Raw genomic sequence first — 57,671 nt, forward strand, 5'->3', positions numbered from 1 at the left:
TCGAAATGACGACTCTGCATCAAGATTCTGTAACTTCTAATACACTGTCACTACTGAATCTTATTCACCACTAGATCATCAAAATAAATGTAGCTCGTTTGGCTCGAGCCCCATACTGCAACATCTTTTCCACCCCTAAAATTATGGAAAGATAATCTGTTGATCAAACGCTGTGCATCATTGGTCGTCCAACGGATCGCTTGATCTAACACAGTTGTTCCATTGATAATAACCTGTACCTGCCCATTTTTATTTGATCCGGTATTACTTTTTACATACAAGTGAACGGTGTAGGTATTTCCTTTAACCAGACTACCAGAAGAAGGATAAGATTTACCAAAGGTATCACCGCAAGGGCCAGCCATATCCCTATGGTAAACATAAGGTTGAAAAAATACGCGGCTACCGGTATTGTACCACATTAACCGCAAGCTACCCCCATTACCATCGCTGGCAATATCACATCCTGTATTTCCTTCTCCGATCAGGAAACCAAAACCAACTTTTCCGCCCCTGCTCCAATCGAACTGACTGTGGAAACGTACTTTGAAGGTGGCCTCATAGGCCGAACCGTCTGATATATCTGCCCCTGCAATTAAACCATTAGAAACAGAATTGGGTGCAAGGGTAGCCCTGGCCCAATTGCCAGAAATGTAGGCCCGGCTTTCGTTCCACCCGGTTAGGTTTGCACCACCAAAATCGGCACTGGCTTCGCCATAGCTATAAGCACCATCGGCATGGGTAAAACCAGTATTGATATTACTTGGAATGGCCTCTGTAGTCGCATTGTTCTTCGATTGCTCTACAACATCAATGTTTTCGGGGACTGGCACTACTGTTTTGTCTTTCTGGCAACCATAAAAGCTTAGGGAAAGTACAAGCACTACAGACGCAATAAAATGCGTTGAATTCATTTTTTGACTCATGTTAATTTTAGTTTAGATTTAAATTTGGTTAGATTTTAATGAGTAAAGCCCTATCCTTGATAGTTCATTACAGGTTTTGGTTAGCCGTTTTTTAATCTCTTTTGTTAAGGATGATCTGATATGCTAACCTACATAAAAATGTAAATTAAAACTTACATCATCCGTCTTAAAGAAAGAAAAACAAGGTTCTTTGGTTGTTACAACGATTGAAATAATGATGACTTGACCAACTAAAAACATAGTGTATAACACTATATAACAGTGCCTTATAAAGGCTCATGAATTTTTAGGTTACAATTCACAATCACCTTTTTATAATCTCTTGCATCAATATCACCATTGATGAGTTTAACCAATAAAGTAACTGCCTGCTCACCCAGCGATTCGGGGTTTTCTTCGATTGATGCCACAGGAGGTGAACTGAGATAACTAATAATCGGATCGTTACCAAAACCGATACATTCGAGTTTTTTATAGTCAGGATGTTGGATCGACCTTAAGAATCTGATCGTGTCGAAAAGTAATTTTTCTTTAAAGGCCACTAGCGCGGTTGGGCCATTTTCAGGGTCGCTAAAGAGATTTTTAATTGCAAAAAGGGTGTTTTCATCATCAAAATCAGTATAAGCTACATGTTCGGCGTTAAAAGGGATGTTGTTATCCTTCAGCGCATTAATGTATCCCGAAAAGCGGTCGTGACTAAAATTCACCATTTTTGGCCCACCAAGATAGGCCACTCTTTTATGCCCTCTATTAATGAGGTATTCAGTTGCCATATAACATCCTTGATGGGTATTTCCTAAAACCTTATGGCAGTTGAGGTTAAAGCTTGGGTTACGGGTATAATAAACCACTGGGATCCCGATTTTCTCGAACTGATCGAGGTGCGAAAAATCAGATGTGTGTTTCGAAATGGCCACAATTAATCCGTCTACCCTCGAGCCCAAAAGCGTTGCGGCAGCGCTTACTTCCATTGCAAAATTATCATGAGATTGGCTGATGATAATGTTGTAACCGTTAGCCGTAGCCAACTGTTCCATCCCATAAATGCTTCGGGTAAAAAAATGATCGGATAGATTGGGAAGGATGATGCCAATGATACGGGATTTTCGGTCTCTAAGCCGCAATGCAGAAATATCAGGTGTAAAATTTAACCTTGCGGCCAGTTCTTTTACCCGAAGTTTCGTACTCTCTTTAATCCGAGGGTAATCTTTCAGCGACTTGGAAACAGTAGATATAGATAGTTTAAGTTCTCTGGCGATCAATTTTAATGTAACAGGTTTATTTTCCATAGGTGAAGGATGTTAAGCGTTACAATGGTGAGCGGCTGGCGTTTAATATCACATAAGCTTTTTAAAGGTTAGAGGTTTAGGGGTTAGCGTTTAGTATCTCGCAACCTTTTAAAGGCTAAGGGATTAGCGTTTAGCAAATAAGCTAACCACTGATTCTTTAAAAAATTTAGAGGGTTAGTATTAAGTATAACTAAGCCCTAACCCTCTAAACAAAAAATAAACTATGGTATCTTATCCAATGCCGGAACATTGGTTTCGTATCCTGTATAACCTTTATTCTGGTTAATATGTCCTCCGGTATTGAACCGCTGTGCAGCAGCAGGCACTGGCCAAAGCACATGATATGGTGAAATTTTAAAATTCACCCCCGAAATTGTGGGCACTTTATTTCTGTAGAAATCATTTTTTTCAATAATCCGGTCGTAGAAGAAATTATTATCTGAAAAAGCTGCAACTGTATATGTTTTACCGTTGTAGGCCGTTTTTCCCGTTTGTGCGAAAATATAGGCAATACGGGTCAATTCTGTTTTACGTGGCTCCTCATAATAAAGTTCTCTTGCCCGTTCATCCAATATTGTTCCGATGGTAATTGCGGAGGCGTCAGTTAACAAAGCTGCATTGGCCCTCGAACGTACCTGATTTAAATCGGCCATAGCCAAAGCCAAATTACCTTTCCAATAATAGGCTTCAGCCCTCAACAAATAGGTTTCGGCCAAACGGAAGATATACCAATCGGTATTGGTTCCTCTTGGTGGTGTCCAATATTTATCAACGGCAAATGCATTGGTAGAATTGATAAATGTTTTATAATGCGGCCAACCAAAGAAATGGCGGATGGTATCTAAACCTTTATTTAAAAACATGTTATTTACATTGTCAGGTGTCATATCAACCAGTGGTTTACCATATAATGCTTTCTCGGTTGGATTGGTCGACGTTTTAAGTGCCGGGTTGTTGTATACCAGGTCGGTCATGTTCATCCACATGCCCGGTGCATGGCGGTAATCGGTATTATCTGTCCAGATATTTTTGGTACTATAGGCTGTACCACGGTAACGGCCAATTCCCCTACCGTACATTAAAGTTAAAGGTATTTCCACATTTACCCCGTCAACGATCGCCTGCGTGGTACCGGATGGTGTTTTTAAATTGGCAAAATGCCAGGCTGGCACGCAGTTACGCATTACCTGCGATCCCAGATCGGTAGCGCCTTGCAAAGTTTCTCTATCGATGGTTAAAAACAGTGCCTCACGGTTAGCTGCAATTGCTTTATTGTCCATTCGGTGAAGATCCCAAACCACGTTTTTGGTGGCGTCGCCGGCAGTGCTGCCAAAACGGTTGCGCATCAAGCTATAGGTACCACTGTTAATTACATTATTGGCAGAGGTAATGGCTGCATCAAAATCGCCGAGTGCAAGGTTAACCTTGGTCAATAAATGGCTGCAGGCGCCTTTGGTCACATCTCCACGGTCTACATTATCCTTTAACCATTTTTCGGCAAACAAAAGATCTTCCTGCATTTTTTTCAAGATCACTTCTCGTTTAGTCGAATAATAATCCAGTTTTGGTGCGGTAATATCCTTTAAATTTAAAGGTACATCGCCAAACTGATGTACCAAACGATAATAATAATAGGCGCGGTAAAAATAGGCAGCACTAAGAATGGCATTTCTTTCGGCTTCATCTTTAAAGGTTACATTATCGATATAGGTAATCACCGTATTTGCCATACGCACACCTCTAAAACCTTCGGTCCAATAAAATCCGATCCTGTTAAAATCGGGATTATCGAGGTTGGCATCTGGTGTTACCCGCGTATCCATATCCTGTGCCTGGGTGCTTTTATCGGTTGTTCCATCAACAGCCACTTCCGAAAATATAGATTCGGTAACAATGGGTGCCATATCGCCGGTAAATTCTTTTCTTACATTGGCGCCAATGCCGGCAATGGCAGCTTTCATAGCCGCTACACTTGTTAAAGCGGTTTGAGGTTCCAACTTCGATAATAAATCTGAATCGAGGTCTGATTTCTTACATCCATTTGCCGATAACAGAATGGCCAAAGCCACAAATGGAATTATTTTTTTATATGTGATATTCATTTTCGTCATTTTTTAAAGGGTAACATTCAGTCCGAAAGTGTAAACTCTTGGTGTGGGTACAGGATTTCCATTACTGTCTGCAGTTTGTGGATCCCATTGGTTCCAGTTTGGTGCATACACTCCGAAATTGCTCACATTGGCATATATTTTTGCACTCTGTATCCTCAATTTGCCCAGAAAATCTTTTGGCAGGCTATACGCAAGGGCAACGGTATTTAACCTAATGAACGAACTTTTACGGTAAGCATTAAAGCTTACGCCACTTAAGCCAGAGTTTAAGCGCGCATAATCATTAATCGGATTATCTGGTGTCCAATAGGGTACTACATAAGAGCTCGAACGGCCAAAACCCACGCTTCCAGGCTGGTTTTTAGTCTGGTTATCCGTTCTGAGCTGGCCCCAGCTAGAGATCAGCTGAAAAGAGAAATCGAAGTTTTTGTAAATATTAAAATCGTTGCGTAACGACCAATTGAACCGTGGACTTCTGTAGCCAATAAACTGTTTATCCGAATCATTATACACATAATTGCCATCTACATCCAATAATTTGAAATCGCCAGGTTTAATTCCGGCCTTTCCATATTTTTTCGCTTCTGTCATTTCGTTTTCCTGCCATACCCCTAAAATTTTATACTCCCAGATCACGTCGATGTCTTTACCGATAAACCATCCATTTCCAGGATCATCATTCGGTGTTGCCAGGGCTATAATTTTATTCCGGTTAAGCGAAAAGTTTGCTGTAGTACTCCAGGTGATGTTTCCACCGGTAAAATTTTTGCTGTTGATACTAAACTCAAAACCCTTATTATTTACACGGCCCAAATTGGCAATTACATTTACATATCCCGAAACGTTGGGTAAGGTTTGGCCAATCAATAGATCTGATGTTTTCTTATCATAAAGTTCAAACGATCCACTGATGCGGTTGTTCAAAAACCCAAAGTCTAAACCAAGGTTTAAAGATTTGGTCTTTTCCCATTCGAGGTTCGGGTTCCCCAACCGTGAGTTATTTACCACAGTATTTACTTCACCAGGGGTTCCACTACCATTAACCGACTGGTATTTACCGCCGTCTAAAGTTTGTATGGATACATAAGGATCGATGACGTTGTTATTATCACGTATCTCCCTGTTTCCGTTGATACCGTATGACAAACGCAGCTTTAAAAAGTCGATCCATTTAGCAGATTTCAAAAAGCTTTCTTCACTTACTGTCCAGGCTACTGCCGCTGCCGGGAAATTAGCGCGTTTTTTGGCCGCTCCAAAGGCAGAGTATCCATCTCTACGGATTGAACCCGTTACCGCATACCGGCCTTTATACGAATAATTTACCCTCGCCAATAACGCGTCACCAGTGTACACTTTATCATCGCTGCTTACGGTTGGTTTATTACCACTTTGTATGTTGTGGTAACCCAATATATCTGTTGGTGCAAAACCTTCATTACCGGCAAGCGTGTACCAGGTAGAATATTTTTCGCCGTTTACCAATAAGGTTACATCTACATTATGATCAGTAGCAAAGGTTTTGTTCCATTTCAAAAGGTTGTCCAGCTGCCAGTTATACCTGGTTTCCTGGGCTCTTGTTGCTGAACCACCCGGAGTGGTCACATTTGGATTTTTTGAAGACAGGTGGTTAAAAGTGCGGTACTGATCTAAACCCGGACTAAAATTGGCCTGATAGGTAATACCGAACGGCAATTGTACTTTGGCGTAAATGCTGCCGAATAGGGTACTTTGTTTTTGTAACCTAGAATTATAAGTTTGATCGAGGAAGGGGTTACGGGCATTAAGCCCATTATCATCTGTCGGGATTCTCCGTAAAGAACCATCTGCATTGTAAAAATCGCCATAAGGAGATAAATCTGGCAATTGTGAAAACTGCGCTTCAATTGCACCTTCATCACGGTCGGCAAACTGAAGGTTCATGCCCAAGGTTAAAAACTTAGCGGCTTTACCTTCGAGGTTCAAGCGGGTACGGAAAGTACTGAAACCGCCACCTGCAATAATACTTTCGTTTTTAAGATAGCCTAACGACATGTAATAAGAAACCTCTTCTTTTTTTCCGCTAAGGCTTAAGGTATGGTCCTGACGCTGTCCGGTAACAAAAAGTTTATCGTACCAGTCTGTTGTTTTTCCATTGAGGTAATTGGCTTTCTCGTTGGCCAATAAACCTAAACGACTCAACCAAAGATCGGTAGGGTTGGCGGTGGTTTGCCCGTTTAACCATTGGGTAAGGGTTACGCCCTCGGGCAAATTGTTCGGATCGTTATAAATATATGGCGGATTAACACCTCCGCTACGTTGCACATCGGCACGCCAGTTTAAAAACCCCGGACCATCGTATACAGGCTGATCCTGTGCCAATGTAGCCATCCCGAAGTTGGTATTTACGGTAATGGTTGGTGCACCACTTTTTCCCTTTTTCGTGGTAATGGCTACTACGCCTGTTGCAGCTTTTGCCCCATAAACGGCAAGCGAGCTGGCATCTTTTAATACATCTACCGATTCGATATCGTTTGGATTAATATCAGACAATTGGCCAATAAAAATAACTCCATCCAATACAATTAGCGGTGTGGTAGTACCGGTAAGTGTTGTTTTACCCCGTACCAGAAGATCTCCACCACCTTTGGCACTGTTGTTAAAACCCACGGTTAAACCAGGGATATTACCACGGAGGATATCGGTAACACTATTTGGATTTTCGTTTTCCAGCTGGGTAGCCTTTATGCTGGAAACAGCTCCTGTTACGTCCTTTTTCTGCGCAGTACCATAACCAATTACCACCACATCGTTAAGCCCTTGCGAGCCATCTTCCATGGCAATATTGATGGTTGTACGGCCGTTTAACGCAACTTCTTGAGTGGTAAAACCGATAAAGGTGAATACCAAAACCTGATTGACTTCTGTTGTTTTGATGCTGTATTTACCAGCTGCATCTGTTAAGGTTCCTATCTGCGTGTTTTTTACTCTTACGCTTACTCCAGGAAGGGTTATACCTTTATTGTCTTTAATGGTGCCCACAATGGTAGTTTGGGCAAAAGCGTTAAAACTCCCCAAAAAGGCCAGGAGCGAAACCGCTATAATCTTTGCTTTCCTCTCACAGATGTGCTTGAGGCATAACAATACTCCTCGTTTGTTGTAAATTCTACTCATAAATTATAGTTTAGTTAATGATTACTGTTTAAATGTGCCTTATCAGTTAAAGATCAACCGAATGCTCTCCTGCAATACAACATCACACCTTAATAAGGTGCTATGGCAGAAAGAATAAGGATAAAAGGGGAACGGAGCAAATGGAGGTATCAGCCAGAAAAAAAATGAATAATACCAGTGCAGGGATACTTGGGTTTAGATTCGAACATGGGATGCTTTGGTTAGACTTATTTTATCTAATATAAAAACCATCGGTCCGAGATGTAAAAAATTATAATCGGAATAAGCCAAAAATGTGCTTTGGAGTGGATTTACAACGATGTAATTAATTTCAGGATTTAGGTGTTTTAACATGAATACCCCTCTGGTTAATGTTATCCTGAAGGATAACCTATTGTATAAACGTCCATATGAATGAAAGGAGAGAATGGTGGTAAATCGCCTCAAAGTATCGTCATCCGATAGCACAGCGAAAAATCTTTCCCTTCCATGAACAGCTCATCATACTATCATTTTCCTGATACAAATACCCAATTTAACTTATTTTGATAATAGCAGCTATTTGTGAAATTTTGCCTCACGAAAAACAATACGATATCATGGATTATAGAAAATTAGGAAATACAGACCTCAGATTATCAGCAATTTCATATGGAGCCTTTGCCATAGGTGGTAACATGTGGGGTGGAAATGAAAAAAAGGATTCGGTCGAAGCAGTTAAAGCGTCAATAGAAAAAGGAATAACAACGATCGATACCGCACCATTTTACGGTTTTGGTTTAAGCGAAGAAATTATTGGCGAGGCCATTAAAGGATACGACAGGACCAAAATACAGTTGCTCACCAAATTTGGTCTGGTTTGGGATGGCAGCAATAAGGGCGCAGGGGAACATTTCTTTGATGCAGCACTTGATGGAAAAAATGTTCCCATTTACCGTTATTCTACCAAAGCATCAATTATTAAAGAAGTGGAAGAAAGCCTTAAACGACTTGGAACCGATTACATCGATCTTTTACAGCAGCATTGGCCGGATCCAACAACGGCAATAGATGAGGCCATGGAAGCCGTAACGCAACTGATTAAGGATGGAAAAATCCTGGCTGCCGGACTTTCGAACGCGGATATTCCACTGATGGAGAAAGCTGCTGCAGTATACCAACCGGCATCCAATCAGGTATCTTTCAGCATGCTCAACAGAAGTATAGAAAAAGAGCTTATCCCATATGCGTTGGAAAAAAATATCGGAATTATTGCCTACAGTCCGATGGAAAGAGGACTATTATCGGGTAAGTATTTCAATAATGAAAAATTGAAGACAGATGATCACCGTAACGGATATTTCAGTCAGTTTAATCTTGAAGCCGTGAAAACATTTTTGAAAAATATTACGCCTATAGCGGAAGCCAAAAATGTAAGTGTGGCGCAGCTGGTTTTACGTTGGACAACTTTACAGAAAGGCATCACCGTAGTGCTTGCGGGCGCAAGAAATGCAGAGCAGGCCATCTCAAACGCGGCAGCAATGGATTTAGAGATCAGTAAGGAAGAACTTGCACTTATTAATGGAGAGTTGGGCAAATTGTAGTATTTATTAATGGTCAATGAGGTTTGCGGCTTTTTTATGCTTTGGAAATGATTGGCAGTATTCCATAGGATGCAGCTGTCCCGCTATTCGTTTCAGCCGATGAAGAATCGGCATCCACTGCTATCGGGTTTATAATGATTGTTCGTGCCACGATATACCGCTCACGCCAATCTGAATAGTCTTCGTTTGCAACGGGGATTTAATGAGACATGCATTTGTAATGCACGAATAGGAAAAATTAAGGAGCGATAAAATCGCCTTTTTCTGCCATCATCGTTATTCCAGAGGAATCACTTTCTAACAAGCGAGGACGATTGTGGCACATGAAAAGTTTAAGTTTTGTGCATTGGTTTAAGTAAATAAACCTAAGGGATTGCAACGGATGCCAATTTACTTCAGATTAGCAGGAGGGAAAGCGGGCAGAAAATGCCAAAAATACGGAACCACCCATTTCCCATCAACGCTATACGATAAATAGGTTTAGGAAATGAACGGACAGGTTTCCATTGGTGCGGTACTCCCGCCATACGCTTTATCCCGATTGAAAATAATCGGGGATGCCCGCTGCTGTCGGGTTTATGGACAATTACAGTTCAATAACACCAACCTTAAAAAATGACATTAAAACAAAGCGGGTGCCTGAATAGATCAGACATCCGCTTTTGGATAAAACATCTTTATGATTGGTGAGCCACCAACCATTAACATAATTATTAATAACCCGGATTTGGGGTCAAATTAGGATTGTTCTTGATTTCTGGAGTAGGAATCGGGAACAATAAATGTTTGTTTTGTAAGGGTTGGTTTACGCTTTTATTGATATGGCCAACAAAATTATCAAAACCATTAGTGGTTTCATTGTATACTTTACGCAAACGCACCATATCAAACCAGGTAACGCCCTCGTAACATAGTTCGTGCCAACGCTCTCTCCATACTGCCTCTTCAAACTGTGTTTGGTTCAAGCCCGAAAGATCACCCAATACTGCCCTTTTCCTTACTGCATTTACTGCTGCATAAGCAGCAACATTTGGACTTCCATCTGCCCTGTTCTGTGCTTCAGCATAAATTAATAAAGTTTCGGCATAACGGATCTGTGGAATATTCAGGTCACTTCTACTGGTACCTTCTACCCCCAAAGTTCCATTTGCAATCACATCGAAGTGTTTAAAAATATAAGGTTTACCCCGGTTAATCAAAGGCATTTTAAAACCATCGGTATAATAATCAGTAAAGAAATAACCATCTCTATTTTTAGCTCTCAAATCTCCAGCTTCATATGAAGCATAAAAACTTGCTGTAGGGATAGAAGTTCCAATTCCATCAATTTTAGAAACCAGGGGCTGGTGTAATGGCAGGTAAGAAGATTGTAACGGATTGCCTGCACCTGCAGCATCATTGTATTGGATTCCGAATAAATGCTCCGTTTTATTGTCATTTTTCGCATCATGTATGGCACCATAAGTTGGGAATAAACCAAGTGTTGTTGGATTTCCAGTTGAGTAATCGATTACCTCTTTGGCTTTATCTGCAGCCAATCTGTAATATGCAGCGCCTTTGTTTAAAGGTTGTCCAGCCATGGTTAAATAAACTTTAGCCAGTTCTGATTTAATGGCGGCGGTAGAAACACGTCCACTCGCGTCCATATAAGGCAATCCTGCAGCTTCAGCTAAAACCAGATCATCAACAATCTGTTTATAAACCTGCTCCTGAGGTGTACGCGAAGGTGAAAAATTAGGATCGTTCGGGCTTGTAACCGGCTTGGTGATCAAAGGTACATCACCCCATAAACGCACCAGATAAAAATAGGCCCATGCCCTGATAAAAGAAGCTTCGCCCAAAATTCTCTTTTTCTGTGCGGCATCCATCGGATTAATGCCCGGAACCTTATCCAATACCAGGTTGGTTTGGGCAATTACCTTGTAAAAACCATTCCAGTTTTGGTTGACATGAAGATTTGTTCCATCATAAATAAGTGAATACAAATTGTTTAAATCAGAGTTCTGTGCAGTCTCGGTAGATTGTATTCCGGTTGGCGCATCAAACATCTGAAAGTTGTTTGAAAAAATTCCGGCACCGTTTCCGATAAACCTGATTTCTGAATATACTGCAGCAATACCTGCTTCGGCATGCTCTGGTAAGGTATAAAAGCTGTTGGGCGCAAGATTGGTGGGATCTGTTTCATCCAAAAACTTCTTACATCCCGAATTCCCGATGATAGCACCACCCAGCAATAACAGGGCAGCGATATTTTTTATATTTATTTTCATTTTAATATCCTTTCTTAAGTTAATGTTTACAATCCAATGTTTAAACCAACCATAAAAGTTGTCGACTTTGGATAATCGAAAAATGTTTGGCCCTGTGCAAATGCATTATTATATGTAGTTACCTCCGGATCGTTACCAGTATACTTGGTGGCCAGGAAGAAATTCTGAACAGATGCATAAACACGAAGTTTGTTTAAGCGCAATTTTTCTACAAGTGTTTTATTAAAGGTATAACCCAGCAACAGGTTTTTTCCACGGATAAATGAGCCATCTTCAACCCAATGTGTATCAACGTTGGTTACATATCCGGCAGATTGATCTCTGATTGCCGCTATCGGTGTATCCTGATTTTGAGGCGTCCAGGCGTCTAATACGCTGGCAAAACTGTTGGCCTGTACCTGTCTGTCTTCGCCCGAGTGATGTGTCATATTCAACACATCGTTACCATAAGAATACTGAAGTTCGACAATTAAATCGAGGTTTTTATAGCGGAACGAGTTGGAGAAGGATCCCCAGCCTTTTGGCGTTCCGTTACCAATAATCTGACGGTCGGCATCTGTGATGGCATGATCACCATTTACATCCAGATATTTAATATCGCCCGGAAGCAAAGTTTTACCGCCACGGTAACTTACAAATTTAGCTGCTTCTGCTCGTTCGGCCTCGCTCCAGGTACCTAAACGTACTAATCCCCAGAATGAACCTACTGACTCGCCAACTCTGATAATACCAGTTTGATTAGTGAAATTTGGATTTCCTACACCAAAAATATCATCGGGTGTTGCCAAAGACAGCACTTTGTTTCGGTTAAGAGAGATATTAAAGCTGGTTTTCCAGGTAAAATCGTCCGTTTGAACGTTAACGGTATTAATGCCTAAATCCAAACCTTTGTTCTGCATCGAACCAACGTTTTTCCTGATTACCGAATATCCCGTAGTACGTGGCACAGGGGCATCCAATAACATATCGGTTGTTTTTCTATAATATACATCGGCCTCTAAATTTATGCGGTTGTTAAACAAACCCAATTCCAAACCCGCATCAACCTGTGCTGTTTTTTCCCAAACCAGATCAGGATTGGCCAATCGGCCAATGCCTATACCTGTTACTTTACTATCGTTAATGATGGCAGAATTGTTTACCAATGTAGCTAAAGACTGATAAGCAGGCAGCTCTGAGTTACCGCTTAAACCATAACTGGTTCTTAATTTTAAGTTAGAGATCGTTTTGTTTCCTTTAAGAAAATCTTCATCTGAAGCTTTCCATGCCAAAGCGGCCGAAGGGAAAAATGCAAATTTATGATTATCTCCAAATTTCGACGATCCATCTACCCTACCGGTAACGGTAACCAGGTATTTATCCTGAAAGGCATAATTTAACCTTCCAAAATAAGAATTGAAAGCAGATCTGTTGCGGCTAGAACCTACAGTAATTGATTTACTTCCCGAGCCCATGTTATTGTTGCCATAAAAATCGGTAACGAAATTTTCTGCATGACTGGTATTGCTGAAGAAATTGGTGGCCTGCCACGAAATACCCAATAAAGCATTAATGGCATGCGATTCGGCAAAACGTTTGTTATAGGTTAAATAATTCTCCAACGACCAGAAAGTTTCGCGGTCATTGGTCACATTTGCTGTACCATTTTGTCCGTCTGAAATACCATATAATTGTTTCGCATTGTACTCATTGATGTTACGGCTTACGATATTGGCGCCCAACTGGGTACGGAATTCGAGATCTTTACTGAAACTGATTGTTGAATAGAGACTTCCTAAAGAGGTTTGGGTAACCATACCAAATCTTTGATCAGTTAAGATGTGTACAGGGTTAGAACCTCCTTCTGCCCATGGGATGAGTTTATTGTCGCCCCATTTGCCATCTGCCAATTTAATCGGTAGAAAAGGAAATGCTTCAGTAATCATACGAACAGAGTTTAAACCTCCCGTTCCCTGATCTACAATGTTTTCATCCTGGTTATTGTAGCTCAAATTACCACCAACTTTTAACCAGGGCTTAATTTTACTGTCAAAGTTAAATCTACCCGAATAACGTTTTAAATAAGAGTTTTTTAAAAGCCCCTCATCATCGCGGTAGCCCGCAAAAACACCATAAGTACTGTTTTCATTGCCCCCTGTAAAACCGAGCTGATGGTTTTGCGAAAGTTTGTTCTGCGTAGATTCTTTTAACCAATCGGTATTGTATAAGGGGTTTCCATTGCTGTCGAAAAATTGCGGCAAGGCGATCCTGGCCGCTTTTGGCACCGGCGTAGAAGCATAATTCCCTGCAGCCCAGCCTACCGGATCGTAAACTTTGATATTATCGTAAGCCAGATCCTGAACTTTAACATACTCGAAGGCATCGAGCATTTTCACATGGTGTGCGGCCAATGTATTTACACTAAAATCAGCATCATAAGTAATCCGTTGCGTATTTGCTGTTCCTTTTTTGGTGGTAATCAGGATTACGCCGTTTGCACCCCTTGCTCCATATATCGCTGTTGAGGAGGCATCTTTTAACACTTCAACTGATGCGATATCACTCGGGTTGATGTAATCAATTGCATTACTATTCTGCGTTTGAGAACCTACTGGTAAGGCTACTCCATCAACAACATAAAGTGGATTATTACTGGTATTGATCGAACTAAATCCTCTGATTTTGACGTTTGTTTGTCCACCTGGGCGGCCTGAGTTGGTATTTACCTGTACACCCGAAATACGGCCGGCCAAAGCCTGGTTAAGGGATGCCGCAGGGCGTTCTTGCAGTTCGCTGGCTTTTACCACCCCAACAGAACCTGTTAGATCACTTTTTTTAACACTACCATAACCGATAACCACCACTTCATCGAGTTTATTGGCTTCGGCGGGTGCCATTTTAACATTGATATTTGCTTCACTGCCTACGGTAACATCTTTATTCTGATAACCCACATAAGAGAAACGGATCACCTCGCCAAGGTTGGCATCGATGCTGAACTTACCCGCTTCGTTGGTTACTGCAGTTTTACCCGAAGTAATGTTTTTGATCCCGACTCCTGGAATGGGCATATTCTTTTCATCTGATACGGTTCCGGTAATTACTTTTCGATTTTGAAGGTGCGTTAATGGCACATTCGGTACTGAAAGTCCCCCGGATTTTTCAGCATCTGGATTCATCGAAAAAGCAGGACTATTGAGCAAAAAAAGCACAGAAAGCCCTGAAATCTTGAGTAGATTCATTTTCATTAGTTGTAGTTTAGTTAATGGTTAATTAATTTAATTTATACTTAGCCGCAAGCAGCTAAATCGTTTTATCAATTACTCAAGCGAATAATTGATTGTTAATAATCATGATTAATCAGAAGGCTTTCTACGATAGGCAAAAATGTTAACTGGAATTACATTTCCGGAAAGAATTAAATATACATACAAGTAAATTACACAGCTATATACCGCGTAATAGGGAGTAAATACACCTAGGCTCATCATCATATTTGGTTGTCGATAAAACGATTTATCTATTCAATATTAAATATTTTACTACAAAATCAAGAATATAATTTTGATGCTTAAGGACTACTTAAACGTACAGATCGATTTACAGTATGATTATTTTTACAAATGCTAAAACTTTTGAACAAATCCAAAATCAAAAAATCCAAAAAGATCGTCCGTCACGATTATGTCATGGCTATTTTAAGACCTTTTTTAGTTTTGGTCTAAAAAATTTGATAAATTTTAAAGATGGGTCAAAATTTTAAAGAAAATCTTTCCTAAAGCTATTGCTATTAATCGTGTCGCATTTGTACAATTCCCCTGTTTGTTACTTAGGTAAATTTGCAGGGATTGGATATAAAAGCCTTTTTAAATATAAGAAGACCTGTATCCACTAAAATCAATTCATCATTAAAGAATTATAAATCATGAAAGCTTTAACCTTATCAACTTTTGGCAGTTCAGATGTACTCGAATACCAGGAAATACCCGACCCCATTTTAAAAGAAGGAGAACTTCTGGTAGAGATGAAAGCCATAGGTTTAAATTTTGCCGACTTAATGAGGAGAAACGGAGTTTACCCAATGCGGGGCAATGCTCCCTATATTAATGGATTTGAAGGTGCAGGAATAGTAAAAGACAATAATAATCACCCCAATTTTAAACCTGGCGATCGGATTGCATTTGCAGATGTGCCCTTTGCGAATGCAGAACTGGTTGCCGTTCCTGTAGAAAATGCCATTCCACTGCCTGATGAGATCAGCTTTGAAACCGCCGCATCGATCATGCTACAAGGCCTTACCGCACATTATTTAACAGCCAATAGCCATAAAATAAAAGCAGGCGAAACCGTGCTTATCCATGCTGCAGCTGGTGGTGTTGGGCAATTGCTTATCCAGGTCTGTAAGTTATTGGGCGCAAAAGTAATTGGCTTAACTTCTTCAGCAAAAAAAAAGGAAATAGCGTTTTCATTAGGTGCTGATGAAGTGTTTTTATATGAGCAAGATTGGCAAGCACAGGTTTTAACGGTGTGCCCCGACGGTGTTGATGTCGTTTATGAAAGTATAGGAACCACAATGGAAAGCAGTCTTGCGGTAACCAAAATACGAGGTCAGGTGGTTCTATTTGGTCTTGCCGGAGGCAAATTGGAATTGGGCAACCCTTTATGGATTATCGCCCATTCAAAAACAGTTACCGGCGGCGATTTATGGAACTACCTTACCTCAAGATTAGAGAGATTAAAAAGGTCGAAAATACTTTTTAACTGGATTATTGCCGGACATATAAAAATCTCAGCGCCCACTATCTTCAAACTCGCTGAAGGCAAAAAGGCACACGATTTTATGGAAGGCAGGCAGAGCACAGGCAAGATATTGATGGTGCCTTAACACATGATTAAGAAATAGGGTGATGTACTTTAGAGTAACTGTAACCCGTTGTTGAATCTGGTCGTCTTAAATCGTAAAACTGCCGTCAAATGATTTTATATTCCCAGCCAAAGTACCATCATGCTGCTTTCTTGATCAGCATGATGGTAATCAGTATGTGTTGTGCGCCCACTTATCCGCAGCAGATCAGCCGTATAAACAGAAGCGACTATTACCAGAATAAAGCAGCTAAAACGTTAAGCGATTCGCTCGATTTTGTACTCAGGCGGATCAAACAATCATTAGGCACAGCCGATATCGATTTAACTTTGGGCGTAATCAAGGATGGCCGTGTTTTCTTAAAAAAGAATAATGGCTATTCCAATCCTGAAACAAAAACATTATTTTCAGACCGGACGCAAATCTATCTTGCCTCTACCTCTAAATCACTCACCGGAACACTGGCTGCGATTTTAGACCAGAAAGGTTTGATTAAACTGGATAAAACACTAGCCGATTATCTGCCTGAACTTACTTTCGACGATAAAAAAATCCATCCAGATAAAATCACCATACAATCGTTGATGACCCACACCCACGGGATCAAAAATAACGATGCTGTGGTATGGACGGCTTTTATTGGCCACAAGGGTTCTTCACAACTCCTCGCTTTATTTAAAAAATACAGTACGGCCTTATCTAACCAAAACTTCAATTATTCCAATTTAGGACCGGTTATTTATTCCATCATCGTAGAAAAACAGATGAGGAAACCCTGGCAGGAGGTAATGGATGCCTATCTTTTCCGGCCGTTGGCCATGCGTTCTACAACGGCCTATTTTTCGAGGGTTGACCCTAGATATTCAGGTTATGTGATCGACGAATCGGAAGGAAAAGTAACAGCTATATTAGACAAGGCAGATAATTCGATGTCGGCTGCTGGCGGGCATTTTAGCACGGTTAACGATCTGTTAAAATATCTCAACTTTTTTATCAGCGAAGGAAATTCGGTTAAAGGCATCTTAAATAAGCAAGAAATCGATTTTGCTACCTCTGCCATTGTTGCACAACAGAACCGCTATCAATCTTATGAAAGATTTGGTTATGGATTGGGTTGGGAACAATCACGATTTAATGGGGAAAACTTAACTTCACGAATGGGCGGTTATAGCGGCATTTCCTGCCACCTTTCTTACATGAAGGAGAAAAAGATAGGCATTGTGGTATTTAGCAATAAAAAAGGGATGGAAGCATTACCGCATCTGGTTGCCAATTACCTCTTTAATTCAATACTGAATAAATCAAACAAAAACAGTATTCTGGAAGAAAATCTTAAATCGTTAAAGAAAAATTTCGAGTCTGATCTTCAGGAAACAAAGGAAGTAACGGAAGCTATGCGTACGCAGCTCATGCCAAATCCCGCATTGGCCGGCGTATATGATGGGGGTGAAAAATCAGGAACCATGGAAATTAATAAAACCGGCAGTGTTTCGTGGGGCAATTTAAAAGGACAATTGTACTTATCAACTGATAGTACCGGATTGATCAATTTCAAAACCATGTTGCGCTCTTTTTTGGTGAAGAGAGACAACACTAACAATATTGTAGGGGTGTATTCAAATGAGCGATATTTTAAGCGTTAACTATACCTAAAAAAAGGGCACTCCGAAATGGAAGCGCCCTTTTATTTGACTTTACATTCAGATTATTTCAGATCAAATCGATCTGCATTCATCACTTTATTCCAGGCAGATACGAAATCTTTTACAAACTTCTGCTGTGCATCAGCACTTGCATACACCTCAGCGATGGCCCTCAATTCTGAATTGGAACCGAAAACAAGATCGGCACGGGTTGCAGTCCACTTTGGTTGACCTGTTGCACGGCTACTGCCGATATACAGCTCCTTATCTTCGGCAATGGCTTTCCATGCCGTTTCCATATCCAACAGGTTTACAAAAAAATCATTGCTTAACTGACCAGGTTTATCGGTTAAAACGCCATTTTTTGCCCCGTCGAAATTGGTATCCAAAGTACGTAAACCACCTACCAACACCGTTAATTCGGGTGCAGTTAAGTTAAGCAACTGGGCTTTATCAATCAAAAATTCTTCGGTAGAAACCGGAGATTTTGATTTGCGGTAATTGCGGAAACCATCAGCAACCGGCTCTAAATAACCAAAAGATTCAATATCGGTCAGTTCTTGTGAAGCATCCGCCCTGCCGGGCGTAAAAGGAACCGAAATGTTATGGCCTGCGGCCTTTTCTACTGCTGCGGCACCAGCCAATACAATTAAATCGGCCAACGATACTTTTTTACCCTCCGCTTGCGCACTATTAAATTCCTGTTGAATTTTTTCGAGCACATTTAATACTTTTTGCAATTGCACCGGATTGTTCACTTCCCAGTCTTTTTGAGGCAATAAACGAATACGTGCACCGTTGGCACCACCACGTTTATCGGAACCGCGGAAGGTTGAAGCCGAAGCCCATGCAGTAGAAACCAGTTCAGGTACACTTAAGCCTGAAGTCAGCACTTTTTCTTTCAATAAAGCAATATCACTTTCATTGATCAATGCATGGTGTACCGCCGGGATCGGATCTTGCCAAAGCAATTCTTCCTGTGGCACATCCGGGCCAAGGTAACGGGCAATCGGGCCCATATCGCGGTGGGTGAGTTTAAACCAGGCCCGTGCGAAAGCATCTGCAAACTGATCGGGATTTTCTAAGAAACGGCGCGATATCTTTTCATAAGCCGGGTCAAGTCTTAACGAAAGATCGGTAGTGAGCATGGTTGGCAAATGTGTTTTCGATCCGTCAAATGCATCAGGAATAATGGCTTCAGCATTTTTAGCTACCCATTGGTGTGCACCAGCAGGGCTTTTAGTTAATTCCCATTCAAATTTAAACAGGTTCTCGAAGAAATTATTGCTCCATCGGGTTGGCGTTGTGGTCCAGGTCACTTCAAGTCCGCTGGTTATGGCATCAGCTCCTTTACCAGAAGCATAACTGTTGTTCCATCCCAAACCCTGGCTTTCTATTCCGGCTGCTTCTGGCTCTTTACCAACATGATCGGCCGAGGCTGCACCATGGGTTTTACCAAAGGTATGTCCACCAGCAATTAGCGCAACGGTTTCTTCATCATCCATGGCCATACGGCCAAAAGTATCGCGGATATCTTTAGCAGCAAGAATCGGGTCCGGGTTTCCGTCCGGTCCTTCAGGGTTCACATAAATCAATCCCATCTGTACCGCAGCAAGTGGTTTTTCTAAATTACGGGAGTGCACATCGCCATCTGCATCATCATCGGTTACCACAACCCCATGTGCTTTATTGGCACCATCCGAACCATGTGCATAACGGAGATCGCCACCCAGCCAGGTGGTTTCAGAACCCCAATATACCGATTCGTCCGCTTCCCAAACATCTTCTCGCCCACCTGCGAAACCAAAGGTTTTAAAACCCATCGATTCTAAGGCAATATTACCCGTTAAGATCAATAAATCTGCCCAGGAAATTTTGTTTCCATATTTTTGTTTAATTGGCCAAAGCAATCTGCGGGCCTTATCCAGACTCACATTATCTGGCCAGCTGTTCAAGGGTGCAAAACGCTGCAACCCGGCTCCCGCCCCACCTCTACCGTCACCTACACGATAAGTGCCGGCGCTGTGCCAGGCCATACGGATAAACAAACCACCATAATGACCAAAATCTGCAGGCCACCAATCTTGCGAATCGGTCATGAGCGCATGAAGGTCGGCTTTAAGTGTATCCAGATCCAGACTTTTAAAGGCTTCGGCGTAATTAAATTCGCCTTCCATTGGATTGGATAAGCTGGAATGCTGACGCAGAATGCTAAGTTTTAACTGTTTTGGCCACCAATCGTTATTTCTGGTACCACCACCGCCTACATTGCTTTTCATGCTGCCGTTGTGAAAAGGGCATTTACTAATATCGTTTGCTTCGTTTTCCATATGTATAATTTTGTTAGTGAAATATTGATCCCTCATAAAGAGTTAAACGGGATTATTATAAATTTAGAAAATTGGAACAACTAATCACAATCATTTAATTCTATAACGAAATAGTTAGAATCTATTAGGTTTATGGATCAGCGGTTTATCATAGCTTTAAAGCGGATATCGACTAAAAATAAAAATGCCTCCATCAAGCATTAAACTTTTTGGAGGCAAAATGAAACAGGGATATATGGAGATGATTTTTTAAAAAGTATTAAATTTAAACTTCTGGTTATTGGCTCCGCCATAACTCCAGATATTAAGCAAAGTGCTATTGGCTGTACTGCTTCCCGGAACATCAACATTTTTGGAAGGCACACTGCGTGGCGAAATCAAATAATAACCACCGGCTTCTGGAGTAATGTTGAACTGTTGCGAAGGGGCTCCGGTATTGGTCCTAATTTCCAGTTTTGTACCATTGGCTATGCCATTGCCCACTACAGTGAGTACCTTGCTCAGCGCATGTAAAGGCGAGAGCTTATAATATCCGTCGGCATTTTTGGTCACATTCCATCTGGCATTGCTGGTGTTCCCATCGCTATAAATAATCACCTGAGTGCCATCGGCAGTGGCACTACCAGGTACATTTAACAATTTGGTGTTATCCAGTGCCAAAGCAATTTCATAATTGGTATTGGCTGGCAAGCCGGTATAAGTAAAGCCGGTATACAGCTGGTTGATGCCTGATATATCAGTTGGCGACATATTGGCTGCCGGATAGCTGGTTTGATAAGTAGAGCCATCGAGCTTCGTGATGGTAGGCTGGCCGTTGCTCGAGAATGCGTAAGGCTCATACATCATGATCGATTCGAAATCGAAGTTGCCCTGATTGGTATAATTGGTAACTGAAACCTGGTTAAAGTTAAACTCCTTATCATCTGGAATATTTTCAGGATGGATCACCACATTGCTGCTCTGATCGGTCCTGCACTGCTCATGCATCACACCCAGTGCATGGAATATTTCGTGAATGATAATCCCCGGAGTGTTGTAATTGTATAAATTGAGGTTCTGGGCACCACCAACCATGCCTACCGACGAACTGTTGCCTGTAGATTTGACGAAATTGATGTAATTGCTTTGCGAAGTCCGCTGAACAAAGTTAAGTAGCGATACGCGGGAGATGTACTGCATAGCCTTTAATGAAGAAGCAGTATCTGCACCCAGATTACTGAGATTGTAATATACTATCGAATTTGTCCAACGTTTAATCAACGAATTCATAATTAAAGCCCTTGCTGTGGTCGACATTGCCGCGTTACTATTGGCTTTCAACAGGTTAAATTGTTGCTCGGTTAAGATTATATCATCCGAGAGGTAATAGGTGCCTTTGTCTTCTTTGATCAGGATTTTGTTCCCGCCAAAGTTAAATTCATGCATTTGATCATTTTTTTTTGCAGTGATTTCGGCATTGCTTTCGTTGGCCTGTTTTTTACAACTAATTACCGACATACAGAGTAATAAGGCCGCAAATAGGCCCAGGTAAATTTTTTGGTTTGTTTTCATGGTTCTGTTTTTATGGTTAGATTGATGATTAATTGCAATAGTGTTTTGCTTAACCTTCTAATAGTTTATAAAAACAGTTTCCAAGCTACAGTAAAAATTAGCTCACCACTACTCATCGACAACACAAACCATCTATTAAACAGGCATTTACAAAAATAATGTAAACGAAGTTAATAAACACTAAACATAAAAACAGCAGATTATTAACCAAAACATACCAGATCTTGATTAAAAAAGACAAACAAATCAGTCATGTTATGATTATTTAAGATACATACCTATATATCCATTCCAAAATGTCTTTAAATTAATACCTTTCTTACCCTTGCAGTAAGGTCGTCGATATCAAAGGGCTTTGATACGAAATCATCTGGATGGCAATAATCTTCCTGAATAGATTTTGCCGCGTGGCTGGCGGAAATCATGATTACCGGAATGTGGGAAGTTTTTGAATCGGATTTGACCAGGTGGCATAAATACCGGCCGTCTACATTGCCCAATAAGACATCGAGCAGGATTACATCGGGCTGATAAGTAGCGACCATTGATTCCATCTCGAGACCGTTTTTTAATCCAACAACCTCAAAGCCCTCCAGTTCAAAAATCATGACGATCAGTTCCAGAATATCAGTATTATCATCAACAACCAGGATTTTTTTCATTTCAATATTTTTTCAGGTCAAATCTTGTTTATTCTTTTAAAGGAAGCGTAAATGAAAATGTCGTTCCTTCGTCCACTTTGCTTGTTACGCGAAGTTCACCACCATGCCTTTCGATAATCTCATGGGAAATATATAAGCCTAAACCAAGGCCTGAAACCTGTTTCCCTTGTGGATCTACCTGATAATAGCGGTTAAACAGTTGTGGAAGTTTATCTGCAGCAATGCCCTTTCCGAAATCCTGTACTGAAATCTCAACAAATTTCGCATCCCGAAGCACCGATACTTTTACAATTTCCGATTTAGGGGCATATTTTACCGCATTATTGAAGAGATTAACGAATACCTGCTCTAACCGTTGCGGGTCAGCAAATACCAAAATTCCCCTATCGCCTTCCAAAACAAGTTTTAAAGGCGTATCGTGCAGCGCCTGATCGGCGCAGGCAAGTACAACATCGGCGATATTGACCATGGCTTTACTGAGCGGAAGTGGCCCATGCTGTATTTTGGAAACATTCATCAGGTCTTCAACCAGGTGTACAACCTTGCCCAGGTTCGAATTTGCCTTCTGCACCAGCACAGGAATCTTATCTGATGTCTGACCGTTTTCCATTACCCGGGTAAGCAACTGCATAGAGGCTTTAAGTGAAGTTAAGGGCGTTTTGATCTCATGACTGGCCACACTGATAAATTCGTCTTTTTGCAGTGCCATTTTTCTTCGGTTAGATACATCACTAAAAGTCATTACCGTTCCAATAAAGTGACTATCTTCCAGCAAAGGACTGGCATTTATAGAAATATAGACCGAGTCATTTCTCGCATTTATGATCCTGATTTCTTTATCATAGATGGTTCCCGATGATTTACCGATTAACGAGATGGGATGCTGATCTTTTTCGAGCTTTTCGCCCGTAAGCGAAAAACATTCTTGCTGAAGGGTAAAAAAATCCCTGGAAGTAATTTCTGCAGCAGTAAGTGCAAACAGCTCCTGAGCCCTTTTGTTGGCAAAGGTTACCTGACCAATACTATCCAGGATGCACAAGCCCTCACCCATGGTTTGCAGGATGCTGGTTAAGCGCTGCTCATTTGATCTTAATACCTCTTCTGCACGAGTTTTATCCCTGAGGGTTGATTCGAGTTCGCCTGTTCGCTGCTTAACTGTTTTTTCCAGATTGTTATTGAGTTCTTCAGTTACCTTCCTTGCGGCTTCAAGTTCCTCATTCCTGACCTGCAAAAGCGACTGGCTGTATTTTAAATCGGTAAGGTCGGTCAGGATTACGCTGAGCGATGTCCCTTCATCCAGCATGAGTGCCTTGAGCGAAATCTGCATGGGTATTTTTTCGAGCAAACGGTTCTGAAAACTTAATTCGGCACGGGTATCTACGTCCCAGGCACCAGCAATTACCTCTTTAGCAAAAAGGCGGTCTTCATCTGTTACCAGATCCAGAAAATAAAGCCCGATGACCTTTTCGAGCGGAATACCCATGAGTTTAGCAAACTGCGAATTACAATAGAGTATCCTTTCCGACCGATCGAGCGTAACCGCACTTTCGGTCATCTGCTCAATAAAAATCCTATAGGTATGATCAGCGCTCTTTAGGGTAAACAACTGGTGTCCGTCTTTTCCATTCACTACAAGCGCATCAACTTCACCCGATCTGATGGCATCGATCACATCGTTAGCCTCTTCGAGTGCTGCCTCAACCTGCAACAATCTTTCTTCCAGCGCTATATGTTCTTTAGATTTCGCCATCTTATGCAATTCTTATACCCAGTCCTTTTAATACTTTTTCCCGGTCTGAAAAATCACCAATCAACCTTTTTTTTGGATATGGTGTTTTTTTGATCAGCATCGGAATGGCGGTTACATCTTCATTTTTAACCATTAAAGGCTGTTGATGTGCATCAATAATTTCGAGGTCGTAACGGCCGGTTAAAAATTCTTCACAGATCTTGCGGATATTCTGAATCGCCCTTACCGAAACCGGCGAAGCTCCGGCAATAAAAAGCCTGAGCGAATAAAAATCTTCACTTCTCTTATCTGCACCACTACCCCCGATATTTTCCGCCATCATTAACTTGTTACTTTTGAACGGATATCAAGTCCTACCAATACCTTTTCCTCATTGGAAAGGTCGCCAATAATTTTTCTGACCGGCTCTGGCACTTTTTTCACTAAAGTAGGGATGGCGAAAATCTGGTCACCCTCTGCCAACTGGGGTTTCACCAACAGATCAATCACCTCGATACTATATTTCCCTTTTAAATGCTCCTCGCAGATCTTTTTCAGGTTTTCGAGGGCAACAACTGATTTGCTTGTTTTCCCGGCTACGTATAACCGGAGTTCATATAATTTACCCACTATTTTTTCTTTGTTTTAGCCACCGGTTTCCCTGTTGTAGTCACATCGGCACGACGTAAATCCGTAATTTTAGATAAGGTTTCGCCCATGATCTGTTTCTTTAAAGCCTCTTCTACATAAACTTTGTTCAGTTCTTCCTCGGCAGATTCATATTCTGATTTCAGTCCTTCAATCTTCGATTCCAGTATCCTGCGTTTACGGATCAGTTCGCGGTCTTTTCTGCTCACTGCCTGCGCATGGATAATCTCGCCAGTTTGTTCAAGTAATACCCTTGCTTCCCTTGCCGAACCGGTTAATACTCCATCTTCCGATAAAAATACATCTACCAGGTCAAGGCCATGATCGGTCATTACAAATTCCCTGATCTGGTTCGAGTGTTTCATTCCCCTCGATTTCATGATGTAAAGACCGCGGTTACGTTCGCCGTTACTTTCGATATCGCGGATCAACAACCAGGCATCAACCAGAGAAGAAACGCCTTCATCAGTTTGTTCGTTTACGATATTGTTCAGGGTAAGTGCGGTAAACATCACGGTTATCTGCTCAGCCTGTAAGAAATCGATCAAACGTACCAGCATGGTTTTCACCTCACTCACCGAACCAATGGTAATCAGGTTAGTAATGGGATCGAGTACCACAACGGCAGGTTTAAATTTTTTGATCGCTTTATGTATGGCTACCAGATGCATCTCCAGGCCATAAAGCGTAGGCCTTGAAGCATAAAATTCAAGATATCCGCTATCTACATGTTGCTGTAAATCAATACCGATCGAACGCATATTCCTGATAATCTGTTTTGGCGATTCCTCGAAAGCAAAAAACAGGCATTTATCATTTCTTGCAGCGCTTGCATCTGCGAAACTTGCCGCAATACTGGTTTTACCCGTACCTGCTGTTCCCGAAACCAAAATACTGCTTCCTTTATAAAAGCCTTTGTTGCCGAGCATTTTATCCAATGCCGGAATGCCAGAGGACAGGCTTTCAGACGATACTTCTTTATTGAGCTCGAGCGAAGTAACGGGAAGAACAGAGATACCCTCATCATCGATCAGAAATGGATATTCGTTTGTGCCATGGACAGATCCACGGTATTTTACAATGCGCAGCCTGCGGGTAGAGATCTGATTGATGATGCGGTGATCGAGCAGGATCACACAATCAGACACATATTCTTCCAGTCCCTGACGGGTAAGGCTTTTCTCGCCCCTTTCACCAGTAATAATTGCCGTAACACCTTTTGATTTCAGAAACTGGAACAGTCTCCTGATTTCGGCACGGATAATGCCTTCATTGCTCATGCCCGAAAACAGGTTCTCTATCGTATCGAGCACAACACGTTTGGCGCCAATACTATCGATAGCATAACCCAAACGTATAAATAATCCCTCAAGATCATACTCCCCGGTTTCTTCTATTTCTGCGCGATCAATATGAACGTAATCGAGTCTGATCTTTTTATCTTTCTCTAATTTGTCGAGATCGAAACCCAGGGACGCTACATTGGTTTTAAGTTCATCTGCTTTTTCTTCAAAGGCCATAAAAACGCCCGGCTCGTCATAAGATAAAGCTCCCCTAACGATAAACTCGATAGAAAAAAGTGTTTTACCGGATCCGGCTTCACCGCATATCAGTGTTGGCCTACCCGTTGGAATCCCTCCCAGCGTAATTTCATCCAGTCCGGATATTCCTGTTAATGTTTTTGAGATTGCGCCCGAAGATTGTTTTTCTAGCTGCATTTTGGATTTAGCCATTCAATACCTTTTAATTTTAAAACGTTCGGATTGCAAGCGCTACCCAAAAGTTATTCTTAAACAAACAGGAAATTAAGATAAATGTTTTGCTAATCAAAAAACTAGATTGAATCTATTCTCCAATATTAATAAGAGAATTATATTGGAAACAACAGCGCCGGTTTAAATGAATAAACCGGCTTTAATCCGTTGGAAAATACGGGCTGTTTAATTTGGATTCCTATTCCCAATGGAATATTAATGCAGTGGCCAATAACAACCCCATTAAAAAGGTAATCACCAGCATTAACATAATCGAAATACGATAAATGCTATTTTTCTTCTTCAAATTAATAAACAATGGTGATCGGAATGGATTTATAAGTACTCATATTATAGGTTGTATTTTTATACAGAATAACCAGATTGTACTTGCCCGATTCCCAGGCTTTTTCACCGTTTATCAGATTGCTAATTGGCTCATTGCCATCTCTTTCCGTACCGATTATGATGCTTTCGCCACCATACGTCCCATTAATCTGTTTTAATGTTGATACTTTTGAAGCGTTTGGCAATCCGGTATGTGCAACTTTTGATATCACGATTGCCTTACTGAAATCCAATTTATCAATGGATTCAGGGAAATAGTTGGCCTTTCGCTTAATCAATATGGTGTATAAAATCCCATCACCCTTAATTTCACTTACCTGTGCGTGGGCTGTAAATTCATCCCCTTTTTTGAAGATGAGTTCTTGCTCTACGTAGGTATCCATATAATAAATCATTGTACCGTTTCTAGAGAAGATGTCGCGGCCAATTTTTGGGTCAACTTCAATGCTTGTGGCATCTAAAATAGTAAAGTCTTCTTTAAGTTCAAGCCTGGTCCCGTTTTCATCATATACAATAAAACAGAAGTCGTACCTTCCCTCTGGTGCTTCAGCCGGAATGGTAAAATGCTTGTGTACATTGGTGTTTTTCACACCATTATACTGATCCCAGGCCAGTTCAAACTTCCAGTTTGCAGTATAAGTTTGCCCGGCTTTTTGTAGAATTTTAATCTCTACGCCTTTAATTTTATCTCCGGCGATCACATCTACGTTTAAATGGAAATCCCTTCCCCTAATGGCCTGTTTGTTATTGGCGGTGCCAATTTCGATATTGGAAGCCGTTGGGGTGGCTATTTCAGGGTCTTTTTCTTTTTTACAGCCTGTTGCAAAAACCACCAGCAACATGAGCAATGTGATTGATTTGTGAATTGATTTTTTCATTTGGAATAATTTAAGGTTGACCAAAAGAGGCCAACCATTTAAAAATGTTAATGTTCTGCGCTACTTTCGAAACCAAATAAGGTTAACCTTACCGGATGTGTAGTAACTATGTGTTTTACCACTTTGTTAAAATCGGTCAGATCGATTTGATGAACTTCGCCGGCACTGGGAATCGCCACATAAGCAAATCTGGCTGTTGCCTCCAATACAGGTTTATAGTTATCGGCTGATGCAACAGCAGCTATTGCAGCACCTTCTTTTTTCAAGCTACCGGTGAGCAGATCATAAATTCTCAATTTGCCATCAAGCGTCAGCACCAACAAATTTTTCCCCGCATAATCTACCTTACATTGAAAAGCATCAGCGCCTGCGTAAATCGGAGTGATTTTGTTCCCTGTTAAATCAATGAAATAAGCGCCTTTTGTAGCCACATAACCGATGAATTTTTTGGCGCCTTCGGCATATAAAATGGTAGCCAACCGAAATGCACCGAAACCATCAGGATTTGGGATTAAACGTTGTGCACCACTTTGTTCAACCACCAAAATACCTCCTGCAGTTGCTGCCTGGGATGTAAAGGCGCCGAATACCGCGTTCTGTCCATCGCTGGCATTACCATGGATCGCCCCTACTTCCTGAGTGGAAGGATAAACCAACGTACCATTTTTATCCGTTATAATCACCCTTGTAGGAGATGCGCCCGAGCTTGCTGTGGCAGTAATGGCATAGTTACCGTTGGTAAATTGCGCCATTGCACCGTGGTGTGGAAGTAAACCAGCGTTTATGGTTTTAAACCTGGCATTCGCTGTATTAAAGTCGGCATCATTGCCAACGCTTAATGTTCCATCGCCATCGTTAAAAATTAAAGATTCATTGTTCTTGCTTTTAAAGTGTGTTGGCTTTGTTCCGTTTGCAGTGATGGATGCCCATTTGGCTATCCCATCCACATCAATATGGTCATCATGAGATTGCAATCCGCTGTCAAAAACTTCTACTAAGTTTTGCGCGCCATAAAGCACTGCCGCATATCGGCCAGATGAGGTGCCATAAATGCTCGCTAAAGGATATTTACCTGTAAAAGCAGTTATTTTGGCGGTCGAGGGCTCAATCAGACTTAAGGTAGCAGAGGTTTCGTCGGCAACCAAAACCCTCAGAAATTTGTGCTCTTTGGTAATGGCTTCTGGTGTTGGTTCAGTTGGTGTGTCGTCCTTTTTGCAAGCAGCGAAAGCTGTTGCCAACAAGATAAACAAGGATGCTGTTTTGAGTTTGTTTTGAATGTTCATTTTTTGTGTTTTAAAATAAATTGATGATTTGTTATTTGATCTTGATACTTATACCCTTAATTGTTTGCCATCCGGTTTTGTCGGTCAGGCGGATTAAAAAGTGATAATCTCCGGCATCCACATCTGCGGGTACAGTTATTTCCTGAGCAATATCATACGTTTTCTGACCGGTTGGGATTGGAAAATCCTTAATTAACAGGAAGGGTTTTAGGGCTTGTTTAATGGCACCTAAATCGCAATCGTTTACTTCGGTACTATGACTGTGGTGATCGAAATTGTGGTGCACATCTATACTTACCGAACCCAATTCCACATTGTCGTTCAGCCGGGCTTTAAAAATGAATTTTTCTCCCTTTTTGATGATGGCACATTGTTGCGGGAAGGCTGTTCCGGTTAAATCAATGGTAGGATACTCCGTATCGGTTTTTTCGGCATCTTTTTTACAGGCAGAAAATACGGTGGTTACCGCAAACAGTGCTAGAAGTAGTTGTTTTGTTTTCATTTGTTTTTTATTGATGATTAAAATGGAAAGGCAGTTTAACAGAGAGTACCAGATTCCTCCCCTGCTCGGGCAGACTGATTAAGCGATAAAAACTGGTATGGTTGAGGTATCGGGTATTGAATACATTTTGCAGTTGCGCACTGATCTGAAGTGCATGATTCCAGACCTGAATTTTCGTTCCTGCCTGAATATTGAACAAATTATAGCCAGCTGTTTTTCGTTCTGGCGGAACAATGTTATTTTGTTTGGATGTGATCCGATAATCCAGGGAAAAGTAAGTTGCCGATGAGCCCAATAACTTTTGTGGAGAATAGGTTACATTAAACAAAGCAGAAGCCGGTGGCGAAAAGGGTAAGGTATAACCTTTTTTATCGCCTGATAATTGTTCCGCATATACATATTCGGCTAAAACTTCGGTACTCCATTGTTGGCCAAACTGATATTTTACCTGCACTTCGCCACCATAACGCATCACCTCGCTCTGCGCGTATTCGAAAACCTGATTGCCGGCACCATAGAAATAATCGTGTGCTGAGGTTGGATTCAGGTAAATGTAATTGGGGAAATAATTAAAAAAGGGACTTAACTTCACTGTGCACTTCTCCGTGTTTAAACCGATAGAAAAATCCGCTTGATAAGACTGCTCCGGATCCAGATTGGAATTGCCTTCTTCATAACTGAAATAGTGGTAATTCACGCCATTTGCCCCAAGTTCTTTTGCTATAGGTATCCGGAAGCTCTTTCCAACATTCGCCTTAAACTCGAGCTGAGCGAAGTTGTAATTCATCCCAACCGACCATACCAAACTATTGAAGTTCCGGCTTAAATGCTTAGCCCGCACCAATTTTTCGCTGGAACCGTTGCCCGTTTCAGAAAAAAACCAATCGGTGTAGCTCAACAGATTCATCTGTGCCACATCATACCGTATGGCTCCATGAAACAACAGCTGCTCGCTGAGTTTAAATTTATCGTAAGCATAGGCACCTAAAGCTTTTTGTTTGACTGCAGGCACCAGAAAACTCCAGCCGCCAATTACATTATTCTGCAGTTCACCGTTTATACCTAGTAGCAATACATGATTGCCCAGGATTACCTGATCTTTTGCATGGAAAGTATACACCCGTTTATCAAATTCTCTTTCCAGATCAACCGGAATATTCATCGTACTTGGATAAACAGGCGGCATATAACCATGATTAACATAATGATTGTACTCCTGGCGGAAATTGTGTTGATAGCCAAGCTCCAATTCCAGGTAATGATTGTCTGTTATCCATGCGCTTCTATTGATCAGTTTAAAATGATTCACCTGCTGATAAGGCATCAAAATGTCGCGGGCGCTGGCATCGTTTACTGCTGCATCAACCCTTCTGGGTTCCAAACCATGTGCATTGGCAAAAAATCCGCTTTTGCTATAAGTGTTGCTCAAATAAAATATGGTTTTGAACTTCCCTGTCAGATACCCTGTATTGAAATGGATACCCATTTCTCTGCCGGCAGTATTTCTTAAATAGTTTTTGTGCAGGCCAACCGCAAAATCATATACATACAAAGTATCGGTGGGCACACGGTAATCGCCATAATTTTGATAGGTAAAACGGCCATCGAAAAATAACTTTTCCTTTCTTTGGAACAGCCTTACAGAAGTGCCATATAAACCATTGTTCGTTTTGCCGATTAAGTTCACCTCGCCACCATAACTATTTGGAGGAGGCAAAATTGGTGCTTTGATATTAATGGCGCCACCAATGGCATCGGCACCATACACAAATGATGCGGCTCCCTTGATCAATTCTACTTCTTCCGCCGCAAACTGGTCAATTTCCAACCCATGATCGGCACCCCACTGCTGCCCTTCGTGTTTGATGCCTTTATCTACCACCACCACCCGGTTAAATCCCAGGCCACGTATCAAGGGTTTCGACTGGCCCGAACCGATACCAATGGTTTTGATACCGGGCAAGCGTTGAAGTGTATTCATTAAACTTCCGCCCAAATTGCGTTGAATGAAATCGGCCTTTACAATGTCTATATTCAGCGATTCTTCTTTTCTGCGCTCATCATTGGCTTTGCTTTTTATGGTTATTTCGTTTAGCAGATGCGAATACGGCGCTAATTTTAAAATCATCTGAACCGCTTTTCCATTAATCGCTATCTTCTGCTTTGTGGTATGAAAACCTATTGCATTTACCTGAAGTTCGTACCGTCCGTTGGCCAGTTGAAAAGCAAACTTGCCCGAAGAATCACTTACCGCGAAAAAACCGGTAGGGCTTAATCTTACATTGATGCCCGAAAGTGGACGATGGGATTCATCTCTAACCACGCCATTTAAAGTATAGGTTTGAGCAAATAAATTGCAGCAGAAACATGTGCTAAAAAATAGCATCATAATTTTCTTCATAGAAAAATCGATACGCTAACGCGTTTTTAGGCCAACCGAATGAAATCGGTTAGTCATTAATAAAATTTGGATGTGGAATTAAATCGTCCCGAAAGGACAAAGGACCTGGCACGAAACCAGGGTTTTAGGAATTGATAATGGCGGACCTTTGTTGGTAAAGCCCTGTAAAGTAAATTTATAGAAACCAATATAATATCTCCCTGCAAATGCTGCAGTAGATTTTACCGGAGGCACCAGTTCAAAATGATGCGCGGTTAAAATGGGTACCGCGTGAAGATGCGCCAAATAGTCGCAAACCTCACAACTTTTAACCCATTTTTGAACGGATGTTTCGTTGGAATGTTTATGATCTGCATGGTGTTTGTGGTGATGGAAAATCTGAAATAATGAGGTACCAACAAAAATCATCACCAACCAAATGGCTAAAATGTTTTTTACTTGTTGCTGATATGTAGATCCCCTTTTCAAATCGCAACAAAATTGCATTAATAAATCTAATAATCCAAACTAAGCAAAGATTATGTTCTAAAACATACTCAAAACACTGTTAATCAAAATATTAAATCACATTGCGAATTATACGGTATGGCCCGCATTCTATTTGTATTTTTACTTCATAGAAATTTATATAGATTTATTTTAGGAAAAACTTTATGTCCAGCCCAAATTTGGAACTACACAAATACCTCAACCAATGAAATACGCACGCTTACTGTTTATCATTCTTCTCCTACCGGTTAATATCTATGCGCAGAAAATAGAGATTTTATTGATAGGCGTTTCCCACAATTATAGTACCTACCCTAAGCAAGACTTTTCAGGTATCTACCAAAAGATAAAAAAGTTTAAGCCGACTGCTTTCTTTGGAGAATTTTTAAATAAACAAGATGAGCAGAATTTGATGGATTACTGGTGTAAACAGGATAATATTAAGCGCCTGGAACAACTGAAGAAAAACAGGGATATAAGGCCTGAATCAATTTCAAAAACAATAGATAGCTTAAAAAAACTGGCTTTGGTGCATCCAAAAGACTATCGTATCAAAACAGATTTAGCACATGCCTATTACCTTAACCAGGATGTAGCGAATGCTCATTACCAGTTCTGGCAGGTTTTCGAAGCACTCCAGAAATCGCCTAACGCTGGTCTTGAAAATTATGTAAATACATTACTCAGTCCAAGCTTAGATACCACCGGCAGAAGTATGAAAAGGCTGAAAACCTCCGAATATGCGAACATAGCTTTTCCAATGATGCAGGAAATGGAAATTAAGGAACTGCTACCAATGGACAATCAGGATTATGATTTGAACTGGAGCGCATCATGGGCTGCATTTGATAAAAAATTTAATCTGTTCAGAAAAGAGGCTACCGTGCCTGTTAAGAATGAATTGAGGTCTGGTTTAAATAAAATCAACAAAGGATTTGAAAAATATGAAGAGATCGAAAAAACTTCAGAAAAGGTAACCGAGTGGTTAAACACAGACGAAGCTTCAATGATTTCTGCTTCAGGAGACTTTTACCTACCGGAGATGTACCAGCTAGATCACTTCCCTAAAGAAGAGATGCTTTCAAAGATACACTGGTGGGTGATGAGAAACAAAGCAATGTGTAATAACGTGGTAAACGGTGCGGGAAAGGCAGGCGCAAAGAAAGTGGTTGTAATTGCTGGTGCTAACCATAGAAAATACATGCAGGACATTTTTAAAACGATGCCCGGTGTTAGCGTAAAAAATATTAATGAACTGGACTAGCGCTTTATCATTGTACTCCTGCACCCCTCAAACATGCTGTAATCGATAAAAAGCCGATTTAAATGAATAAACCGGCTTTTTATAAAATTGAAATGTGGATACTTTCTCTGACACCAAAGCCAGTTCAACTGAGTTTCTATTCAGAAATGATCAATGCTGTTACCCTCCAGATATTACAGATTTGCTTTCCCCGGCAGTAACTTGCAAGAATTTAACAGCCTGCGCTTGTTTGACGAAATGTATACCGATGTTCTTTTTCAGCCAGGTATTGAGTTCGGCAAATGATTTAAGCCTTGGCAAAATCAGCTCATAACCAAAACCTTTAGCTTTTTCATCATTTGTATCATCTGGTACTGCCGTAAACACAGCTACATTCCTCTTAAATATCGTTGAATGACGCCATCACCAACGAAATAGAGCCATCATCACAGTGCCAAAAAATCAATAATAAACTAAAAATCAATACCTTACATTTCAGGCATAAGATTTAAACTATTGTTGATTTACAAACAAGATAGATTTAAATCGTATGGAACTACAATTAAAGAACAAAAAAGCACTGGTTACGGGCTCTACTGCCGGGATAGGTTTTGCCATAGCTCTTAATTTAGCAAAAGAAGGCGCCGAAGTAATCGTTAACGGACGTACAACGGTGCGTGTGGAAGCAGCCGTTGCACAAATCAAAACTGAAAGCGGCAATGATCAGGTAACCGGAATTCTTGCTGATTTTCGCAGCGCCGAATCTCTTAAACAACTGATTACCCAACTTCCAGAGGTTGATATCCTGGTGAATAATGTTTCGATATTTGAGCCTAAAGCCTTTGCCGATATCACCGACGAAGACTGGTTGCGCTTTTATGAGATAAACGTACTGAGTGGCATCCGTTTGTCGAGGGCTTACTTTGGCAAAATGTTAAAAAACGGATGGGGTCGGATCATTTTCATCTCCAGCGAATCGGCGGTACAGATTCCAGAAGAAATGATACATTATGGCATGACTAAAACTGCTCAACTCGCAGTTGCCAGGGGACTGGCAGAAATGACCAAAGGAACTGCTGTTACAGTAAACGCGGTGTTACCAGGGCCAACATTTTCAGAAGGTGTGGAAGGATTTATTGAAAACCTGGCCAAAGATCAAAACAAAACTACTGCTGAGGTAGAATCAGATTTTTTCAAAACCATCCGGCCAACTTCGATCATCCAACGTTTCTTGAGTACTAATGAAGTGGCCAACATGGTAACCTACCTGGTGAGTCCATTAGCCTCTGCTACCAATGGTGCCGCAATCAGGGCCGAAGGAGGATTATTGAAAGGTATACTATAATATTCAGTTGGCCAATATTTTCTGCATTTAAAGCATCTTGACATGTTTTAGACCAACGCTGATTTACGGGGTTAGCACCATTTATTTTTACCGGAAATTTGAATAAATTAGGTGGATAAAATTATGAAGATCATCTATTGTTTTTTGATTGCTTTTTTTTTGCAAAAAAGCATGGCCTTCGCGCAAGTTTTACCTGGCGATCAAGCTGAAGCAGCCCGGGTGAAGGCCATGATTAAAACTGCTTCCAACGATAGTATAAAGTGTGACCTGATACAGCAATTGGGTAAAATTCAACTGCTCAAGCCCGGGAATAAAAAAACAAACCTCGATAGCGGTCTTCGCTATTTTCTATATTCGGTCAAGTTTGCCGACTCCGCAAAACTTCGTGTGAATAATAAATATGAAGGTATGCTCAGGGTGGGAGAAGCTTATTTTAGGTTGAATAATTTGCGGGGTGGCAAACAATATTTTATGTCTGTTATCCAGGCCTATCAAAGAGATCGCGATAAAAAAAGGGAGGCCCGCACCTGGTTACGCTTTGCAAACATGATGAAGGGTTCGTACCAGCAAAGACCCGAAATCATTACCAATCTAAAAAAAGCCGCAGTACTTTATCACGAAATAGGCGAAATGGCTAAAGAAGCCGAATCTTTCACCTCATTGGGTTCCGAATATTATACCCGTGTGAAATTGGATAGTGCCGAATATTATAGCTTACAGGCAGTCAAATTATATCAACTTTCGCATTCGAACGACCTTGGTTTTACATATTACGACCTTTCTTTGATTTACAGAAATAAAGGCAGTTTAAATAAAGCCTTACAATACGCCTTATTAGCGATAGACATTGCCAATAAAAGGGGCGATACATTGAAATATCAAAGTATGGCACAGCGATATGGTCAGCTTGCCTTCGTGTATTCTGATATGAACGAGCATGCTAATGCATTAGAAAATTTTCGTCGTGCAGTAAAAACAGGAACCACAAATAACATTGGTAATGCTACATCAGACTTTACCTACTCCTATCTTACTGAGTTCGTAAGGGAATGTGTGTTTTTAAATAAGCCTGAAGTTGCCTTAGCTGAAGCTGGAAAAATATTTAAAAAATATCCACCTGTAGACAGCCTGCAATTGGGGCGCCAAGCCGAAAGTTATGGGCTTTACTACAACGCCCTGGGCAAGTATAAGCTGGCGGAAAACTGGTATCTAAAAATGGTTGCTTACTACCATTGCAGACTTCCAAGCGAATCGTGGGGCAATAAGATCCTGGCTGGTTTCTACATGGCACAGAAGCAATATGCAAAAGCCCGTACGTTCTTAGATAAAGAATTTAAAAACATTCATTCAGACAGCCAGGCCTTTCTGAACAGTGCTGAAGATGCGATGTATTATTATAAAATCGATTCGGCAAATAAAAACTTTAAGTCTGCCCTCGAGCATTTTCGGATCTTTAAGCAAAAGAGTGATTCTGCCTTTAATGTGGCCTCTTCCAAACAGCTTGCCGAAATACAGGTACGGTATAAAACCTTGCAGAAAGAAGCCGCCATTGGCGCATTACAAAAAGACCGGGTTCTACTGTTGGACCAGGTATCACAAGCCAATTATATCAGAAACCTGATTATTGGAATGATAATATTATTGCTTTTGTTCCTCGGTGTACTCATCAATAGTTTTCGTCAGAAACAAAAAGCCAGCAAAATTATACAAGAACGGAATAATGAACTGAACGATCTTTTAGGCGATAAGGACAAATTGCTTGAAGAGAAACAATGGTTATTGAAAGAAATTCACCATCGGGTAAAAAACAATTTGCAGATCGTAATTGGCTTGTTGCAGCGGCAGTCTGATTATGTTGAAAACAAGGCCGCCAAGGATGCCATTCTAAACAGTGAAAACAGAATGCGTTCCATTGCACTGATCCATCAAAAACTCTATCAATCGGATGGACCCGACCTTATTAATATGGCTGAGTACCTGGAAGAATTTATCAGTTATTTAAAAGATAGCTGCGACCCAGGCAACCGCCTGCAGTTCGAAAAGGATTTTGATGAAATCTATTTATCGGTTGCGCAGGCCATACCTTTGAGCCTTATTATGAATGAAGCCATTACCAATTCGATTAAATATGCTTATCCTGACGATGCTTCGAATCTGATTGGAATTTCGCTAAAACAGATTGATAAAACCCATCATAAATTTACGATCACAGACAATGGCATTGGCTTGCCAAAGGATTTTGACCTCACCAAAAGCAATTCCATGGGTATGAATTTAATGCGTGGATTAAGCAAACAATTGGGTGGCTCTTTTGCCATTCAAACTGATTCTGGTGTAACCATAGCAATCATTTTCGAAACGGAACTGTTAATTTCGGATGAGCCATCTTTATATATATGAGCGGCAGCAATCCACAAAAACCATTGATGCATGAGTTTAAAAAATGAATATACATTTGCAGAAAAGGCAATCCACTTAGACGAACAGGTGCGTTATACCGGTCTACCATTGCCACCGGGCATCAGGGCAATTAACCCTTATCAGGAAATGCCTCAAACGATGGAAATTGTTAAAACCTTTTATAGAAAATTTTATAACGACCAGCGGCAAAGACATCTCATTTTAGGCATCAACCCCAGCAGGCTTGGCGGCGGCCTTACTGGCATCCCGTTCACAGACCCTAAAAGGCTGATCAGTGCCTGCGGCATTTCCTATACCGGAAAAATGGCCCATGAGCTTTCATCTGTTTACATCTACGAGATGATAGCCGCCTATGGTGGAGTTGAAAGATTTTACGGCGACTTCTATATCAACTCCCCCTGCCCGCTAGCTTTCACCTCCGTTGATGAGCAGGGACGGGAAAAGAATTACAATTACTACGACAGCAAAGCTTTACTGAAAGCTGTAGAAAACTATACAGTTGAAAACATTAAAACTTATATATCAATGGGAGTATATACCCAAACCTGTTTCTGTCTGGGAACAGGGAAAAATAAAGCCTATTTAGACAAACTGAATGCAAAACATGGTTTCTTTAAAGAAATCATCGCACTGGAACATCCACGGTTCATCATGCAATATAAAACTGCAACTAAGCCAGAATATATTGAAAAATATATCACTGCGCTGTTGAGCGCGAAAGAGGAATCTAGTAGTAATTCCTCGCCTGTTCGTTAGGTTCGGATAGAATGGCTGACAACATATCCATACTTACTGATTTCAAAGAAGATATCCTAAAAATAAATTGTAAAATAGCCGGTACTACAACTAATAAACCATAAGAATTACCACTAAACTCAAAAAAACCGCTATTTATATTAAGTAGAAAGGACCAAACAAAGAAACTAAATAGGTATACTTATTCTCATAATTTCCATGTGAATTATTAATATGGAATATACCACTATCAACTTTTCTATAGCCCTCAGGTGTTTGGCCAAACGCGAAGGTATCATCCTTAAAAGAAATAGTCTTTTCTTTTTCATCAGTAATTATATAACCCTGATGCATTAATACTTTTAGAATATTCTGCTTTAATTCTATAAAATCCAATCTGGAATACGCAAGAATCTTAAATTTCAAATTCATTTTATAAAAAATTAGCTATTTCCTTTAGATCATTTAAAACCAAACCTCCTGATATTGAGGTTAATAAATTCTTCATTTCCCGATACGGCATGAATAGGAAATGCTACATTTGAAATTTATTTACCTTAGTTCTGTTAATCATCACAATGAGAAAAAAAGTAACCCCTAAACCGTTTATTTACTATGACAGTTTAAAGCCGTGGGAAAGGGTTTGCATGGTATTGTACGCTATTATAACGATAGGTGTAATATTGACTCTTGTTTTTGCCGAACCGGGAACCGAACAGACTACTATAGTAATGTACATCGTGCTATCGCAGTTAGGTATGTATTTTGGGTTATACACTTCATTACGCAATTTTAAAGCTTACATCCTTTGGCTATCCTTCGGTGTAGTGCATTTAATACTTTTCCTTTGTTTCAGGGGAAATCCTTCTATTGAAATGTACCGTGGGAACCCGACCGTTGGATTATTGAATACCGTCATACTATTAATGCTCTTTCAATTACTTAGATACCTTAGTCTAAAATTTCAGCACCGGGAGTTTGTAGCACCTGCTAAAGGTGGCGGGCCAGACTTGTTTGAGAACAAAAAGGTAACGTTTGCAGATTTTGTAATCTTTGTAATCTACATGGGTTCGTGGTTTGGACTTACGGTGCTATTCCTATCTTTGTAAAGCAACCAGAGCACCATTTAAAGACTTAACCGTAATAACAACTGACCCCATTGAAGTAGAAGCAAAATTACAAGTGTTGGCAATGAACTTTAGCAATAGTTATTTTACATGCGTAGCCGAGCACTATCAAACAGTATTCAAAAACAGCATGTGGTTGACGAGACGGATGCTTTGGATGAGTTGGGTATTAAACTGGCTAATAGGCTACAGACAACAATAATAAAAAAAGACCGTGCGCTATTGCAATCAATACTTGAAAGTTATACGTACCTCATAATAGTGTACCAGAACCTGACTAACATAAAACAATTTTCGCCGAAGCTTAAAAGGTATGATATGGTTAAGTACCTGCATGATTGGTGTAAAGCATCGGCAGGCTCAAATGTTAAAGTATTGGTGGCAGAAAAACAACAAAAAATATCATCTTTCAGTTCCTCTTTACTGAAATCTGACGGAAGCACCCTAAGCTAACGGGAGTGTGCACTCGCCGACCGTATGAGAGCGGCCGGCGTTATGACCAAATACAGCACACTTATTATCTTGTTATTTATTTTTCCAATAACGCATAAACACACCACAGGTATGGAGATTGCCCGTGTGAATCGCCTACATTCCTCGGGCGATCGTAATAATACTGTTTATCGTTCTTTTTATTGGTTCCTACACATACTTCCGCTACATCACCTTTTTCATTGATGTAGGGCACCAATGCCATCCATGCTTTTCGGGCGGGTTCGGCATATTCTTGTTTGTTCAACCAACCATGTTTTACCCCGCTGATAAAAGCATAGGTAAACATTGCGGACCCTGATGTTTCGGCCCAGCAATCCGGTTCGTCTATCAGCTGATTCCAGGTTCCCTTTGGTGTTTGAAAGTTTTTCAGGCTTTTCATCATCGCCTGATAGCCCTGTATAATGCGCGGACGGTCCTGATTGTCTTCAGGAAGAAGGCGGAGCAGTTCTGTCATCCCGGCAGCCATCCAGCCATTGCCGCGTCCCCAGTAAAAGGGGACATCGGGCGCGTGGTAGAAAAGGCCGTTCGGGCGTTGTAATTCATCCAGATAAAGTACCATTTCTTTTGCAGCACGATTAATATATTTTACATCTCCGGTTGCTTTGTAGGCCTGGGCCTGAACAATGGTAATCATATACATATCGTCAATCCATAAGCGTGTTTGCCATGAAAATCCTCTACCGTCCCATTCTTTTTGTTTTGTATCCGCATTTTGCGGAACAACCCATTGGGTATCTGCGTAGGGTATACCAAGGTCGAAATAACGGTTGTCTTTGGTAATCTGATACAATTCCAAAGGCAGGCTTCCGAACATGTTCAGATCAACATGGTTCATAATCGGCAATAATTGCTTTTCTTGGGAAACTAGTTTCTCAAACCTTTCTTCCAGAAGAGATAAGAGTTTTTTATCTTTTGTTAATTTGGCATATCTAAGTGCTCCGGTCCAATTGAAAGTTTCCGGATAGCTGATCCATTTCCCCGCGTGGAGCATGTGTTTTCTATCGAGAAAACGGTAAGCTAAACGTTTTCCTACTTGTTTCGGGCCAAATCCTTCAGGAAAATCTTTTAAAAGATTGTTCTGGGCAAACAGAAACTGAAATGGAATTAAGAGTACAAATAAGGCAATTAATTTTCTACACATATTGATTTATAATTTGGTTTAAAGTCTATTCCTTACAGGAAAAATTTTTCTTTTAAAAAAATGTAATCAGCAACGACGTTTAACATCGTTTGATAATAGACATTCCTATTTACGCCTTCACCGCTGAAGCATACCATATGACCTTTACCCCCACCGATTTCCGAAAAAACCAATTTAAAATCAGACGAACAAAGCCAGGAATGCAATGCCGTGTCGGATTGTTCGATGTGGCAGTCTATGTTGTACGCCCTCGGAGATAAACCCGTAAAAATCAGGCTGTATGCCACCGGCAATTCCACGATGCCATAGCCCAAAAGATCGATCAGGACTTCTATTTTTTTAACCATTTTTCCGATCATTTTTTCCATGCTGTCGTCTTTAGCGATTTTTTTATAGTAATTCTAGTCAGCGATTATAACCTGGGTTTTGTTCCGATTTTATAATCCTGTTGAGTAGAACTTTAATTCATATTTGGTTAAATTATTGGGTGCGGGAACCATAAGGGTTAAATCTACGTATACCCGTGGGCTCTATTTACAAAGCGGGGATGCAGCGTGATATATTGGTTTCCTGCCATCAAAGTAAAAAAATGTACCTTAAAAAAATGTTCATTCCTTTGTCGTTTTATCTCAAATTGATAGTGATGGTTTAATATTTTGGGTAATTTATATCAGCCTAAATTTATTATTCTCCAACAGGAATTGGAATGTTAAGTCCTGTTGCAACGGCGGTTCCAAAATTTGGTGAGCCATCTGCATTCCAGGTTAGCTTTTGCATCCGCGGTGTCCTGGATCCATTACCGGTATTGGCTACGCTCCGCGCATGGTATATAAACCAATTTTCACTGTGCAGCACCCCGTTTGGATCGGTATAGCTACTGGTAAAAAAGCCATTGTGACCAGGGCCATAAACCCCATTGACATCGCTTTTAACAAATACCTGCTTTTTATTGATCCAATCGGCAGGTAATAAAGGATTACCCCCGGTTTTTAACTGAATCTGCGCCAGGCAATAATTATCGCTGCTGTATCTGCTGGCAGAATAAATAATAAATACCGGACTGCTGGCATCCTCTCTGAGCATTATCGGCCCTTCGTTAACACCCGCACCCAAAGAACCACTGGGTTCATATTTTTCCCAGTTATTGGTTGGCGATGATATTTTCACCCGGTCACCACTTATCGTCCACGGGTCGGACATTGGTGCAATGTAAATGTATTGCTTAAACTTAGTGGCTACATTTTCCCATCCCGACCAAATGAAATAGTTTGTTGTACCAACGGTCAAAATAGAACCATCAATAGCCCATTGATCACTTGGATCGCTGATTTTCCCTTTAAAAGTCCATGTTCCGGTAGTCGGGTCGGCATTGGAATTTTCCAGTACAAACATGCGGTGGCTTACATCGCCTCCATCATTGGCAGCAAAGTAGAGATACCATTTACCAGAGAGAAAATGTAACTCGGGCGCCCAGATATTGGAAGAATAAGCCGCACCTGCCGGGGGAGTCCACACCACTGTTTCTACTGCTGTAGATAACAGCGACATCGATCTGGTTTTTCTGAGTCCGATATTATTGCCCCGAGTATACATAAAATAATAATAGCCATCTTTTTGGGCAACATATGGATCTGCCCTGCTTGCGTTGATCAACGGATTCTGGAAATTGGTATCATGGAAATTAAACATCCCCTGCGTACCGGTTAGGGTTGTTTTTTGCCTTATTTTGGCACCAGGTGTACTGCTTTCAGGATCGACAGCCATTTTCATGCCCGTGGCTTTGTTGGTAAGGGTATATACATTATTGCTCCCCGTATAATCGATAGACCATTGTTGCGCATCACTACCGTCGTCGGTACCTTGTTGCAAAATGCCTCCAGATGTAGCTGATGGCGATTTCAAACATTTATTGCTGGTGATATTGATCAGTTTGTAATGGGTGGCATCGGTTTTTACCAGCTTCCATTTCTGCCCGTTGTTAGGAAACCATGACCATTGCTGGATGGCAGCATTTTCTGCCGTTGAGTTACCGGTAACCTCAACCACAGGGCCATCTGGTAAGGATGACATGCCGCGGATCCGATAAATTGCCCCGTCAATTAAGGTGCCTAACGGAGGTGCTGCCGCAATTACATTTAATGCTGCCAGTTTCCCAACCCTGTTTAGGTCATCAGTTCTATCGGTTGATGGACCTTTCTGACAAGAACCTGTTAAAACCAACAATGTGGCTGCCACATGAATCAATAATTTGTTTCTCATAAAAAGCACTAAAACTGCAAAGGCATGGTAGCCGGTGGAAGAAATTTGCAGCAAGGTTATTAATTTGGTTAAATATCGAATCAAAGTAATGCAATGATGCCCGTAAAATTTGTTCATCTTTTTGTTGATATGTCTCAAATCATTCTATCAAAACCAAAGCTCAACACACAACAAACTGATAGTCAACAACCAACAAAACGGCCAATCTGTAACAAAATGGTGCAAGAGCTGAGCGATGGATCACAGCACATTCTATTTATATATATTTGATATTGATGATTAGGCGGTTTATATTATTCCTTTTGTTATTGGCTCCCTTTCTTGCGGTTCCGACATGCAAGGGGCAATCTCGTTATTTTAAACAGTACCAGGCTGATGATGGCCTGGCCCACAATTCGGTACAAGCAATTATACAGGACAAAAAAGGTTTGATCTGGATTGGAACCAGAGGTGGACTCAACCGCTTTGATGGTTATACCTTTAAAACCCTAAAAAACGAAAAAAGTAAATTCGGGAATATTGGCAATAATATCATCATCAGTCTTGTTGAAGACAAACAGGGTATGCTGTGGATCGGAACCGGTCGTGGCCTTATTAAATACAACCCTTATAATGAAGTATTTACGCCGCTCGAACAGGCTCCACAGAATTACATCAGTCACATTATAATCGATCACCATAACGATTTGTATTTTTTGGCCAACAATGAATTGCATCAATATATTCAGCGCAGCAACAAGGTACTGAACCTGAAAATTTCGGCCTCTTCCATTGCCATTGATGTGCAAGGAAACATTCTGATGGGTAATGATGACGGGCAATTAATGATCTATAATCCGCAAAACAGATCGAAGACAAGTGTCAGGATCATCAGTCAGAATGTTCCGGTAAACCTTCGCTCAATCAGTAAAATATTTCCAGCAGCTGGTAACAAGCTATTGATAGGCTGTTTTAAGCAAGGCCTAAAAAGTTATGATACCAAAACTGGCCTGATCAAGTCGCTCATCTTGCGCAATAGTGATAATACTGATATTTATGTCCGTGATATTACCAAAGGAGAAAATCAGGAATACTGGATCGCTACAGAATCTGGTATTTATATTTATGATCTGGCAAGCAATACCAGCCAAAACCTCCGTAAAAAAGCTGGTGATCCTTTCTCCCTCCCTGATAATGCCGTTTATACCGTTTGTAAAGACAATGAGGGGGGTATGTGGGCCGGTACTTACTTTGGTGGAATGGGTTACTATTCAAAACGCAATGCAAGGTTCAAAAAATACTACCCGCTTTTGGGGAGCAATTCCATTTCTGGAAACGCGGTCAGAGAGATCTGTCCTGATGAAAAGGGCAATTTATGGATAGGTACCGAAGATGCGGGCATCAATAAATTGAATTTAAAAACGGGAATTTTCACCAATTATACTGCCAAAGGCAACAAAGGTGATGTATCCTATCCGAATATCCATGGTTTATTTGCATTCAATAACCAATTGTTTATTGGTCCATTCCTTCATGGGCTGGAAATCATGGATATCAAAAAAGGAACCGTTACCGACCGGTTTAAAACCATCGTTGAAAAAAATGAAGCGACCAGCGATTTTGTACTGTCTATATACGTATCCAGAGACAGTAACATTTATGTTGGCACAGGCTATAATACCCGGTCGGGACTGTTTGTATTTAATCAAAAAGCCAGAACATTTAAACGGATCGAACAGATTCCCAATTCATCCGTTTACGACATATACGAAGACAGTTTTGGTTACATCTGGACAGGGAGCTTTACAAGGGGTGCATTTTATTACAATCCCAAAACAGGCGAGCACGGCAACATCAGCTTAGATGACGATATTAAAGATAAAAATGTAAGCCATTTCGCGGTTTGCGGTATCATGGAAGACAGCAACCATGCCATGTGGTTTACCACTCAGGGCAGTGGCCTTATCAGGCTAAGCCCGGATAGGAAGGTACTAAAAAAATTTACGACCGAAAATGGCCTGCCCACCAATATCCTGTTCCGGGCGCTTGAAGACGACTCGAAATGCCTGTGGATAAGCTCACTTAAAGGACTGATATGCTTGGATTTACGTACTGAAAAAATAAAGATCTACACCAAATCCAACGGATTGATAGCCGATCAGTTCAATTTTAGCTCTGCCTATAAAGATCAGAACGGCAAAATGTTTTTTGGATCGGTAAAGGGAATGATTTCTTTTAAGCCATCTGATTTTGAGCAGAAAGATATTGCTCCCCCAACTTTCATTACAGGCTTTCAGATCAACAATCAGGAAGTTTTTCCAAATACCGAAAATAGTCCGCTAACAAAATCCATTTCTTACACCGATACTATAGTGCTTGCGCACGACCAAAATAATTTTAATATTGAGTTTGCCGCGCTTAATTACGCCTCACCCGAGGTGACCAGGTATGAATACCAAATGGAGGGTGTAGAACAGGTACCCACCTACCTCATCAACAATAGAAAGGCATATTTTACCAATTTGTCTCCCGGCAGTTACACATTTGTGGTGAGGGCAAAAAGCAATGTGGGAAGCTGGACAGGTAAAGAGCGTCGACTTTTTATTAAAATCCTTCCACCTTTTTGGAAAAGTATTACAGCATACATTTGCTACTTGTTTATGATTGCAACAGGGCTTTTTCTGGCGATACGCTATTACCACCGGTACATCGGACGTAAAAACCTCAATAAGTTACAGCTGTTTGAACACGAAAAGGAAAAGGAAATTTATGAGGCCAAAATCGAGTTTTTTACCAACATCGCCCACGAAATACAAACCCCGCTGACCCTGATTTTGGGTCCGGTAGAGATGATGATCGAAGAGGCCGACGGCCAGCCTATTAAAAGTAGTTTGCTTATGGTTGAAAAAAACGCCAACCGTTTGGCTAAGCTCACCAATCAATTGCTTGATTTCCGAAAAACGGAAATGCATCAGTTCGGTTTAAATTTTGTGAATACCGATATCAATGTCCTCTTAAAAGAGCAGATTGATGCTTTCAAACCCGAGGCACTAAAAAGCAATATCATGCTAAATCTTGATCTGCCTAAAAACCATATCATTGCCTTTGCGGATAGAGAAGCTTTGGTAAAGATCTGCAACAACCTGATTTCTAACGCCATAAAATACGGAGCGAGCAAAGTGGATGTAAAGTTAACTGCTTCTGATCAAACAAACGGACACTTCACCATTACCTTTACCAACGACGGCAGAGGCATACCACAACAATACCAATCACAGATTTTCGAGCCCTTTTTCAGGTTATACGGCAAAGATAAACCTGGTACGGGAATAGGCCTTTCGCTTGCGAAATCGTTAAGTGAATTGCATAATGGTTCGCTAAAATTATTGGAAAGCAATGTTAACAAGGTGGTTTTTGAGCTAAATTTACCGATTCACCAAAAATTCGAGTTTAAGCTGAGCAGTTGGAAAAAGATAAAATAATATGACTGATAGTATTCTAATTATTGATGACAATGAGGATATCCTCGAGTTCCTGACACAAGTTTTTGGGAATACTTACAAACTACACCTGGCCATTAATGGAGCGTTAGCACAGGAAATTCTGGACAATGAGATCGTAGATCTGATCATTTCAGATATTATGATGCCTGGGATTGATGGTTTTGAACTTTGCAGACTGATCAAATCAAACGTAGAATATTGCCACATCCCGATTATACTGCTTACTTCTAAAAACACCTATAAGGCACACATTGAAGGACTGGAAGTTGGTGCCGATCTTTATGTTAAAAAACCATTTTCACCGCAGCTCTTACGGGTTCAGGTGGCTAATCTGCTGCAGAACCGTTTAAAAATTAAGGCCCATTTTGCAAGTGCGCCCTTCGAAGATGTGCGCGTAGTGGCCAATTCAAAAATAGAAGAAGCATTTTTAAAGAGGCTGGATGAATATGTCCGTAAAAATATCCAGGATCCTTATCTGGATATCGACCAGCTAGCCGAGCACATGCACATGAGCCGTCCTACCCTTTACCGCAAAATAAAGGCTATTTCTGCCCTATCGCCAAAAGAATTGATTGATGTTACCCGCCTTAAAAAAGCCACCAAATTGATTGCCCAGAACGAATTCAGTTTCTTCGAGATTGCAAAGATGGTGGGTTACAGCACCCAAAGCCTGTTCAATAAAAATTTCCTGAGGTATTTTAAAGTGACTCCACAGGAGTACATGAATTCGTTGGCTAAGGATACGAAAGAAGAGTAAAACGTAAGCCGATTTTTAATAAATTATCATCAGGTAAAAAAGATCAAGGATGCCTGAATTTTCTCCAGTACATCCCTGATCAGTTGAGGGGCGTTAATATTTGAATATTTTTCCTTCTACCATTACCTGCTGACGGATAGCATCAAAGGTTGCTTTTCCTCCGGTACGCACTGCGGCATTGGTCATGATGTTGGCAATAGAGTGCATATAACCTGCTTCTACTGGGGCATTGGGTTCCTTTCTGCTCCGGATACACTCCAGCCAATTGCGCATATGGTTGGAACTTAACACATCGGCACCGGTGTTGGCCGATGCCGCAGCAGCAGATGGCGCAGCAAGTTTGATTTCGGGTAAAAGGTTTGCTTTCATTTTCATCGCTGCCGCTGCTCTTGCCGTTAAGCCACCTCGTGGCGATATGGTATTGGTAATGAGGTTTAATTCCCCACCGTTTGAATAATAAATCTCCGCCGGTCTTTCATCGCCATTGTGCATCCTGGAGGTAAACACCACCTGGAAACCTTTAGTCATATCATCAAGCGGGCCATAATCAAAAACGGCCGTCGTGGTATCCCAATTGCGGCGGCCATCTTTCCATTGGTAAATGCCACCGTTGGCGATTACACTACGTGGATGAGATAAACCCGTAAACCAATGTACGGTATCGATCTGATGGCTCATCCACTGCCCGGGCATACCTGAGGAGTAGGGCCAGAAAAGACGGTATTCGAGATAGATCCTTGGATCAAATGCTTCGTATGGCCGGTTTAACAAAAAGCGTTTCCAATCGGTATCCTGTTCTTTCAACCTGGCTACAAGATCCGGACGGCGCCAACGGCCTGGCTGGTTGACATTCCAGCTCAACTCTACCATGGTAATATCGCCAAATTTACCTTCTTTAATAAAACCGGCAGCAGCCTGATAGTTTTGTCCACTGCGCCGTTGCGAACCAATCTGCAGAATCTGCTTCGAAGACCTTACGGCTTTTAATGCGGCATTAGCATCATCCATGGTTTCGGCAAAAGGCTTTTCGCAGTACACATCTTTTTTGTTTTTAACAGCTTCGATGGCATGCGATGCGTGTGCAAAATCTGGCGTGCTGATGATTACGGCGTCGAGATCTTTTATTGCATAAAGTTCATCGTTGTTTTTGCAGGAAGTAATGCCATGTCCGATTTTATTTTTGATGTGATCAGTCCCCAGCTCACGGCGGTAGTTCCATAAATCGGAAAGGGCAACAATATCAAAATTCAGCTCTTTATTGTGGTTCAAAAAACAGGGGAACAATGTATCCTTAAACCTGTCGGAAAAACCGACCACGCCAACCCTAACCCGATCGTTGGCACCGATAATATTCGCATAACTTTTGGCCGATATCCCAAAAGTACCTACATAGGTTCCTGCTGCCGCAATTGCGGCCTTCTTTATAAAATCTCTTCTCGATTCTTCCATGACACGTATTATTTAAGTGTTTTTATTTTAATGTTTCTGTACGAAACATTGTTGCCGTGATCCTGGATGAGGATGTGCCCTTGTTTGGCTTCGCCAAAGTTTTTCCAGGTTTTGTATTTACTTCCAGCCACCAGTTTTTCAAATGCATCTGAACCGCGCTCATATTCAAGTACTTTTACACCATTTAACCAATGCTCAACATGGTCATTTGGATAAACCCTAATCTCTCCGTTATTCCATTCGCCAATCGGCTTAATAACTGATACTGGTTTGTTAGAAGGAATAAGATCATATAAAGAACCCAGTTTGCGGTTGCCGTTTTTGCCCAGTTTCGCATCCGGATGTTTTTCGTCGTCCAATACCTGGAATTCTAATCCAATGCCCGATAAATTGGTTTTCTCCTGCTCGGTTACAAAATACTTTATGCCACTGTTGGCACCCGGGCTCAGTTTGAAATCGAATTTCAAGATAAAGGCCGAATATTCATCCCGGGTTACAATGTCGCCACCGGAGCCCTGCTCCTGTCCGTTAGAGGCCAGTACCGTTAATATTCCATCTTTCATTTCCCAACCCTTGGCCGGAAACTGTTCTTTAAATATAGCCCTCCAGCCCGTTGCGTCTTTACCGTTCCAAAGCAGTTTGAAACCTTCTTTTTTTTCACTTTTGCTTAGGGTGTTTTGTGCATGTGCCAGGTTCAAGGCAAAAAGGCTTAGTAATAATGTGTAAATTAACCTGTAGTTTTTCATTGAATTTAATTTATAATAATTGTTTATGTGTTTAAAGTATTTAGTTTTCACGACTGCTTTGCGGGCAATAAAGCGCCAAATAAGCGAGATAAAGAAATTGATCCTCATGCTGGCTATTGCATTTGCAATTCGATGTGTTTAATAAGTTTATAAATGGTTCTATTGCCAAAGTAAACCAATGGCTCCTGCAATATATGTTCAAGTTATTGTCGATTTGTCTCAAATGGCGTAAAACAATTAAAATACGATAGGGCTGTCGGAAAATTCCCGGCAGCCCCATACTTGCAATCTAATTATCTCCTTTACCATTGAATCTGCTGATCCTGGTCTGGAATCAAGGTGTTCAGGTCTCGCTGCATCGATAATGTCCCATCTACCCTGTATTTCAGCCTTTGGCCGGGCACCGTAGTATAATCTTCAAACTCGTAGGATAAATAAAGTGTGGTATAAATATGTTTCAGGTAAGGAAGCTTTGCGTCCCATGCTTCATCCCTGGTATAATAAGATTGAGCCGCGCCCACTTTGAATTTATTATTTGCAGTATTATCGCTCCAGATTTCCAGTTTTTTCTTTTGAATATCTATATCCTGATCAGTAAACTTTATAAATACCTTGTAATTTTTACGGTCCAGATAGTCTATGTCCCTGATTCCGGCGTATAGAAAAATGGTTTTATCATCCACCACAAAAGTCCGGTGTGTATTTAAGGTCAAAGGTTCGGTATCCCCTTCGAGATATATTTTGTACAAAGTGCCGCCGTATTCGCCAGAGTAGTCGTTAAATGGCGTAATGCGCAACATGGCCCTTCTATAATATTTATGTGGGTTAGCCTGATAATCATATGATGGATCATCTAAAATCTGTAGTGGCAATACCCATTTATCAGATTGATCCAGATCTCCCAGTGTAAAATCGATCGGTATGGTAACCGCGCTTACGCCAGCCGGGACATCTATAGTTTGGGGCATGGTATAATACTTCTGATCCAGCTGTTTAAAATAAAGCTCCTGGCGGTGGCCATATTGTTCCTGGTTTAATCTGGCCAGTGTATCAGGGTCTAAACCAAGGTGTATGGTCCGGTTTTTAAGATTGGGCGTAGAACCACTGATAATTACCGGAAGATTGAACCTTACTTTTCCGGTCGCAGTATAACGTAGATAGCTCCAGCTTACTCCCTGGGCCGTTGGATCCGTTTTAAATGATGCCATTTGAGTAAACTGCTCATCTTTCCATTCATCATTACATGAAACAAAGCATACCGCTGTTGTTATCAATAAAAATAGACTATATATATACTTCTTCATTTTTGCAGATTTATAATTATTCAGGATTTGTCCAGCCTGGGTTTTGTGTCAGGTATTTATTGCGTCTTAACTCATCAAAATGGATAGGCCAGAACCACATTTTAAGCGTAAAAATGGAAGGTAATGACGGCGTTTCCACTACATTGTGAAAAAGGGCTGCCTGATCTTTAGTAGCATAGGCATTATATCCATATACTGGGGCCGACTCTTCCGACTGGGCATCGGTCCAGCGGCGCAGATCGAAATACCGGTGTCCTTCGGCAAATAACTCCACCTGGCGCTCCCTTTTTAACCTGATACGGAATTTATTCGGATCAGAATAAACATCACCTGCATAATCGGCTACTCCTGCCCGGATACGGATAGGTTGGATCCCCATTTTCATTTCTGAGATATTCCGCGATATTGCATGTGTCTTACTGCCATCCCAGGATGGGATATTATAAGATCCGTTTAGTTCATTTAAGGCTTCTGCATAGATCAGCAACACCTCTGCATAACGGATGGCAGGATCAACCTTTTGTTTCATACGGCTTTGATCGTATGCCGTAACAGCCACATTACTGATGTCATCGGGATGGACATATTTTTTAATACCCACCCCTGTACGTGGCCAATAGGTCGTATTTTTATAACCATTCGGATCGCCTCTGTAATAGAATATCTGAACATTACTCTTCTCATCTCTCACGCTTTCAGCATTCAGAAGATTCCATGTAGAGCCATTATACGATACTGAAGCATAAAAACGGGGTTCACGCTGAACAAACTGTTTATTTACACCAATGCCCAATGGACCTAACTCAGGGTATTTGGCCAGTTCTTCTTGTGTTACAAAACCTGTTGTCCGTTGTTGGGTATTATACCGGCCTTCATATCCCTGTCTGCCGGCATACATGCTGTTCATGCCTGGTATATCGCTACCGTCATTCATGGAATACGCATCAACCTGTTTTTGGGTCATACCATGCGAATTATAACCTTTTCCCTCCAGTCGCGGCAGTTGATGTACCACCAAAACATTTATACCTTCGCCACCCTGATTTTGTCCACGCGTAAAAATCAGTTCCGGATTTTGGTAGGCAGGAACTGTTCCGTTAAACAAAGCCCGGTACGATTCATAAGGATCGATATCGCTCCAGCCCGAAGGCCAGGCGCTATTGGAAAAATTATTGTCGAATGGAGGAGTAACAGTGGCAGGGTAAGCAGCATCGCCTGTAGTTTTCTTAAAAGCAACATACAAATGATATTGACCAAGATCCATCACATCTTTTGCAGCGGCAGCAGCCCTCGCCCATTTGGATTCATCATAGCTACGGGAAAGCAGCGGTTTCCCATCTTTGGTAACCAATGCCGCAGCTACTTCAGCAGGCGCTTTTCCGTTGGCAAGCGGACTTGCTGCGTACAACAATATCCTGGCACGAAGGGCCAAAGCCGCACCGCGGGTTGGGCGGGCAATCTGCTGGATCCCTTGCTGGGGCGATAGGCCTTTTGCGGCTTCTACCAGTTCGTTTGAAAGATAAACCGCACATTCTTCATAGCTATTGCGGGGCTGCGCAATATCATCATACTCTTTGGTATAGTCGATACCTTCATCTGGTATAATAGGCACTGGCCCATAGGTACGCAACAGTATCCAATAATAATAAGCCCTTAAAAACCGGGCCTGCCCCTTGAGGTTTTCAATTTCAATTTTGGTAAACGTGGTATTAATATCAATACTGTTGATGAAAATAGATGCCTGTCGGATACCTTTATATGCAGTGTTCCATATCTCCTTGCTTTCGCCATTTATCCCATTTTCGGTATATTGTCCGTTTTTCCATCTTTTGTATCCGTCACTTTCATCGCCGTAATACATATCGTCTGCAAAATTAAAAGGTATGGATTTTTTACTGCTCACATCCTGAAGATAATTACTGCCCAGATATGAATAAGCCTTTGCTAACCAACGGTTCGCATAATCCGAGTTGGTAAAAACCTCCTCTGTGGTCAACCGTTCATCAAAGAGATAATCAGAATCGAGAAATTTTTTACATCCGCCGATAATTAATACAGCGCCCGTAAAGGTTAAAACGATCAATATTTTTTTCATATTCTTCATTGCTTATAAGTTAACTGATACCCCTAACGATAATGTTTTGCTAAGAGGATAAACTTTTCCGGTTGAGTTTCCAAGCTCCGGATCCCATAGCTTAAATTTGCTGAATGTAAATAAGTTGGTCCCGATTAAAAAGAAACGGACGTTATTGAGATGGACCTTGTTAACCAGGCTTTTAGGCAAGGAATAACCCACATCCAAGGTCTTTAAACGCAGATAAGAGCCATCCCTGAGCCAGTATGTAGATGCCCGGTAATTATTAGCGTTTGGCCCATAAGTCAGGCGGGGATAATCTGCATTCGGATCTTCATTGGTGCCTAACGTCCAACGGTTACTGTCTGCGACATCATTGAGTATATTTCCCCAGTTCTGCCCCAAACTGAACATGTAAACCGAAGAACCATTAATAAAATAAGTCGACTTTCCTATTCCCTGAAAGTGGACATTGATATCCAGTCCTTTCCAGCTTGCTGAAAGACCAAATCCATAGGTAAGGTTCGGCCGGGTTGTAGCGCCAATAGCCACAATATCATTATCGTCAATAACCCCGTCGCCATTGATGTCTTTGTATTTGATATCGCCGGGCATTACCTCTCCGAATGATTGTCTGGCACTATTGCGGATATCATCGTAATCTTTGAACAGACCTAAGTCCACCAATCCTCTTGCCTGGTCTACGCGATGTCCTTCCTGAAGCTTATAGCCGTAAATTGTATTCTCTTCATCTCTTTCCAGGATCTCACTCTTACTATAAGTGGCATTGCCACGCAGGGTCAGATCTACTCCAGCAATCTTTTGTTTGAATGTAAAATTCCCATCAAATCCATGTGCTTTTACTTCACCCACGTTAGCAGAAGGATTGTTTTCGAGGCCCACATATCCTGGCAGAAAGTTACGGCTCATATAAATTCCTTCCCGGCGTTCGGTAAAGTAGTCTACCGCCCCGCTAAACTTATCATGGAAGAACGAGTAGTCGATACCCAAATCCTGTTTGGTAGCGATCTCCCAGGTTACATTCGGTGATGCTACTGAAGTGAAACCCAAACCTCCCCATGGACGGGCTGAAGACTCATAATCGCCAAACTGATAACCTCCGGCACCTATAGGGGTTCCATCAGGATAGTATTGAATATTTCCGTTGGCATCCTTTTGGTAAAATTGTTCTAACGTGTACAGATAAGGAAATCTGATGTCGCCCAGGTTGTCGTTCCCGGTTTTTCCGTACGAATAGCGGACTTTAAACATGTCTACCCATCCCAATTTCTTCACGATTGGCTCTTCTCCTATATTCCAAGCACCCGAAATGGCCGGGAAGAATCCAAAACGGTAATCCTTATGGAAATTCTCCGAACCGGTGTAGCCAAAATTAAAATCAACATAATAACGTGAGTTCCAGTTATAATTAACACGCCCTGCCAAGCCCTGGTTCCGGCGTGCAATTCCATTTTTAAGATCTGTACCAATATTCTGGGTGAATACCTTTGAATTCTGGCTGTATTTTAGAACCCCGCCGAAATTATGCGCGCCTATATTGTTGTTATAGTGCGTCTCCCATTCAAAAAACTCGCGTTTATCGCCATCTGAACCTGAAGTCTGGGTCATCTTTTGTTCTTCCTTTATGCGTTTAAACACTAGATTTCCTGCGGTGTCGCGGTAACGATTGGCGCTCCATAGCTCAGGAAACTTATACCGCTTGATATAATTATTGTTATAAGTATCATAGCCAAAGCGGCCGATAAACCGCAGGCCTTTGGTAATAAAATCTAATTTCTGATCTAAATTTAAAGTGGTCTGTATGTTATTGCTCCAGCTTTCATTGTAACCCGTCATGGTTCCCTGAACCAGGGGATTGAACCGGTCCATGTCGTTATTCGGATCATTATCGCCATCATCACTGGCCGGGATCTTTCCATCCGAATACCTGATTGGCGAGGTGATCGCATTATAGCCCATCAGCGCAGTCCATATCGCATTAGTGCCTACTCCAGGGTCATTTTGTTTTCGCAGCGACCCCGACACGCCTACGGTTAATAGGGTAGATTTGGTGATGTCCATATCTACACTCAAACGATACGTATATTTGTTGAAATTGGCATTGGTATTATAATCTCCAAGGGCATCATCTACCTTGTACATGCCTTGCTGGTTCTGGTAACTTCCTGATAGATAATAGCGGGCAGTTTTTCCACCTCCACTCAAATTCAGGATACTACGCTGACTTTTTGCGGCGTCGCGCAATACCACATCCATCCAGTTTACATTGGGGAACAGGTCAGGATCCAGTCCCAGGCGCAGTACCTCAAGTTCTGTGTTCGAAAAAAGAGGCTGTTGATTGCGGGCAACCTTTGCCTCATTGGCCATTGAGGCATATTGGTATCCGTCAACAAATTCCGGAAGTTTGGTAAGCGTATTGTAAAAGCCTTCTACTTTGGCATTGATATTCACTTTCCCCTCCTTTCCCCGTTTGGTCTTGATCAGGATAACACCATTGGCGCCCCTACTGCCATACATTGCTGTTGCTGAAGCATCTTTCAATACAGAAAAAGATTCTACATCTTCTACATTGATTTCATTCATATCACGTTCGAAGCCGTCAATCAATACCAAAGCCGCATTGCTGGCCCCAAAGGTAGAGATACTGCGCACCCAAAATTCAGAGATGCTGCCCGGACGCCCCGAAGTTTGCATGGCCTGAATACCTGGCACAACCCCGGCCAATGCATCTGCCATGGAAGTGGAAGGGTTCGACTTCAACCGATCAACATTTACCGTTGTAATGGCTCCGGTAATGGCTATTTTTCTTTCACCCCCGGTGGCAGTTACCACAACCTCATTTAGTACGCTTGCATCTGATTCTTTCAGGGTGACATTCACAATCCTTTGTTCTTTCACCAGTACTTCTTTCTTTTCATATCCAACATAGGTAAATACCAATGTTTGATAGGGAGGCATCTTGATGCTATATTTTCCATCTCCATCAGTAATGGCACCCAAACCGGGCAAATTACTGATCGATATACTTACTCCCGGTATGGGTAGTTTTTTTTCATCGGTTACCACTCCCTTAACGATTACATCCTGAGCAAGGGCATCAAAGGAAATCGCCAGGAAAACCATGCATGTTAGTAAAATAAATCTCATCATTATATAGTAGGTCTTCATCTGTTATTCTTCTTTAGCTATTTTGCGGATTAGCCAGTTGCCCGTATCACCGATATAAAAAACTTTCTTGGTCTCATCATAGGCTATTGCCTGCGGATTGTTGAAACGGGCTTCCGTACGTAAATCGCCATCTGCATAACCGCTTGTACCATTGTTCCCGCGACCGGCGAATGTGCTCACTCTACCCTGTGGGGTCAAAATGCGAATGGCATGGTTGGCCTTATCGCAGAAATAGAAATCGTACTGATCTCCCCCTGCTGTTTCATAATCCGGATTTTTCACAAATACGCCTTGCACAGGATTGTTTAAACGGGCGTTTGTGCCAATTCCATCGGCATAACCTGAAGTACCTGCTGCTCCACAGATGGTATAGGGGGTTTTAAAGGTTTTCTTTTCCCGGTCGTAATCGGTGCGCATGATAAAATGTTTTTCAAATTCGACCAGATAGGCATAGTCTCCTGAAGGGTGCATCACCATGTAAACCGCCACTGCACTATAGGGATTGGAGAACACTAATTTGTCTTCTTTGGTATTAAAATCATACCTGCGGATATCACCCGCTCTATACCGTGAATAGTATAATTCACCGTTTTGGGGATGAACAATTGTACCGTTAACACCCCTGGCATAAACCTCTATGGCTTTCTTCTGAAGAAAATTTGATTCACGGGTAAACAAATAATTGCCATTTTTGGTATCACTGGAGTGGTTATGGGAAACAATCATATCCTGATTGCCATCAATCCTCCAGTTTAATATCGATACCCTGTCGAGATCCGTCCTGAAGTAACTGACAAACTGTTTCTCAAAATCAATCAAACGGCAACTGTTTACATCGGCCGAAAAATACAGGTGGTTGTAGTTTTTGGGATCAAAGGTGAGCCACAGGATCCCCTTAAATGCACCACAATCATTAAACGGACCTTCCTTTTCTTCAAAACTTGTGGGCACCTGATAATATTTGCCCAGGAAAGTGGAAACAAGCAATTTTCTGGTATATGAGAACGCTTGTTTTGATGCACCATGCGCAAGTTCTTCCTTGTTATCGCCAAGAACACTCACGACGATGTCTCCGGCATAGGCTTTCTCCGGAATGATGCAATAAATGGCATTATTTTTTACGCTGATCACTTTGGCCGGTTTTCCTCCGATCATTACTTTTATTTTGGAAAGATCGTTTCCGAAATTCTCACCATATATCACCAGGTTGTTCCCTACGCTTCCCTCCTTAGGATAGAAGTCGCTAACAGTGACTGGTTTAGACGGATCGTAAGCTGCTTCTTGTGGCAACTCATCCTGTTTACAATGTGTTAAGGAAAGCGCGATCAACCCGAGCAGCATCCAACGGATTTGCCAGCGTCTGGTTTTAACCTTGTTTTTAATTTTCATATACATATTGCTTTTATCCGGCTATAGCCGGGTTACATTGGATTTTATTATTTCTTTCCCCGCTCGGGCTTATAACCAATACTGGTTGCTGTATTATTTTCGAAATGGCAGGATTACAATACGGC

39 protein-coding genes are annotated in these 57,671 nt (G+C 41.3%); 11 read left to right on the plus strand and 28 right to left on the minus strand.

The features are described 5' to 3' along the window. Positions 1-50 precede the first annotated feature (50 nt). The 4 genes from R2S57_RS18025 to R2S57_RS18040 form a co-directional block, all read right to left on the minus strand. Complete coding sequence (locus R2S57_RS18025) at positions 51-914, minus strand: polysaccharide lyase (protein ID WP_316846344.1); 864 nt, start codon at positions 912-914, stop codon at positions 51-53. 278 nt (positions 915-1,192) lie between these two features. Beyond that, complete coding sequence (locus R2S57_RS18030; RefSeq protein ID WP_316846345.1) at positions 1,193-2,215, minus strand: LacI family DNA-binding transcriptional regulator; 1,023 nt, start codon at positions 2,213-2,215, stop codon at positions 1,193-1,195. Between the two features lie 221 nt (positions 2,216-2,436). Next, positions 2,437-4,317 carry a RagB/SusD family nutrient uptake outer membrane protein gene (locus tag R2S57_RS18035; protein WP_316846346.1) on the minus strand — a complete coding sequence of 627 codons (1,881 nt, stop codon included), beginning with the start codon at positions 4,315-4,317 and terminating at the stop codon, positions 2,437-2,439. A gap of 12 nt (positions 4,318-4,329) precedes the next feature. Further along, positions 4,330-7,476 carry a SusC/RagA family TonB-linked outer membrane protein gene (locus R2S57_RS18040; RefSeq protein ID WP_316846347.1) on the minus strand — a complete coding sequence of 1,049 codons (3,147 nt, stop codon included), beginning with the start codon at positions 7,474-7,476 and terminating at the stop codon, positions 4,330-4,332. A gap of 599 nt (positions 7,477-8,075) precedes the next feature. Here R2S57_RS18040 and R2S57_RS18045 point away from each other — a divergent pair. Next, a complete protein-coding gene (locus R2S57_RS18045) occupies positions 8,076-9,059 on the plus strand; it encodes an aldo/keto reductase (RefSeq protein WP_316846348.1) in 984 nt (327 codons plus the stop codon). Positions 9,060-9,772: 713 nt separating this feature from the next. On the opposite strand, the gene R2S57_RS18050 is transcribed toward R2S57_RS18045, so the two are convergent. Next, on the minus strand, positions 9,773-11,329 hold the full coding sequence (locus R2S57_RS18050) for a RagB/SusD family nutrient uptake outer membrane protein (protein WP_316846349.1): 1,557 nt from the start codon (positions 11,327-11,329) through the stop codon (positions 9,773-9,775). Between the two features lie 26 nt (positions 11,330-11,355). Next, positions 11,356-14,556 carry a TonB-dependent receptor gene (locus tag R2S57_RS18055; protein ID WP_316846350.1) on the minus strand — a complete coding sequence of 1,067 codons (3,201 nt, stop codon included), beginning with the start codon at positions 14,554-14,556 and terminating at the stop codon, positions 11,356-11,358. 677 nt (positions 14,557-15,233) lie between these two features. Here R2S57_RS18055 and R2S57_RS18060 point away from each other — a divergent pair. Both R2S57_RS18060 and R2S57_RS18065 read left to right on the plus strand, forming a co-directional pair. Next, positions 15,234-16,193 carry a quinone oxidoreductase gene (locus R2S57_RS18060; protein WP_316846351.1) on the plus strand — a complete coding sequence of 320 codons (960 nt, stop codon included), beginning with the start codon at positions 15,234-15,236 and terminating at the stop codon, positions 16,191-16,193. Positions 16,194-16,282: 89 nt separating this feature from the next. Continuing rightward, positions 16,283-17,815 carry a serine hydrolase gene (locus R2S57_RS18065; protein ID WP_316846352.1) on the plus strand — a complete coding sequence of 511 codons (1,533 nt, stop codon included), beginning with the start codon at positions 16,283-16,285 and terminating at the stop codon, positions 17,813-17,815. A 62-nt stretch (positions 17,816-17,877) separates the two neighbouring features. Here the strand turns inward: R2S57_RS18065 and katG are convergent, their stop codons facing one another. The 12 genes from katG to R2S57_RS18125 form a co-directional block, all read right to left on the minus strand. Next, positions 17,878-20,145, minus strand: coding sequence for a catalase/peroxidase HPI (katG, locus tag R2S57_RS18070; protein WP_316846353.1), 2,268 nt, complete (start codon positions 20,143-20,145; stop codon positions 17,878-17,880). A 249-nt stretch (positions 20,146-20,394) separates the two neighbouring features. After that, positions 20,395-21,696, minus strand: coding sequence for a M12 family metallopeptidase (locus tag R2S57_RS18075; protein WP_316846354.1), 1,302 nt, complete (start codon positions 21,694-21,696; stop codon positions 20,395-20,397). Between the two features lie 302 nt (positions 21,697-21,998). Further along, on the minus strand, positions 21,999-22,358 hold the full coding sequence (locus R2S57_RS18080) for a response regulator transcription factor (protein WP_316846355.1): 360 nt from the start codon (positions 22,356-22,358) through the stop codon (positions 21,999-22,001). A 28-nt stretch (positions 22,359-22,386) separates the two neighbouring features. Then, positions 22,387-24,108 (minus strand): ATP-binding protein, encoded by a 1,722-nt coding sequence (locus tag R2S57_RS18085; RefSeq protein ID WP_316846356.1) that lies wholly within the window; start codon positions 24,106-24,108, stop codon positions 22,387-22,389. 1 nt (position 24,109) lies between these two features. After that, positions 24,110-24,430: a circadian clock KaiB family protein gene (locus R2S57_RS18090; RefSeq protein ID WP_316846357.1), complete on the minus strand. Its 321-nt coding sequence runs from the start codon at positions 24,428-24,430 to the stop codon at positions 24,110-24,112. Then, positions 24,430-24,717, minus strand: a complete 288-nt coding sequence (gene kaiB / locus R2S57_RS18095) for a circadian clock protein KaiB (protein WP_316846358.1) — start codon at positions 24,715-24,717, stop codon at positions 24,430-24,432. The genes R2S57_RS18090 and kaiB overlap by 1 nt, the downstream gene beginning before the upstream one ends. Next, entirely contained in the window at positions 24,717-26,468 is a 1,752-nt protein-coding gene (gene kaiC / locus R2S57_RS18100) for a circadian clock protein KaiC (protein WP_316846359.1), read from the minus strand. Before kaiC ends, kaiB begins: the two co-directional genes overlap by 1 nt. Positions 26,469-26,797: 329 nt before the next feature. Continuing rightward, positions 26,798-27,715: a DUF4625 domain-containing protein gene (locus tag R2S57_RS18105; RefSeq protein ID WP_316846360.1), complete on the minus strand. Its 918-nt coding sequence runs from the start codon at positions 27,713-27,715 to the stop codon at positions 26,798-26,800. 47 nt (positions 27,716-27,762) lie between these two features. After that, a complete protein-coding gene (locus tag R2S57_RS18110) occupies positions 27,763-28,998 on the minus strand; it encodes a hypothetical protein (protein ID WP_316846361.1) in 1,236 nt (411 codons plus the stop codon). A gap of 31 nt (positions 28,999-29,029) precedes the next feature. Beyond that, positions 29,030-29,500, minus strand: a complete 471-nt coding sequence (locus tag R2S57_RS18115) for a DUF4625 domain-containing protein (protein WP_316846362.1) — start codon at positions 29,498-29,500, stop codon at positions 29,030-29,032. A 7-nt stretch (positions 29,501-29,507) separates the two neighbouring features. Continuing rightward, complete coding sequence (locus tag R2S57_RS18120) at positions 29,508-31,889, minus strand: TonB-dependent receptor (RefSeq protein ID WP_316846363.1); 2,382 nt, start codon at positions 31,887-31,889, stop codon at positions 29,508-29,510. A gap of 90 nt (positions 31,890-31,979) precedes the next feature. After that, entirely contained in the window at positions 31,980-32,369 is a 390-nt protein-coding gene (locus tag R2S57_RS18125; RefSeq protein ID WP_316846364.1) for a hypothetical protein, read from the minus strand. A 226-nt stretch (positions 32,370-32,595) separates the two neighbouring features. Between R2S57_RS18125 and R2S57_RS18130 the strand changes: the two genes are divergently transcribed. Continuing rightward, positions 32,596-33,654 carry a DUF5694 domain-containing protein gene (locus R2S57_RS18130; protein ID WP_316846365.1) on the plus strand — a complete coding sequence of 353 codons (1,059 nt, stop codon included), beginning with the start codon at positions 32,596-32,598 and terminating at the stop codon, positions 33,652-33,654. A 159-nt stretch (positions 33,655-33,813) separates the two neighbouring features. On the opposite strand, the gene R2S57_RS18135 is transcribed toward R2S57_RS18130, so the two are convergent. Next, the gene (locus R2S57_RS18135; RefSeq protein WP_316846366.1) at positions 33,814-34,020 is read right to left on the minus strand and encodes a hypothetical protein; all 207 of its coding nucleotides are present in this window, start codon (positions 34,018-34,020) and stop codon (positions 33,814-33,816) included. Positions 34,021-34,183: 163 nt separating this feature from the next. On the opposite strand from R2S57_RS18135, the gene R2S57_RS18140 reads away from it, so the two are divergent. From R2S57_RS18140 to R2S57_RS18160, 5 genes are all read left to right on the plus strand, one after another. Next, a complete protein-coding gene (locus R2S57_RS18140) occupies positions 34,184-34,978 on the plus strand; it encodes an SDR family oxidoreductase (protein ID WP_316846367.1) in 795 nt (264 codons plus the stop codon). A 171-nt stretch (positions 34,979-35,149) separates the two neighbouring features. Further along, positions 35,150-37,378: a histidine kinase dimerization/phosphoacceptor domain -containing protein gene (locus R2S57_RS18145; RefSeq protein ID WP_316846368.1), complete on the plus strand. Its 2,229-nt coding sequence runs from the start codon at positions 35,150-35,152 to the stop codon at positions 37,376-37,378. A gap of 30 nt (positions 37,379-37,408) precedes the next feature. Continuing rightward, positions 37,409-38,155, plus strand: coding sequence for a uracil-DNA glycosylase family protein (locus tag R2S57_RS18150; RefSeq protein ID WP_316846369.1), 747 nt, complete (start codon positions 37,409-37,411; stop codon positions 38,153-38,155). A 557-nt stretch (positions 38,156-38,712) separates the two neighbouring features. Further along, positions 38,713-39,243 (plus strand): hypothetical protein, encoded by a 531-nt coding sequence (locus R2S57_RS18155; RefSeq protein WP_316846370.1) that lies wholly within the window; start codon positions 38,713-38,715, stop codon positions 39,241-39,243. Between the two features lie 336 nt (positions 39,244-39,579). Next, positions 39,580-39,714 carry a hypothetical protein gene (locus R2S57_RS18160; RefSeq protein ID WP_316846371.1) on the plus strand — a complete coding sequence of 45 codons (135 nt, stop codon included), beginning with the start codon at positions 39,580-39,582 and terminating at the stop codon, positions 39,712-39,714. Positions 39,715-39,790: 76 nt separating this feature from the next. On the opposite strand, the gene R2S57_RS18165 is transcribed toward R2S57_RS18160, so the two are convergent. From R2S57_RS18165 to R2S57_RS18175, 3 genes are all read right to left on the minus strand, one after another. Beyond that, positions 39,791-40,897, minus strand: a complete 1,107-nt coding sequence (locus R2S57_RS18165; RefSeq protein WP_316846372.1) for a glycoside hydrolase family 105 protein — start codon at positions 40,895-40,897, stop codon at positions 39,791-39,793. Between the two features lie 32 nt (positions 40,898-40,929). Then, entirely contained in the window at positions 40,930-41,265 is a 336-nt protein-coding gene (locus R2S57_RS18170) for a hypothetical protein (RefSeq protein ID WP_316846373.1), read from the minus strand. Between the two features lie 316 nt (positions 41,266-41,581). Continuing rightward, positions 41,582-43,156 carry a family 43 glycosylhydrolase gene (locus tag R2S57_RS18175; protein WP_316846374.1) on the minus strand — a complete coding sequence of 525 codons (1,575 nt, stop codon included), beginning with the start codon at positions 43,154-43,156 and terminating at the stop codon, positions 41,582-41,584. 308 nt (positions 43,157-43,464) lie between these two features. Here R2S57_RS18175 and R2S57_RS18180 point away from each other — a divergent pair, with 308 nt between their 5' ends. Together R2S57_RS18180 and R2S57_RS18185 are read left to right on the plus strand one after the other, a co-directional pair. Beyond that, complete coding sequence (locus R2S57_RS18180; protein WP_316846375.1) at positions 43,465-46,617, plus strand: two-component regulator propeller domain-containing protein; 3,153 nt, start codon at positions 43,465-43,467, stop codon at positions 46,615-46,617. A 1-nt stretch (position 46,618) separates the two neighbouring features. Continuing rightward, positions 46,619-47,395, plus strand: a complete 777-nt coding sequence (locus R2S57_RS18185) for a DNA-binding response regulator (RefSeq protein ID WP_316846376.1) — start codon at positions 46,619-46,621, stop codon at positions 47,393-47,395. A gap of 93 nt (positions 47,396-47,488) precedes the next feature. Here the strand turns inward: R2S57_RS18185 and R2S57_RS18190 are convergent, their stop codons facing one another. The 6 genes from R2S57_RS18190 to R2S57_RS18215 form a co-directional block, all read right to left on the minus strand. Then, entirely contained in the window at positions 47,489-48,844 is a 1,356-nt protein-coding gene (locus tag R2S57_RS18190; protein ID WP_316846377.1) for a Gfo/Idh/MocA family oxidoreductase, read from the minus strand. A gap of 8 nt (positions 48,845-48,852) precedes the next feature. Continuing rightward, the gene (locus R2S57_RS18195) at positions 48,853-49,590 is read right to left on the minus strand and encodes a DUF1080 domain-containing protein (RefSeq protein WP_316846378.1); all 738 of its coding nucleotides are present in this window, start codon (positions 49,588-49,590) and stop codon (positions 48,853-48,855) included. 302 nt (positions 49,591-49,892) lie between these two features. Further along, complete coding sequence (locus R2S57_RS18200; RefSeq protein WP_316846379.1) at positions 49,893-50,894, minus strand: DUF4973 domain-containing protein; 1,002 nt, start codon at positions 50,892-50,894, stop codon at positions 49,893-49,895. A gap of 16 nt (positions 50,895-50,910) precedes the next feature. Further along, the gene (locus R2S57_RS18205) at positions 50,911-52,998 is read right to left on the minus strand and encodes a RagB/SusD family nutrient uptake outer membrane protein (protein WP_316846380.1); all 2,088 of its coding nucleotides are present in this window, start codon (positions 52,996-52,998) and stop codon (positions 50,911-50,913) included. A gap of 3 nt (positions 52,999-53,001) precedes the next feature. Next, on the minus strand, positions 53,002-56,139 hold the full coding sequence (locus tag R2S57_RS18210; protein ID WP_316846381.1) for a TonB-dependent receptor: 3,138 nt from the start codon (positions 56,137-56,139) through the stop codon (positions 53,002-53,004). 21 nt (positions 56,140-56,160) lie between these two features. Then, positions 56,161-57,546, minus strand: coding sequence for an IPT/TIG domain-containing protein (locus R2S57_RS18215; protein WP_316846382.1), 1,386 nt, complete (start codon positions 57,544-57,546; stop codon positions 56,161-56,163). Positions 57,547-57,671: the final 125 nt, after the last annotated feature.

Source organism: Pedobacter psychrodurus (genome assembly GCF_032678585.1).
Lineage (GTDB): Bacteria > Bacteroidota > Bacteroidia > Sphingobacteriales > Sphingobacteriaceae > Pedobacter > Pedobacter psychrodurus_A.

Bases quoted from the DNA above. Each gene is read 5' to 3' on its own strand.
- R2S57_RS18025 (WP_316846344.1), bottom strand. From the start codon at position 914: ATGAATTCAACGCATTTTATTGCGTCTGTAGTGCTTGTACTTTCCCTA.
- R2S57_RS18030 (WP_316846345.1), bottom strand. From the start codon at position 2,215: ATGGAAAATAAACCTGTTACATTAAAATTGATCGCCAGAGAACTTAAA.
- R2S57_RS18035 (WP_316846346.1), bottom strand. From the start codon at position 4,317: ATGAATATCACATATAAAAAAATAATTCCATTTGTGGCTTTGGCCATT.
- R2S57_RS18040 (WP_316846347.1), bottom strand. From the start codon at position 7,476: ATGAGTAGAATTTACAACAAACGAGGAGTATTGTTATGCCTCAAGCAC.
- R2S57_RS18045 (WP_316846348.1), top strand. From the start codon at position 8,076: ATGGATTATAGAAAATTAGGAAATACAGACCTCAGATTATCAGCAATT.
- R2S57_RS18050 (WP_316846349.1), bottom strand. From the start codon at position 11,329: ATGAAAATAAATATAAAAAATATCGCTGCCCTGTTATTGCTGGGTGGT.
- R2S57_RS18055 (WP_316846350.1), bottom strand. From the start codon at position 14,556: ATGAAAATGAATCTACTCAAGATTTCAGGGCTTTCTGTGCTTTTTTTG.
- R2S57_RS18060 (WP_316846351.1), top strand. From the start codon at position 15,234: ATGAAAGCTTTAACCTTATCAACTTTTGGCAGTTCAGATGTACTCGAA.
- R2S57_RS18065 (WP_316846352.1), top strand. From the start codon at position 16,283: ATGATTTTATATTCCCAGCCAAAGTACCATCATGCTGCTTTCTTGATC.
- katG (WP_316846353.1), bottom strand. From the start codon at position 20,145: ATGGAAAACGAAGCAAACGATATTAGTAAATGCCCTTTTCACAACGGC.
- R2S57_RS18075 (WP_316846354.1), bottom strand. From the start codon at position 21,696: ATGAAAACAAACCAAAAAATTTACCTGGGCCTATTTGCGGCCTTATTA.
- R2S57_RS18080 (WP_316846355.1), bottom strand. From the start codon at position 22,358: ATGAAAAAAATCCTGGTTGTTGATGATAATACTGATATTCTGGAACTG.
- R2S57_RS18085 (WP_316846356.1), bottom strand. From the start codon at position 24,108: ATGGCGAAATCTAAAGAACATATAGCGCTGGAAGAAAGATTGTTGCAG.
- R2S57_RS18090 (WP_316846357.1), bottom strand. From the start codon at position 24,430: ATGATGGCGGAAAATATCGGGGGTAGTGGTGCAGATAAGAGAAGTGAA.
- kaiC (WP_316846359.1), bottom strand. From the start codon at position 26,468: ATGGCTAAATCCAAAATGCAGCTAGAAAAACAATCTTCGGGCGCAATC.
- R2S57_RS18105 (WP_316846360.1), bottom strand. From the start codon at position 27,715: ATGAAAAAATCAATTCACAAATCAATCACATTGCTCATGTTGCTGGTG.
- R2S57_RS18110 (WP_316846361.1), bottom strand. From the start codon at position 28,998: ATGAACATTCAAAACAAACTCAAAACAGCATCCTTGTTTATCTTGTTG.
- R2S57_RS18115 (WP_316846362.1), bottom strand. From the start codon at position 29,500: ATGAAAACAAAACAACTACTTCTAGCACTGTTTGCGGTAACCACCGTA.
- R2S57_RS18120 (WP_316846363.1), bottom strand. From the start codon at position 31,889: ATGATGCTATTTTTTAGCACATGTTTCTGCTGCAATTTATTTGCTCAA.
- R2S57_RS18130 (WP_316846365.1), top strand. From the start codon at position 32,596: ATGAAATACGCACGCTTACTGTTTATCATTCTTCTCCTACCGGTTAAT.
- R2S57_RS18140 (WP_316846367.1), top strand. From the start codon at position 34,184: ATGGAACTACAATTAAAGAACAAAAAAGCACTGGTTACGGGCTCTACT.
- R2S57_RS18145 (WP_316846368.1), top strand. From the start codon at position 35,150: ATGGCCTTCGCGCAAGTTTTACCTGGCGATCAAGCTGAAGCAGCCCGG.
- R2S57_RS18150 (WP_316846369.1), top strand. From the start codon at position 37,409: ATGAGTTTAAAAAATGAATATACATTTGCAGAAAAGGCAATCCACTTA.
- R2S57_RS18155 (WP_316846370.1), top strand. From the start codon at position 38,713: ATGAGAAAAAAAGTAACCCCTAAACCGTTTATTTACTATGACAGTTTA.
- R2S57_RS18160 (WP_316846371.1), top strand. From the start codon at position 39,580: ATGGTTAAGTACCTGCATGATTGGTGTAAAGCATCGGCAGGCTCAAAT.
- R2S57_RS18165 (WP_316846372.1), bottom strand. From the start codon at position 40,897: ATGTGTAGAAAATTAATTGCCTTATTTGTACTCTTAATTCCATTTCAG.
- R2S57_RS18170 (WP_316846373.1), bottom strand. From the start codon at position 41,265: ATGGAAAAAATGATCGGAAAAATGGTTAAAAAAATAGAAGTCCTGATC.
- R2S57_RS18175 (WP_316846374.1), bottom strand. From the start codon at position 43,156: ATGAGAAACAAATTATTGATTCATGTGGCAGCCACATTGTTGGTTTTA.
- R2S57_RS18185 (WP_316846376.1), top strand. From the start codon at position 46,619: ATGACTGATAGTATTCTAATTATTGATGACAATGAGGATATCCTCGAG.
- R2S57_RS18190 (WP_316846377.1), bottom strand. From the start codon at position 48,844: ATGGAAGAATCGAGAAGAGATTTTATAAAGAAGGCCGCAATTGCGGCA.
- R2S57_RS18195 (WP_316846378.1), bottom strand. From the start codon at position 49,590: ATGAAAAACTACAGGTTAATTTACACATTATTACTAAGCCTTTTTGCC.
- R2S57_RS18200 (WP_316846379.1), bottom strand. From the start codon at position 50,894: ATGAAGAAGTATATATATAGTCTATTTTTATTGATAACAACAGCGGTA.
- R2S57_RS18205 (WP_316846380.1), bottom strand. From the start codon at position 52,998: ATGAAGAATATGAAAAAAATATTGATCGTTTTAACCTTTACGGGCGCT.
- R2S57_RS18210 (WP_316846381.1), bottom strand. From the start codon at position 56,139: ATGATGAGATTTATTTTACTAACATGCATGGTTTTCCTGGCGATTTCC.
- R2S57_RS18215 (WP_316846382.1), bottom strand. From the start codon at position 57,546: ATGAAAATTAAAAACAAGGTTAAAACCAGACGCTGGCAAATCCGTTGG.